A 54,532-nucleotide genomic window follows, 5' to 3' on the forward strand; every position below is an offset into this window, starting at 1 on the left:
CTTCAAATCAATGGCCAGGCTCGCCCCCCCCGTACTGGCATCGTGTTTGAGCACCGCTTCACCGGCGCGGCCGCTGAACCGATCGGTAAACACCAGGGCGCGCACACCTGCCGCTTTTAACGCACCCGAGACGTCGATCTTATCGGTACCGCTGGTGAAGTCCTCAATCAGGTCTGGGCTCTGTGCGGCGGAGTCGCTGACGTTATCGTAGACAAACGTATCCGCGCCGCCGCCGCCCCTCAACGTGTCGGCGCCGGCACCGCCCTTGAGGCGGTTGGCCGCATCATTGCCGATCAAGGCATCACGACCGGCACCGCCGATCGCGTTTTCAATAACACATCCCTTGGCGACGGACACATTGCCCTTCAAGCCGCCCACGTCAGAGAACGACTCCGCATTCAGATCGACCTTCTGATCCTGGGAAAACCCGGAAAAATCCAGCGTATCCACACCGCCACCATCCCACACACAGAACACCGGTTTGTCCCTGGCGCTGGTAAGGCTCATCACTTCGCGCTCGGTATTGGAGTTGAAACCATAGACGGTGTCGGTCTTGCGGGTCTGGTGGTTGGCGCCATACAAGCGTTGCGCCGCGGCGATATCGTCCATCATCGGGGCAGACGGATTGAGCGATCTGAAGTCATGACCGGATTGATGGCGTTCCGACCAGTAACTCATCACGGTGCGTGCCTTGGTGTCCTGCGCGTAGACCGCGCCGTTTTGGTAGTTGGCACCGTCGCCGTTATAGCGTCCCGGATGTTGCAGGCCAATAGCGTGACCGATTTCATGAATAGCCGTGACCGAAAAGTGACTGCCCAGCGCAGGCGAAGCCGCCCCGCCCCGGGTGCCGATCGTGGCTGCTGTCCGATTCGTGGAACCATGAGGCAAGTCGGCAACCCCCCGGTCGCCGCGAGGGTTGTTGTGGATACTGAGCGCTCCGTCCGTACCGTTTGACTGCTCGCGGAAACTGATATTGGCCACATCCTGCCAGGCTTGCACTGCCTGGTGTACGCGCTGTTTCTGCTGGGCGGTGAAACTCGCGTCGACCGTGTAGTGCAAGTCGATCTTCTGATCGCCGTTACGGTCACGGAAACGATGATTTTCCCGCGTGATTTGTTTGGCCGCCTGGTCCGTCGTAAACGACGGTTTCTTCGAGGCCCCGGCACCAAACGGGCCGGGGTCCGATATTGGAAACCCCATGCGGGAAGTTACAGAAAACAGATCAGGTCCATTCATTGTGCGGCACTCGTATTATTAATGAATACACAAGAACACCGAATCGAATCGATCCGGAGATTAAGTATCAATAACCGCGAGCCGCGTTAAACCAGGCTCATCGTTATCGCCGATAATCTCGCACAGTGAAAAATAGCGGACCAACACTATTTTAGTTTCAGCTGAAACAACCACACGCTGCGTAACATGCAGTCAGACAACCAGGATTTTATTTGCAATTTAAACATCCAACCACACAACCGACTCACCAATACCGGGTTGCTTTTACAATAAAAAAACAAATTCTAAACAAATACCCGTCACTGGCTTACTTCAATTCCCGCCAGACAAAGACATATCCACTTAAGCTTCTTCACTGCGATAAACCCCGCCTGGGAGCGGGTGACAAGCCATGGCCATTCCCCGTAGGCTTTGCGCCGTACTGCGTCGCGATGCGCTCAATCACAAGCAAGGGACACCCGATGGACCGCCTGACCGCCATGGAAACCTTCGTCCACGTTGTCGAAACCGGCTCGTTCTCCGCCGCCGCCAAACGCCTGGGCATCGGCCAGCCCGCGGTGTCGAAGAGCGTCGCGCAGTTGGAAGCGCGCCTGGCGGTGCGCTTGGTACTGCGCTCAACCAGAGGCCTGACGCCGACCGAAGCGGGCCTGGCGTATTTCGAAAAAGCCAAGCGCGCCATCGATGAGGCCAACGAGGCCGACGACGCTGCCCGCAGCGCGGGCGCCGGGCTGTCGGGTAACTTGCGCATCAGCGCCGCCGTGACCTTCGCCAGCCTGCATATCCTTCCGCACCTGGGGCCGTTCCTGGAGCAGTACCCTGGGTTGAACATCGATGTGGTACTCGACGACCACAGCCTCAACCTGGTGGAAGAAGGCATCGACGTCGCCCTGCGCATGGGCAACCAGAACGATTCGGGGCTGACCGCACGCAAGATCGGGGCGTCGCCCTGCCATATCCTGGGCACCCCGGCCTACTTCGAACGCTTCGGCGAACCCGCCACGCCAGCCGATCTGCTGCGACACCAGGCGGTCATCTACACCCAGGGCGAGGGCGCGCGCTGGACATTTACCCGAGACGCCCGCGAATACCCGATCGTCGTCCATGGCCGCTTGCACATCACAGCGGCGGAAGGGGTACGTGCGGCTGTGCTGAACCACTTGGGCCTGACCCTGGCATCGGCCTGGATGTTCGCGCCGGAACTGGCCAGTGGCGCGGTGAAGCCGGTGTTGACCGACTGGCATTTGCCGGCGCGGGACTTATGGGCCGTGTTTCCGACAGGGCGGATGGCGAGTGCCAAGGCGCGGGCGTTTGTGGAGTATGTGGAACGGTTGTCAACGCGCTGACGGGGCCAGGTAGCGCAGCAAACACTCGACCGTATGCTCCAGCGGGCCGGAGTTATCCAGCACGAGCAACCCCGCCCCCATGCCGGCCAGCAACTGCGCCGTAAACCGTGCATTACGCGCCAGGCGCGCATCGATATCCGCCACCGACTCACGCCCCCGCGCCAGCAAGCGCTGGCGCAGCGCCGCCTGATCGACACTCAGCAACACCACCAGCAACGCCGGGTAACGCTCGCGGGCCTGCGCCAGGTGGGCACGGGAGCCGTTGACCAGCACATCCTCCCCCGCCGCCAGCCACGCGTCGATGTCCGTGGGTATGCCATAGGACAACCCATTGGCCTGCCAACTCAACGCAAACGCGCCTTCGGCTTGCATCGCGACAAACTGCTCGGCGCTCACCCCCTGTGCCGCCTCGCCCACCGCTTCCGCCGAGCGCGTAATCACCCGACGCACAATGCGACAGCCACGTTCGGCCAAACGTGGTCGTGCAGCGTCCAACAGGCTGTCCTTGCCCGAACCCGATGGCCCGATGAGATAGATCAACCTGCCCGCCATCAATACACCCTCTTCGCTTGTCTGCAGATTTGTTGCATGACCGACTACGTTTCACGGCGGCGGCCACAGTATCGAATTGTGACGCGCTACGCACTCGGTCAGGCGTGCGCGTCAGCAGATAGAAAACAGAAAGTAGAACATTCCGAACCTTCACTCAGTTAAATACTTAGGATTATTCCGTCAAGATATAGAACTCATCGCACAAATAAATTCAGCCAAGACTTTTCCTACAACTTCTGTGGCTTGCAGTTGTTAGAACGCACCATTAGCCTCTCGCAATCGCTGCTCATCAGCGATCGGGTTTGGTCGCCCGGGTGAGAATGGCGCACAGTGCCGCGCAAGCGGCATTATTGTGTTCGCGTTATGGCGAGCTGTGCGTGGGAGGGCTGCGGCCCTGCCGGGTTTCCATTCCCTGGTCGACCAACCTGCGTACAGCTCGCCACCCTTCTGCTTGGTCGCGGATGTGGTGAGCTCCACTGAATGGAGATTTACTGCATGAAAAAAGTCACGCCAAATCCCCCGTCATCCCCCTCGGCTGATAACCCGCAAACGCCCTCTGAAATCATCTTCACCGTTCGCTCCGGTCTCAGCACCGAAGCGGCCTTGAGCAATGCCAGCGAGATGCTTGAATCAGCGACGACCTGTGCGTATGACTGCGCTGAGCACCTTGATGGCTCAAGCCGTAAGCAGGTGTTGGCGGTGGTGCAGATGATGGAGATTGCGCAGTTATTGGTGGATGCGGCGCTGGATCACGAGTGTCCAGTGGACTGACAGGCTGCAGGCATGAAAAAGGCGACCCAAAGGTCGCCTTCTGTCACTGCGCGTACTGCTTGCTCAACCCCGGCGGTACGCCATGCACGTCGGTCTCTTCCCACGGCCCGTCCGGGCTGATGGAGCGGCTCCAGCCGTTGCTCCAGCGGTAGTAGGTGCGCTGGCGGTAGAAGGTGTCGGGCTGGTCTTCCAGCACATACACCTGCATCTTGCCGTCCCAGTGGCTGGCCGCGCCGGGTGGCGGGGCGAAGGTCGGCGACTTGCTCGGTGGCGCTTTCGCGGGTGCGGTGACCGGGCTGGAGGGCCTGGTGGCTGGCTTGGTCGAGGGGCCCGATGGGGGAATGGTCGGGCCGGTGGGTGCCGGAGGTGGGCGGTGGACCGCACAAGCGCTCAAGCCCAATACCAGGCTGAGCAGGGTGATGCGTGCAAGGGCGGTCATAGGCGTTTCCTCGAATTACTTGTCCGGACTGTCGATGGTCAGCTGCTGCAGCGCAGTGGTGGTGCTGGCCAGGGGTTGGCTGCGGCCGATCCACTCGCCAGTGGTCGGTTGACCGGCCCGGGATATGCGCGCAACCAGTTGGACTTCAGGGAAGTTGGACAGTTTCAACTGCGGCATCATTGCGTCGGCATCACCCAGTTCGACGGTGACCGGCAGGTCGGCGACGGTCACACGCTTGGCCGCCAGCGGCGCCGGCGGGCCGGAGACAGCGCGAGCGAAGATGAACACGCTGTCGCTTGGCAGGGCCTTGGCCTTGATGTCGGCGGAGAGGTCCACGCGCACTTTCATCACGGCTTTTTGGGCGACGGTGCCACCGCTCGCTTTCAGCCGCTCTGCCGCGCGGTCGATCCCGCCTTGCAGGGCGACGCGGGAGTTGTCTTCGGGCGGCAGTTGCGCCAGCAGGCGGCTCCAGTAATCGATCGCCTCCTGGTAGCGCTGGCCTTCAAAGGCCGCGATGCCAAGCAGACCGAGGCTGGTGACTTCTCGCGGGTCGAGCTTGAGGGCTTCGTCGGTCAGGGCCTGGACCTTGGGCGACCACTGCTTGTTGTCGGCGAAGTACTGGGCCTGGGCCCACTGGCCCAACAGCTCCGGCTGGCGCCCGGCCAGGGCCACGGTGCGCTCGAAGACCTTGGCGGCATCGGCGGAGCGGTCCTGGGCCATGTAGGCGCGACCGAGGAAGTACAAGCCTTCTGCCGAATCCGGCTGGGCGGCCGCGGCCCGTTCCAGGCGGTGGGTCATGTCTTCCATGGACACCGGTGGCTGGGAGAATTCGCGGGTCAGTTCGACCTTGTCGCTGGCACCGAAGTGCAGGTACAAGCCAATGCCCAGCACGGGCACCAAAACCGCTGCGAGCAACGGCAGCGGCTTGCCCAGGCGCGATTCGCGGGGCTTTTCCATGCCTTCGGTGTCGGCCAGCAATTCGCGCGCGGCTTCGGCGCGGCCGGTGTCGAGTTGCGTGGCGTTGAGCACGCCTTCGTCCTGCTGGGTTTGCAGTTCGGCCACGCGTTCTTGATACAGCGCCACGTTCAGCGCGGTGCGATCCTCTTCGCGCTGGGCACGACGGCCGCGCAACACAGGGATCAACAGGAAACTCAGGGCAATCAGAAGCAGCAAACCGGCTGCGAGCCAGAAATCAATCATCAGTCTTGGTGTCCAGCAATTGGTCGAGGCGTTGGCGCTCGTCGGGGGATAGCGCGTCGGAACCATCGGTAGGCGCGGCGCGGCGACGGCGGACGATCACCACCATCACCACCATGCCAGCCAGCAGCAGCCCGGCGGGGCCGAACCAGAGCAGTGCGGTCTTGCCGGTGAGGGCTGGCTTGTAGCGCACGAAATCGCCGTAGCGGTCGACCATGAAGTCGATGATCTGCTGGTTATCCTTCCCCTCCCCCAACATGCGGAAGATCTCTTTGCGCAGGTCGGCGGCGATGGGCGCGTTGGAGTCGGCGATGTCCTGGTTCTGGCACTTGGGGCAGCGGAGTTCCTTGGTCAGTTCGCGAAAACGCTCACGCTCGGCGTCATTGGCGAATTCATAGGTGTCGATGGCGGCGTGAGCCACGCCCGCCAGGCCCAGGGCCAATACGGCAGCAGCTAACCAGCGCTTCATGGCTTGGCCTCGTCGACCAGGGCCTGATACTTGGCGGCCAGTTGTTCGCGCCAGACGACTTCATCGATGACGCCGACATACTTGTCGCGGATCACGCCCTTGGCATCGATAAAGAAGGTTTCCGGGGCGCCGTAGACGCCGAGATTCAACCCCAGGTTGCCGTCTTCATCGCGGATATCCAGCTGGTACGGGTTGTGGAATTCCGCCAGCCACTTCAAGGCCGCCGCATTGTCGTCCTTGTAGTTGATGCCGTAGATCACCACGCCGTTCTCGGCGAGTTTGTTCAGCACCGGGTGTTCTACGCGGCAGGAAATGCACCAGGTGCCCCACACGTTGACCAGCGCCGGCTTGCCCAGCAAATCGGCCTGGGTCAGGGTCTTGTCGCCCTGCACCGTCGGCAGGGAAAACGCCGGGAACGGCTTGCCGATCATGGCCGAGGGCAACTCGGCCGGGTCCAGGTACAACCCGCGATACAGGAACACCGCCACCAGCAGAAACAATGCCAGCGGCACGACCATCAACCAACGCTTCATACCGCCGCTCCTTGCAGGCCCAGGGCTTCACGCACCCGGCTCTTGACCTTGACCCGATAGCGCCGGTCCAGCGCCGCGAGCACACCACCCAGACCGGTGAGCAAACCGCCGAACCAGATCCAGCGCACGAACGGTTTGACATGCACGCGCACCGCCCAGGCTCCTTCGCCCAGCGGCTCACCCAGGGCGACGTAAAGGTCACGGGTGAAACCGCCGTCGATCCCGGCTTCGGTCATCATCGAACTCTGCACGGTGTACAAGCGTTTTTCCGGGTGCAGCACGGCGACTTCCTTACCGTTGCGGACTACGCGCACAGTGCCTTTGTCGGACGTGAAGTTCGGCCCTTCGAAGTGCTTGGCGCCTTCGAAGATGAAGTGGTAACCGGCCAGGTCCATGGACTCGCCGGGGGCCAGGCGCAGGTCACGCTCGGCGCTGTTCTGGCTGGAGAGCACCACGCCGAGGGCACACACGGCGATGCCGATGTGCGCAATCTGCATGCCCCAATAGCTGCGGGTCAGGGTGGGCAGGCCTTTGATCAGGCCTTTGTGACGGGTCTTGTCGACGATGTCGCGCATGCCGGCCAGCAATACCCAGGCGGCGAGCATGAACGTGGCGAGGACCGCCCAGTTGAAGTCGCCATAAGCGATACCGGCGATCACGGCCAAGGCGGCGCTGCCCAGCAGCACCGGGGTCAGCATGCCCACCAGCCATTTCACCGGGGTGTCTTTCCAGCGCACCAGCACGCCGACGGCCATTACCACCATCAACAAGCCCATCAACGGAATGAACAAGGCGTTGAAATACGGCGGGCCGACCGACAGTTTGGCGCCGGTCAGCGCATCCAGCACCAGCGGGTACAGGGTGCCGAGCAGGATCATCGACGCGGCCACCACCAGCACGAGGTTGTTGCCCAGCAACAGGGTTTCCCGCGACCACAGGTTGAAGCCGACCTGGCTCTTGACCACCGGCGCGCGCAGGGCAAACAGGGTCAGGGAACCGCCGACCACACACAGCAGGAACATCAGGATGAACACACCGCGGGCAGGGTCGGACGCAAACGCGTGAACCGAAGTCAGCACGCCCGAACGCACGAGGAAAGTGCCGAGCAGGCTGAGGGAAAACGCCGCGATGGCCAGCAACACCGTCCAGCTCTTGAACACGCCGCGTTTTTCCGTGACGGCCAGCGAGTGAATCAGCGCCGTACCCACCAGCCATGGCATGAAGGACGCGTTTTCCACCGGGTCCCAGAACCACCAGCCGCCCCAGCCGAGCTCGTAATAGGCCCACCACGAACCCAGGGTGATACCGATGCCGAGGAAGGCCCAGGCGACGATGGTCCATGGCCGCGACCAGCGCGCCCAGGCCGCATCGAGGCGCCCGCCGAGCAAGGCGGCGATGGCGAAGGCGAAGGCCACGGAGAAACCCACGTAGCCCATGTAGAGCATCGGCGGGTGGACGATCAGGCCGATGTCCTGCAGCAGCGGGTTGAGGTCATGCCCGTCCACCGGGATCTGCGGCAAGATGCGGCTGAACGGGTTGGACGTCATGATCAGGAACAGCAGGAAGCCGACGCTGATCATGCCCATCACTGCCAGCACCCTGGCCAGCATGACTTGCGGCAGTTGCCGGGAGAAGATCGACACGGCGAAGGTCCAACCGCCGAGGATCAGAGCCCACAACAGCAGCGAACCTTCGTGGGCGCCCCACACGGCGCTGAACTTGTAATACCAGGGCAAGGCGCTGTTGGAGTTGCTGGCCACATAGGCGACGGAAAAATCGTCGGTCATAAAGGCGTAGGTCAGGCAACCGAACGCGAACACCAGGAAGGCAAACTGGCCCCAGGCGGCCGGCTGCGCCAGGCTCATCCACAGGCGGTCGCCGCGCCACGCGCCGAGCAACGGCACCACGGCCTGGACGATGGCGAAGCACAGGGCGAGGATCATCGCCAAATGGCCCAGCTCCGGAATAAACAGTGCGGACGTCATCACTTAGCCCTCCTTGGCTGGAGTTGGAGCGGTTTGGCCGCTGTCTTTCAACGCTTTGGTGACTTCCGGCGGCATGTATTTCTCATCGTGCTTGGCCAGTACTTCATCGGCCACCACCACGCCATCGGCATTCAGTTTGCCCAGGGCGACGATGCCCTGGCCTTCGCGGAACAGGTCCGGGAGGATGCCGCGATACGTAATGGTCACGGCCTTGTTGAAGTCGGTGACCACGAAGGTGACGTCGAGAGAATCGCCGGAGCGTTTCAACGAGCCCTTCTCCACCATGCCGCCGGCGCGGATGCGCGTGTCCAGCGGTGCTTCGCCGTTGGCGATCTGGGTTGGGGTGTAGAACAGGTTGATGTTCTCCCGCAGGGCGCTCATCGCCAGGCCCACGGCAATACCGACGCCGGCCAGAATGGCAAGGATGATCAACAGACGCTTTCTACGCAGCGGATTCACTTTTCGGTCTCCCGGCGCAGACGACGCGCCTCTTGTTGCAGGTAACGCTTGCGGGCCAGGATCGGCACGGCAACGTTGAGGGCCAGTACCGCCAGGCAAATGCCATAGGCCGTCCAGACATACAGGCCATGGTGGCCCATGGCGAGAAAATCACTGAAAGAAGCAAAACTCATCCACGCGCTCCCAGGCTGCTCTGCACTTCGGCCTTGACCCAACTGGCGCGGGCTTCACGCTTGAGCACTTCAAGGCGCATCCGCATCAGCAGCACAGCGCCGAAGAAGCAGTAGAACCCCAGCACCATCAGCAACAGCGGCGCCCACATTTCCACGGGCATCGCCGGTTTTTCGGTGAGGGTGAAGGTGGCGCCCTGGTGCAGGGTGTTCCACCACTCCACCGAGTATTTGATGATCGGGATGTTGATCACACCGACAATCGCCAGCACCGCACAGGCCTTGGCGGCGCTGTCACGATTGCTGATCGCGTTGCCCAGGGCAATCAGACCGAAGTACAGAAACAGCAGGATCAACATGGACGTTAGTCGCGCATCCCACACCCACCACGAGCCCCAGGTGGGTTTGCCCCAGATCGCGCCGGTGACCAGCGCCACGGCGGTCATCCACGCACCGATGGGCGCGGCGCATTGCAGGGCGACGTCCGCGAGTTTCATCTTCCACACCAGGCCGACGATGCCGCACACCGCCAGCATCACGTAGCAGGACTGGGCCAGCATTGCGGTAGGCACGTGGATATAGATGATGCGAAAGCTGTTGCCCTGCTGGTAATCCGGCGGCGCGAAGGCCAAGCCCCAGACCAGGCCGAGGCCGATCAGCACTACGGCGGCGATGCTCAACCACGGCAGCAGCTTGCCGCTGATGCCGTAAAACCATTTGGGCGAGCCGAGCTTGTGAAACCAGGTCCAGTTCATTGCTGTTTCCATCACGGTTGCGTCTTGTGTTTGCAAGAAGCGTAGGGTCTTTCTTATGTTGAAGAACGGGTTACGCGTAACCCGACTTCATTATTCGCCGACGCTGATCTTCAGGCCGGCGGCTATGGCAAAGGGTGTCAGGGTTACCGCCAGGGCGGTCAGGCTGCCAAGCCACAGGAGGTAACCGGTCGCCGGCATGCCCATGAGCGCGGCTTGCAAAGCGCCGCTGCCGAGGATCAACACCGGGATATACAAAGGCAGAATCAACAAGGCCAGCAGCAGGCCGCCGCGTTTCAAACCCACCGTCAGCGCCGCGCCCACCGCTCCCAACAGGCTGAGCGCCGGCGTGCCGAGCAACAAGGACATGAGCAATACCGGCAGGCATTCACTGGGCAACCCTAGCATCATTGCCAGCAACGGCGAGAGCAACACCAGCGCCAGGCCGGAAAACGCCCAGTGTGCCAGTACCTTGGCCAATACCAGAAGTGGCAGGGGGTGCGACGAAAGGACCCACTGTTCCAGGGAACCGTCCTCGAAATCACTGCGAAACAGCCCGTCCAGCGAGAGCAACACGGACAAAAGGGCCGCCACCCACACCAGTCCCGGAGACAAGGTTTGCAACAGTTTAGTCTCGGGGCCGACCGCCAGCGGGAACAACGCGATGACAATCGCAAAGAACACCAGCGGATTGGCCAGTTCGGCCGGGCGCCGGCACAACAGCCGCGCCTCGCGGGCCACCAACAGCGCGAACACACTCATACCGACCACCGCCCCAGGTCCAGCTCGCGGTAACCGGCGGGCAGGCGCGTCAGGCTGTGGTGCGTCGTCAGCACGACGAGGCCGCCCTGCTCACAATGCCGCGCCAGATGTTCTTCCAACTGGGCGACACCTTGTTTGTCGAGGGCGGTGAAGGGTTCGTCGAGAATCCACAGCGCCGGGCCGGGCAGATACAGGCGCGCCAGGGCCACACGGCGCTGCTGGCCGGCCGACAAGGTGTGACAGGGCACATCTTCGAAGCCCTTGAGGCCGACGGCGGCGAGTGCCTGCCAGATCGCCTCGCGGCTGACCGGATGATGCAGGGCGCTGAGCCAGCTGAGGTTTTCCTCGGCGCTGAGCACGTCCTTGATCCCGGCGGCGTGGCCGATCCAGGTGAGGTTGCGGGCCAGCTCGGTGCGTTGTTCGTTCAGGGGCTTGCCGTTGAGCCGCACTTCGCCCGCCGTGGGCTGCATCAACCCGGCCAGCAAACGCAGGAGGCTGGTCTTGCCGCTGCCGTTAGGCCCGCTGATCTGCACCATGTCACCGCCCGCCAGGCGCAGGTCGAGGTGCTCGAACAGCAGGCGCAGGTCGCGTTCACAGGCAAGCGCTACGGCTTCAAGAAGAGGGCTGGTCAAAAGATCGCGGGCCTTTACGGTTCAAGTCGGCGGTGCTGCGGCCGTTATAGAAAGGAGCACAATAACGGCTTTGGCGACCGATTTTAGAGAGCTGGATCAAATAGTTGTGAGGTTTTTACCGCTCTCATGGCAGACGGGCCGCATTATACATGCGATGCCCTACGCTAAAGAGGGCTATTTCCCCTGAGACGACACGCACGATGACCGGTGAGATCAACCTTCCTACGCTTTCTCCTGCCCCGACAGCCGGGCCGGCCCCTGCGCCAGCGCCAGCAACCGGTGAGTTGCTGAAACTGCTGGAGCCGCAGATCGGCTTGATCGACCCGGGAAAAACCGCGAACGCCGAAGTCATCGCACTTAAACAAGGCGGCGAAGCCTTTCAGTTGCTGCTCAAATTGACCCTCGACGGTGGCCGCCAGACGCTGGTGCAGGCCAGCAGCCCGCAACCCTTGCCGCTGGGCAGCAATGTGGCGGTGAGCCAGACGTCCGCCGGTAACCTGACCCTCAGCCTGCAGCAGGCCTTGAGCGCCAACGTCGCCGCCCTCACCCGCATCGACACCACACAAATGCCGGCGGGCACCTTGCTGCAAGCCAAAGTCCTGACCAGCCAAGCGCTGCCCCAAGGCACCACGCAACCGACGATCTACCGTTCGTTGGTGACGGTGCTCAACAGCACCCTGGCCGGCACGACCCTGACCCTGGAAAGCCCGCAACCGCTACGCGTCGGCAGCCTGCTCAGCGCTGTGGTACAGGACACGCAGACCCTGAACTTTGTGCCCTTGAGCGGGCTCAAGGATCAACTGGCCGTGACCCAGCAACTCGCCACCCAGCAAAGCCGTCAGGGCTCGCTGGATGCGGTGTTCACCGCGTTGCAACGCCTGCCCCAGGACGACAGTACGTCCGTCGAACTGCGCTCGGCCGCCACGCGGCTGCTCGCGGCATTGCCCGACCTGGCGCAAGTCAGCAATCCCAAGGTGCTGGCGCAAGTCATCCAGAACAGCGGCGCGTTTCTTGAAGCCAAGTTGCTGGCCGGGCAAAACCCGCAAATTCCACCGCTGGATATGAAAGGCGCGCTGTTGCGCCTGGTCGCCGATCTGCTGCCCGCCCTGCCCGTCAGCACCAACCTCAATGCCATCCTCGCCGCCAACACCCTGGCTCAGATACTGCCCAACTTCGTGCGCAGCCCGCTGAACACCCTCGGGCAGATCAGCGCCCGCCAGGCACCCGCCGGTTTTCCATTGCCGGAGCGGCTGATGCAACGCCTGGCAGGCGAAGGCGACCTGGAAAACCTGCTGCGCCTGGCCGCCGGGGCCATCTCGCGGTTACAGAGCCATCAGTTGTCGAGCCTGGAACAGACCGGCACCACCGCCGACGGCCGCCTGCAAACCACCTGGCAGCTGGAAATTCCCATGCGGACCCTGCAGGACATCGTGCCGCTGCAGGTCAAGTTCCAGCGCGAAGAGCCCGCGCAGGACAAGGACCAGCCTGAACGCAAGGACAAAAAAGACCCCAAGCAGATGCTCTGGCGCGTGGAACTGGCCTTCGACATGGAGCCGCTGGGGCCGTTGCAGGTCCAGGCGCAATTGTCTCAGGGCAAACTGTCGAGCCAGCTGTGGGCGACGCGACCGTTCACCGCCAGTTTGATCGAAAGTCACTTGGGCAGTTTGCGCGAGCGCCTGGTGACGTCGGGCATCAATGTCGGCGACCTCGACTGCCACCTCGGCACGCCGCCACGCGGGCCGAAAACCGGATTGGAGCAACGCTGGGTGGACGAAACCGCATGAACAACGCCAACCCACCGCGCCACGCCATCGCCCTCAAGTATGACGGCCAACAAGCGCCGACCCTGACCGCCAAGGGCGACGATGCCCTGGCCGAAGCGATCCTCAAGCTGGCGCGGGAAAACGAAGTGCCCATCTATGAAAACGCCGAGCTGGTGAAGCTGCTGGCGCGCATGGAACTGGGCGACAGTATCCCGGAAGAGTTGTACCGCACGATCGCCGAGATCATTGCGTTTGCCTGGACGTTGAAGGGCAAGTTTCCGGCGGGGTACGATCCGGACGCCGAGCCGGTCGAGCGCGATGTCACCGAGCGTGGCGACGACTACTGAGTAGCCCCAGACAAACAACAATCCAAATGTGGGAGGGGGCTTGCCCCCGATGGCAGTGTTTCAGTCAACACATCTGTGGCTGATACACCGCCATCGGGGGCAAGCCCCCTCCCACATTCAGATCGGCTTCAGTTCAGGACTTCGCTCAGGGGAATGAAATTCACCCGGTCGCCAATCGCCAGCGTCGTCCCTTCCAACACCTCTACCAACCCTTGCGCCCACGCCGCACTGCGCAGCACGCCGGAGCTCTGGTTGCGATAGATGACCGCCTTGCCCTGCTCGATGCGCCCGCGCAAATATTCGCGGCGGTTGCCCGGTTTGGGCCAGACGAACCCCGCCGGCACCTCGAACCGCAGCGGCTCGACCTCCGCCACACCTTGGCGGCGCAGCAGATAGGGGCGTGCCAACAGGGCAAACGTCACCAGCGTCGACGCCGGATTGCCCGGCAGGCCGATCACCGGCACGCCACGAAAATGGCCGAAGGTCAGCGGTTTGCCCGGTTTGATCGCGAGCTTCCACAAGGCCAGCTCGCCTTCTTCACGCAGGGCAATGCCGAGAAAATCCGCCTCGCCCACCGACACACCGCCGGTCGACAGAATCAAGTCAACCGCGCCCAGGCCCGCCAGACACGTGCGCGTCTGGTCCAGGTCATCGGGAAGAATGCCCGCATCGATCACTTCGCATCCCAGGCGCTCCAGCCAACTGCACAGCACGCGACGGTTGCTGTTGTAGATCTGCCCTGGGCCGAGGGGCAGGCCGGGCTCGATCAACTCATCGCCGGTGGACAGCACCGCGACCCGCACGCGGCGTACCACGGCCAATTGGTCGAGACCGAGGGACGCAGCCAGGCCGAGTTCGATCGGCCCCAGGCGCGTGCCCGCGGTCAGCACCACTTCGCCGACGGTGGTTTCCTGCCCTTGCGGGCGAATGTTCTGACCGATATGCAACGGCTCGGTAAAGCTCACACGCGCGTCGGCGTGGACCACGGCGTTTTCCTGCATTTCCACGCAGTCCGCGCCTTGCGGCACGGGCGCCCCGGTGAAGATGCGCGCGCAGGTGCCGGCAGCCAATGGCGCGGGGGCCTGACCGGCGAAGATGCGCTGGCTCACCGCCAACGGTTCGCCCGTCCAGTCCGCCAGGCGCACGGCATAACCGTCCATGGCGCTGTTGGGCCACGGCGGCAGATCGAGGGTGGAGATCAAATCCTGCGCCAGTACGCGGCCATCACCCGCGGCCAGGGGCAATACCTGCTGCTCGCGAATCGGCGCGGCCTCGGCCATCTCGAGCAAGCGTTGCAGGGCTTCTTCCACCGGCATCAAGGCGCCGGTCTTGCCCGGCTTATCCACGGGATTCACAGGGTTCGGCCTGCTTCAGGTGCGGTACGAAGTTGCAGGGGCGGTGACGGTTGTCCAGTTGCTCAGCGAGGATGCCGTCCCAACCGGTACGCACGGCGTTGGTCGAACCCGGCAGGCAGCACACCAGGGTGCCGTTCGCCAGGCCGGCCAGGGCGCGGGATTGCACGGTGGAGGTGCCGATGTCGGCCACGGAGATCTGGCGGAACAGCTCGCCAAAGCCATCGACCTGTTTGTCGAGCAGGCAGCTCACCGCTTCGGGCGTGCTGTCACGGCCGGTGAAGCCGGTGCCGCCAGTGATCAGCACGACCTGCACCACGTCTTCGGCGATCCAGTGGGCCACCTGCGCGCGAATCTTGTAGAGGTCGTCCTTGAGCAGCACGCGCTCGGCCAGGAGGTGGCCGGCGGCGATCAGGCGGTCGACGAAAACCTGGCCCGAGGTGTCGGTGTCCAGGGTGCGGGTGTCGCTGACCGTCAATACAGCGATATTCAGGGGTACAAAGGGCGCATCTGCCTTGGCTTTCATGGCACGGTCCGGTTGTCGAAGGAACAGCCCGATGTTATATCACAGGCCCCTATTTACCTGCCGCTGCGGAACCCCCATGCCCGACGATTCTTCGCCTCTGCCCTGTTCGATTCTGCTGTTGGCCGGTGGCCGCGGCCAACGCATGGGCGGACAAGACAAAGGCTTGCTGGAATGGCAGGGTCAGCCATTGATCGCGCACTTGCACCACTTGGTGCGCCCACTGACCGACGACCTGATCATCTCGTGCAACCGCAACCCGGACCGCTACACGCCGTATGCCGACCAGTTGGTGAGTGACGACAGTACGGATTTCCCCGGGCCGCTGGCCGGTATCCGCGCAGGCTTGAACGCCGCCCGCCATGAGCACTTACTGATTTTGCCGTGCGATGTGCCGCATCTTGACGCTCGACTGCTCGCCGACCTGCGCAAGACGGCGCAGCGCAATCCGCGGCTGCCGGTGATGGTGCGCCACGGTGAATTCTGGGAACCGTTGATCTGCATCATCCCCACCCACCTGCAAAGCGCGGTAGAACAGGCCTGGCAAGCCGGTGAGCGCAGCCCGCGCAAGATTTTCCTGCAGTTGGGGGGCATCGGGCTGGAATGCCCGGCAGATGATCCGCGCCTGGCCAACCTGAACACACCTGCGCTGTTACACACCAGGCCTGGCGTGTCAGAATGACCCCCACACAAGGAACTTTGTCGACGCGCCACGCGTCACACAGTCAGCAATCAAAAAGAATTCTCTTGGAGACACACTCATGACTCAACGGACCATCGCCGCTTTCATGCTTGCACTGGGCCTCGCTACCCTTGCCGGTTGCGCCTCGCCAACAGTGATCACCCTGAATGACGGTCGCGAAATCCAGGCTGTCGATACCCCGAAATACAATGAAGATACGGGTTTCTACGAATTCGAACAGCTTGACGGCAAGCGCACCCGCATCAACAAGGATCAAGTGCGTACCGTTAAAGACCTGTAAGCCGCAACGCTTGCATACAAGGCCCGCCTCGCGCGGGCCTTGTCGTTTCTGCGGTTACCAGTCGAGCGTGATCTGGCTGCGGAAACTGCGTTCTGCACCCGTGACCGGATCGATAAAACGCACCCCCTGGGCGAGCAGCTTCAAGGGATTGGCGTAGTCGTCCACGGCATCCTTGATCACTTCGGGGTAGAACGGGTCATTGCAGATGCTCGCGCCGAGCGCCGTCATGTGTACACGCAACTGGTGCTTCTTGCCGGTCACAGGGAACAGCCCATAGCGCCATAAGTCGCCGTGGGTTTCGCGCACTTCCACGGCCGTTTCGGTGTTGCTGGCGCCTGGCCCTTCCTGCATGCGAAAGAACGGCTCGCCATCCACCAGACGGCTTTTGTGGACCAGCGGGAAGGTCAGGTTCGGCAAGGCCGGGGCGATGGCCTCGTAGAACTTGTCGATTTGACGCGTGGGAAACAACTGCTGATAGGCCGAGCGGCTTTGCGGGTTGGCCGAGAACAGCACCAGCCCCGCCGTATGCCGGTCGATGCGGTGCAGGGGCACCAGGGACGGGTTGTCCAGGCGGCGGATCAGGCGGCGCAACAGGGTTTGCTCGACATACTCACCCGCCGGGGTGACGGGCAGAAAGTGTGGTTTGTCCGCCACCACCAAGTGTTCGTCGGCGTACAGGATGGTTTCCTGCACCGGGATGACTTTTTCGTTCGGCACTTCGCGGAAGTAGTAGATGCACAAGCCTTCCTTGTAGGCCAGGTCCAGGCGGATCGGGCTACCCTGCAGATCCAGCACCCGGCCACGGGCGATGCGGTCCAGCCACTGCGTGCGGCCGATCGCCGGGAAATGCTCGCACAGGCAGTCGAGCACCGTCGCCCAAGGGCCAGGCGGCAAGTACAAGGTGCTGGCTTGATGCTGGGACGCGGAAAAACCGGAAGTGGACATGCGGATGCTCGAAGCCTGGGAAACAGGCCGGCATTATCCCGCATGGAGCGGGATTGAGCCTAGGGCGGATCTCAGGCCTTGGCCAATTGCGCCCGCAGAATCGGCGAAGCACTGGCGGCCTCGGTAAATTCCTTGAGCCAGCGCAGCACGTCTACCGCTTCCCAACGGCCCGGATCATATAGCGCGTACAGCAAGCCCTGGTAACCCACCACATCCAACTGCTTGTGATAACCGGCGCGCTGGAACAGCGCTTCGATCTCGGCAAAGCAGGTATTGAAATGCACTTTGTTAAACGGCGTCTTGCCTTCCGTGACCAGGCCGTCGAGGCGCAGCTCGTTCACCGCATCGCGCACAACGTCGGCGGACATGCGATTAACGCTGCTTTTCAGTTGTTCAACATTCACCACGGGCGTTCCCTCTATTCAATCGCTGTACAAACATACAGTAACCCAATATTGAGAAAGCTGCCATCGCCCAAGCGCTAGAATAGGAAGGCCACCACCTGCTCCGTGTCGAACGGCCAACCCAGTTCAGCCCCGGTATCCACCCGGCGCAGCACCGGAATCGTTAGGCCATAGGCTTCAAACAAGGCTTCGGAATCGGCGATATCCACCAGCTCAACCAGCAACCCATGTTCGACCAACGGCATGATTTCTGCTTCGGCGAGCTCACACAGATGGCAACCCAACGTAGTGAACAACTGGCATTCAGGAGGCATGACGACAGGACCTGATCAGGAATAGGCGCCCATTTTAGGCCGACTCTATAGCGCTGGCGAGCCGATAAACCCTGACCCAGATCACCATGGCCTATAACTGATTCAGCGATTCTCGCGGCTTTTTGTCCGCTCGCCCTGCAACGGAGATGCTTGTGTTCGCCAACCTGCTGATCATTCTGGCCTCATCCCTGGTGGTGATTGCGCTGTTTCGCCGGCTGCAATTGCCGCCCGTGCTGGGCTACCTGTGCGTGGGCCTGGCCGTGGGGCCGACCGCCCTCGACTGGGTGAATGACAGCGAAAACCTGCCCGACCTCGCCGAGCTGGGCGTGGTATTCCTGCTGTTTTCCCTTGGCCTGGAGTTCTCCCTGAGCAAGATGTTCGCCCTGCGCCACGTGGTATTTGGCCTGGGCAGCTTGCAAGTGCTGGGCTGCGGGTTGCTGCTGGGAGGCCTGTTGATGGCCTTTGGCGTATCGCCGAACATCGCCTTGATGCTCGGTGCGGGGCTGGCGTTGTCGTCCACGGCCATTGTCAGCAAAGAGCTGAGCAGCCTCGGGGAAATCTTCAGCAGTCACGGCCAGAACGCGATTGGCGTGCTGCTGTTCCAGGATGTAGTGGCGGTGTTGCTGCTGACCCTGGTGCCGGTGTTCGCCGGTGGCAGCGAGCAGGCCTGGTACTGGGCGCTGCCGTTGACGCTGGCCAAGACATTGTTGTTGTTCGTCGGCCTGTTGCTCGCCAGCCGCTGGTTATTGCCGCGTCTGTTCCATGAAGTCGCCGCCTCCCATTCGGCCGAGCTGTTTGTGCTGCTGGCGCTGGTGATCGTGTTGCTGACCGCCTGGCTCACGCACCTGCTGGGCCTCTCCCCGGCGCTTGGTGCGTTCCTGGCCGGCATGCTGCTGGGGGAAAGCCATTACCGGCATCAGATCGAGGCGGATATCCGGCCGTTTCGCGACATTCTGCTGGGGCTGTTTTTCGTCAGCATCGGCATGCTCATCGACCTGCAACTGTTCATCAGCCACAGCCTGCTGATCCTCGGCCTGACCTTCACGCTGATGCTGACCAAGGGCTGCGTGGTCGCGGCGCTGGTCAAACTGCGCGGCAGCGACCGCGAAACCGCCTGGCGCAGCGGCCTGGCCCTGGCCCAGGGCGGCGAGTTCTGTTTTGCGCTGATGGCGCAGATGCAACAGAGCCGGCTGATACCGGATGAGTTCAACGGCTTGCTGCTGGCCGCCACCTTCTGTTCGATGCTGCTGACCCCGCTTTTGCTGCGCGCGGCACCGGGCATTGCCCTGCGCCTGCACCGCAAACCCAACCAGCAGGTGCAACTCGAAGCCATCACCGCGCTCAACGCCGAGTTACGCGACCATGCGGTGATCTGCGGCTATGGCCGCGTCGGGCAATCCATCGGGCGCTTTCTGCACCACGAACAACAGGCGTTTATCGCCCTGGATGACAACCCGGAACGGGTGCAGGAAGCCGCCACCGAAGACAACAGCGTGCATTACGGCGACTGCCGCCGTGGCGCCCTGCTCAGCGCGGTCGGCCTGGAACGGGCGCGGCTGGTGGTGATCGCCGTGGATAACACCGAAGTCGCCCTGCTGGTGCTGAAGGAAGCCCGCCGGATCAACGCCGACGTACCGATCCTGGTACGCACCCGCGACGACAGCCAATTAGCCGAACTGAAAGCCGCGGGCGCCAGCGAAGTAGTGCCCGAGCTGCTCGAGTCGAGCCTGATGCTCGCCTCCCACGCCCTGATCCTGCTGGGCCTGCCGGACCAGCAGGTGCAAGCGCGGGTCGATGAGGTGCGGCACAACCGCTACCGTCTGCTGCACGGCTTCTACCCGCGGGCGGCCCCTGACGAAGAGGCGCCGATCAATCCTGACTGATCGCACCGATCTTGTGGATCGACAGGTCCGCGCCGTAGTACTCCTCTTCCTGGCTCAGGCGCAGCCCGTGTACGCGCTTGATCACGCCATACACCAGCAGGCCGCCGGCAAACGCCACCAGCACACCCAACGCGGTGCCGATCAATTGGCTGATCAGGCTGACCCCGCCCAACCCGCCAAGGGCGGTCTGGCCGAAGATGCCGCAGGCAATGCCACCCCACACGCCACACAGGCCATGCAACGGCCAGACACCCAGCACATCGTCGATCTTCCAGCGATCCTGGGCGGCAATGAAGCACCACACAAACAAGCCACCGGCGACAACCCCCGTGACCAATGCGCCCACCGGATGCATCAGGTCGGAACCGGCACAAATCGCCACCAGCCCGGCCAGCGGGCCGTTGTGCAGGAAGCCGGGGTCATTGCGGCCAATCACCAGCGCCGCAACCGTACCCCCGACCATGGCCATCAGCGAGTTGACCGCCACCAGGCCGCTGACGCCGTTCAGGGTTTGTGCGCTCATCACGTTAAAGCCGAACCAGCCGACAATCAGAATCCACGAGCCCAGCGCCAGGAACGGGATGCTCGACGGCGCAAACGCGACCAGGCGCCCTTCGCGATAACGCCCGTTGCGCGGCCCGAGCAACAGCACCGCCGCCAACGCCAGCCAGCCGCCCATGGCATGCACCACCACGGAACCGGCGAAGTCATGGAAGCTGGCACCGAAGGTCGCGAGCAACCAAGCCTGCACGCCGAAATTGCCGTTCCACACCATGCCTTCGAAAAACGGGTAGATAAACGCCACGATCAGCGCGGTAGCGCACAGTTGCGGAACAAATCGTGCACGCTCGGCAATGCCCCCGGAAATGATCGCCGGAATCGCCGCGGCAAAGGTCAGCAGGAAGAAGAACTTCACCAGACCATAGCCGTGATCGGCACTGATCACCGCCGCCGGTTGCATGAAGCTCACGCCATAAGAGATCCAATAGCCTATAAAGAAATAGGCCAGGGTGGAGATCGCGAAGTCACTGAGGATTTTCGACAGGGCGTTGACTTGGTTCTTCTGACGCACGGTGCCGACTTCGAGGAAGGCAAAACCGGCGTGCATGGCCAAAACCATGACCGCACCGATCAGAATGAACAGGGTGTTGGAGCTGTGGACAAGGGTGTCCACTGCGCTTTGCAGATTTTCCATGGAGGTTGGCAGGCCTGCGATAAAGGCAAAAAGCACCAAAGCGGTTCAAGCCAGCGTTTCGCGCACTAAATTGGCACCACCGGCTCCGCCCCTCTTCTGAGGGCGTGAACCGCTTTAGCGCAGCGATCAGCACAATCGGCCATTCCCGACAGGGTTTTTCCGCGAGTTTCAGTTATATAGGGTAAGGTTTTCACCGGTTTGCGGCCCAACCGCCCAGATTCAGCGCAGCCCCAGAGGCCTGCGCACCAAGGCAAAGCAAAAGCTGTACCAGACATTTGCAATGAACCTTCACCGATACCGGTGACTCGAAACCACACGTACCGATCAGCCACTCACGGAGATAACCATGGCCAGCAAAACAGCACAGACGGCTCAAGAAATACTGATGGCGGATTTTCAAACGCTGGTCAGTGATACTGAAAAGTTGCTGGACGACACCGCCATCCTGGCCGGCGACCAGGCCGACGAGCTGCGCGCCAAGATCCACGACAGCCTGCTCAAGGCCCGTGAAACCCTGCAACTGACCGAAGACTCCCTGCGCGACCGCAGCAAGGCCGCCGTCACCGCGACCGAAGATTATGTGCAGGCCAACCCTTGGCAATCAGTGGGCATTGCCGCCGGCGTGGGCTTCTTGATCGGTCTGTTGGCTACAAGGCGCTAATCCTATGTCTATCGGCGAATCCGGCTCGTCCACGGGCCCAAGTTCAACGTCCCGACGCCTGGGCGCAGCCGTACTGGGCTTGCTGCACAGCCATGTCGAACTGTTCGGCATCGAGCTGCAGGAGCAGAAAGCGCGCACCGTCAGCCTGCTGCTGTTTGCCGGGCTGGCCCTGGTGTTTGCCCTGCTGTTGCTGGTGGGGTTGTCGACATTGGTGATGATTCTGGTGTGGGACACCGGCTACCGCCTGACCGGAATCATCTGCCTCTGCGTGTTCTATACCCTGGCCGCTGCATTCTGCGGTGTGCGCTTGAAGGCGGCGGTGTTCGATGAGTCCACGCCGTTCCACGCCACCCTCGAAGAGCTGGCCAATGACCGGGAGCGCCTGCTGCCATGAGCCTGACTGAAATCCCACCCACCAACTCGCGCCGGGAAATGCGCAAGGCATTGATCCGCCTGCGCATGGAAATGCACCGCCAGGAAATCCGCCACGAGTCCCAGCAACTGATGGCGCCCCTGAATAAGGTGCGCAACATGGGCCAACACTGGCAGGACAGCCTGGGCATCAAGCATGCGCCGCTGTGGGGCGTGGCCGCAGTGACGCTGATCGGCTTCTTTACCGGCAAGGGCGCCAAGGGCGGCAGTCTCAGCAGCCTGACCCGCCTGGTGCGACTGGGCGCCGGTTTGATCCCACTGATCAAATTAGCCATGCAGGGCGCCTCACGCAAAGGTTGAGGCTTGCTGGCTGCATTCTTGCAAACAGAATCGGCCCGGCCCTCGTCAACGAGGGCCGGGCACTTTGTTGCCAACGTTTTTAAGGAGGCCCCGTGATCGACGGGCAACCGCTCGCCTGCTTCCAACCCTTCATCGACACCGCCACCGGGCGCATCGCCGGCGTCGAGGCTCTCGGCCGCCTGCGCCAGGCTGACGGTCGCCTGCTGTCGGTCGGCCCATTGTTCGCCGACCCGCGCACCTCGGGCGTGGCCTTGCGGCGCCTGGACCGGCAGATCCGCGACAACGCCTTGAGCCGTCTGCACGAGGCACCGCAGGACTGGTTTCTGAGCCTGAATATCTCGCCGCGCTGGATCAATCGCCTGCGCGCCGGCCAGGCCCTGCCCAGTTTGCAACAGGTGCAGGCTCACGGCGTCGATCCACAGCGCATCGTGTTCGAGATCACTGAACTGGGCGGCGATATCCAGCGCCTGGCCGACGTGGTGGCGCGCTATCGCGAGGCCGGCGCGCGCATCGCCATCGATGACTTCGGCGCCGGTTATTCGCAACTCGACCGCGTGCTGGCGTTGCAGCCGGACATTCTCAAGCTGGACATGCGCCTGTTTCAGGAGGCCGCCAAAGGGGGCCCCAGCAGTGAAGTGGTGCGGGCACTGGCGCAAATGGCGGAAAAAACCGGCTGCTGGATCATTGCCGAAGGGGTGGAGACTGAGGCGCAGTTGAGTTTTGCGCTGGAATGCGGCTCGCGGTATGTGCAGGGCTATCTGTTTGCCCAGGCGCAACTGGACTGGTTCGCCGCCGATGCTTTCGTGCCGCGCTTCGCCCAACTGCGTGGCGCCTACGTGCAGAAAAAACTCGCCGAACGCGGACGCATCATGCAATTGCGCCAACAACTGGCCGAACTGATGAAAATCCTCCAGACCTGGGCCCAGGGCCAGGCGCCGCTGAGCCATTTGCCGCAATTGCCGGATTATCCCTGGCTGCTGCGGTTCTACCAGTGCGACCGGCATGGCACCCAACTGACCCCCAATTTCGAATGGCGCCAGGACGCCTGGCAAGCCGACAGCCGCTACCTCGGCCACAATTGGTCGTGGCGCCCGTATTTCTATCATCTGCTGGCCGAAGGCTGGGACGAGCGCCGCTTGACGCTGTCTTCGACCTACCGCGACGCCACCACCAACCAGTATTGCCTGACCGCCGGACAATTCTTCGATAACGGTCAGCGCTTGCTGTTAATCGATATCGACGCGGTCGGCCTGTAGATTTTCGCTTGCCCCGCCCACCCGGAACCGGGAAGCTGGGTGAGTCATTCACCGCACGGAGAGTACCCGCCTTGGATTGGCCCACCCTGCTGACTCGCGAACGTCTTGGAAAGCCCCTGCACAGCCCGGAAGAATTGGGCCGTAGCCCGTTTCACAAAGACCATGACCGCATCATTTTCTCCGGCGCGTTCCGCCGCCTGGGGCGCAAGACTCAAGTCCACCCGGTGTCGAGCAACGACCATATCCACACCCGTCTGACCCACTCCCTGGAAGTCAGCTGCGTCGGCCGCTCCCTCGGCATGCGCGTGGGCGAAACCCTGCGCAGCGCCCTGCCCGAGTGGTGCGACCCGAGCGACCTGGGCATGGTGGTGCAATCGGCCTGCCTGGCCCATGACATCGGCAACCCGCCCTTCGGGCACTCCGGCGAAGACGCCATCCGCCATTGGTTCCAGCAGGCCGCCGGGCGCGGCTGGCTGGACGACATGAGCGTGGCCGAGCGCAATGACTTCCTCAATTTCGAAGGCAACGCCCAGGGTTTCAGAGTGCTGACCCAGCTGGAATACCACCAGTTCGACGGCGGCACGCGGCTGACCTACGCGACCTTGGGCACCTACCTGAAATACCCGTGGACCGCCCGCCATGCGGACTCCCTGGGCTACAAGAAACACAAGTTCGGCTGCTACCAGAGCGAACTGCCGATCCTTGAGCAGATCGCCCACAAGCTCGGCCTGCCGCAACTGGAAGAACAACGCTGGGCGCGCCATCCGCTGGTGTACTTGATGGAGGCCGCGGACGACATCTGCTACGCGCTGATCGACCTGGAAGACGGCTTGGAAATGGACTTGCTGCAATATGCCGAAGTCGAGTCGCTGCTGCTCGACCTGGTCGGCGACGACCTGCCGCAAACCTACCGGCAACTGGGCGCCCAGGATTCACGGCGGCGCAAACTGGCGATCCTGCGCGGCAAAGCCATCGAACACCTGACCAACGCCGCCGCACGCGCTTTCGTCGAACAACAGGACGCCTTGCTCGCCGGCACCTTGCACGGTGATCTGGTCGAGCATATGCACGGCCCCGCCAAGCGCTGCGTGCTGGATGCCAAGGACATGGCGCGCAAGAAAATCTTCCAGGACAAGCGCAAGACCCTGCATGAAATCGGCGCCTACACCACCCTGGAAATCCTCCTCAACGCCTTCTGCGGGGCGGCGCTTGAACAGCACGGCGGGCGCACGCCGTCGTTCAAGAACCGGCGCATCCTCGACCTGCTGGGCAACAGTGCCCCCGACCCGGCCTGGTCGCTGCACGCCTCGTTCCTGCGGATGATCGATTTCATCGCCGGCATGACCGACAGCTACGCCACCGAGATGGCGCGGGAAATGACCGGGCGTTCCAGCCCGCAATAGATGACTGATCCAGCTGCCTGTTGCCTGAACAGAATCTACCTACGAAGGGAACAGAGCGGCCTGATCGAATCAGTACAAACACCCGATGAATAATCACGCACGCTCTTAAAGGGCATAGGGCGCCTTCCTACGCCCCGCCCAATCGCCGCTTGACTCACCGTGTGCCCTTCCTATGTTCAAGAATTGCCTTCGCATCCTGTTGGTGGAGGATCACCCCTTTCAGCTCCTGGCAACCCAGTGCCTGCTCAACAGCTTCGGCTTCGAGCACCTGACCCTGGCGGAAAACGCCGAACAGGCGATCCGCTTGATGACCCAGTCCGAACGGCCCTTCGACCTCATGTTGTGCGACCAATGCCTGCCAGATCTGCCCGGGCTTGAGTTAGTCGAAATCGCCGGTCGGCGGGGGTTTATCGCAGGGGCGATCCTGCTGAGCGGCCTGCCCCTGCCCGAACTGGCGAATCTGAAGACTCAAGCCTTACAACGTAACTTGCCGTTACTTGGTTATTTATCAAAACCGTTAAACCGGGACGAACTAATGACGCTGATAAGCCCGCTGTAAATGTAGGAATTTAAACATCTCCATATAGGAAAAACTTACCACAATAACCGCTTAACCGGTGGGCCAAGGCCCGAACCCACATCGCCGACCGAATTCTGAAACAGACGTCCACAAAGCCTTGATAGATCGTAAGGCAATACCTTTTTTAATGTAGGAATATTCCTGTTCTGTATCTACGCCCCCTCACCTCCATGCTCCCGCCTCGCCTTCTGAGCTAATGTGCCCGCTTTATTTGCACTTGCATGGAATGTGATTATGAACACAGTTTTCATCATTGATGACCATCCTGTTATCAGGCTGGCGATTCGTATGTTGTTGGAACACGAAGGCTATAAAGTCGTCGGCGAAACGGATAACGGTTGTGATGCAATACAAATGGTTCGCGAATGCCTTCCAGACCTGATCATTCTGGATATCAGTATTCCAAAACTTGATGGCCTCGAAGTGCTGTGCCGATTTAACGCAATGAATACTTCGATGAAAACCCTGATTCTGACGGCCCAATGCCCAACCCTGTTCGCCACCCGCTGCATGCGCTCGGGCGCCGACGGCTATGTGTGCAAAGAGGGCGACCTGAGTGAACTGCTGAGTGCCATCCGCGCTGTATTATCCGGCTACAACTACTTCCCCAGCCAGGCATTGAACGCCTGCGGCCCGGACAGTAATTCCCAGGAACTGGAACTGTTCAAGGCAGTGAACGATCGCGAATTAATGGTCTTGCAACTTTTTGCACAAGGTCGCACCAACAAGGAAATTGCCAAAGGTATGTTTCTCAGTAACAAAACCGTCAGCACCTACAAAAAGAGGCTTATGCAAAAACTCAAAGCCAAGTCCTTGGTAGAACTTATCGAGTTGGCAAAACGAAACGCGCTAGTGTGAGAAAGCGGATGCCCAGGCGTATAAAGGACTATCTGATCATATTGAGCGCAGGCGTGTGCTTGAGCACCTCTGTGCTCGCTGCTCAAACGGAACCGGAACACTTCACCTTATTGAGCCGCGCAGGCGCCGTTCAACTGGACACTCAACTGGACAAGACGCAACGCCAGTGGCTGCAGAACAAACGCGAACTGGTACTCGGCGCGGCAGCTCCCGATTACCCGCCCTTCGACCTCACGTCCAGCGGACGCGACTATGAGGGGCTCACGGCCGATTACGCCGGGCTGTTGGCCAAGGCGCTGGCGCTCCCCGTCAGAGTGCTGCGCTACCCCAACCGGGAAGCCTCCATTCAGGCGCTTGAAGCCGGTGAAATAGACCTGCTGGGCTCGTCCAATGGCTTTGAGGCCACCAACCCGCTGCTCACCCTTTCAGCACCGTATGCCGTGGACCAGCCAGTGCTGGTGACACGCGAGGGCGAAACCCGCAGCCTCAGTGAGGGCCTGGCCGGGCTGCGCCTGAGCCTGGTCTATCACTACCTGCCGCTGGGCGAAGTCGAGAAGCTGTATCCTGAGGCGACCATCCACACCTACCCCTCTTATCAGAACGCCCTGAATGCAGTGGCATTCGACCAGGCGGATGTGTTTCTCGGCGACACCATTTCCACCCATTACATGATCAACAAGGGCTACCTGAAAAATATCCGCATGGCCAACTTCGGCAAGCACGAAGCCTATGGTTTCAGCTTTGCCGTGCGCCAGGACCAGCACACCCTCTTGAGCATCCTCAACGCGGTGCTGGCGGCGGTGCCGACCAATGAGCAGGAGAGCATTGCCAAACGCTGGAGTGCGGGCAGCGACATCCTGCTCACCGCGCAAAAACTGCAACTGACGCAACGCGAGGAACGTTGGCTGAAGGCGCACCCGGTGGTCCGGGTAATCGCCAACGAAACCTTCGCGCCATTGACCTTCTTCGATGCTGACGGCAACTTCCGCGGCATCACCGCCGACCTCCTGGAGCTGATCCGCCTGCGCACCGGGTTGCGCTTCGAGATCCTGCGCGCACGCGATGTCAACGCGATGATCGAGCAAGTCGATACCGGCAAAGCCGACCTCATCGGCGCCATCATTCCCAGCACGGAACGCGAAGCTCAACTGAACTTCAGTCGTCCCTATCTGGAAAACTCCTACGTATTGCTCACGCGCAAGGAACCCGACGCCCCATCAAATCTTGAACAGATGGCAGGCAAGCGCCTGGCGATTACCCAAGGCAACCCTCTGGAAAGCCTTCTGCGCAAGGATTTCCCGCACATTCACCTGGTGGAAACCAGTGACACCTTCAAGGCCTCGGAACTCCTGGCCCAAGGGCATGTGGAAGGCGCGGTGAACTCGTTGGTGATCGCCAACTATTTCCTGTCCTCCCAAGTGTTTCAGGACAAACTGCAGATCAGCGGCAGCATCGGCACCCTCCCCGCAGTCTTTGCGCTGGCCACGTCACGGGGTGCCACCGAGTTGAGCGCGATCCTCGACAAGGCGCTGCTGAGCATCGCCCCCGATGAGCTCGGGGTGATCAACAGCCGTTGGCGAGGCTACGCCGCCGCCTCCGACAGCTACTGGCGCAACTACCACCACCTGATTGCCCAGATCATCCTCGTCACCGGCCTGCTGCTGCTGATTTCCCTGACCTGGAACGCCTACATGCGCCGGGAGATCAAGCACCGCAAGATGGCCGAACGCGCCCTCAACGACCAGTTCGAATTCATGCGCGCACTGGTCAACGAAACGCCGCACCCGATCTATGTCCGCGACCGCAACGGCCTATTGCAGACCTGCAACGACAGCTACCTGCAGGTGTTCGACGTCAAGCGCGAAGAGGTCATCGGCAAAAGTGTGATGCAGATGAGCACGGCCCAGGCAACCGAAGCGGCTCAGTATCACGCCGACTATCTGCGCGTGGTCGCCGAGGGCAACCCGCTGATCCTTGATCGCACCCTGCTCATCAATGGCAAAAAGCTGACGATCTACCACTGGATATTGCCCTACCGCGACTCCACCGGCGAAGTCCAGGGCATCATCGGCGGCTGGATCGACATCAGCGAACGACGCCAGCTGTTCGATGAGCTGCGCGCCGCCAAGGAACGTGCCGACGAAGCCAACCGCGCCAAGAGCACCTTTCTGGCAACCATGAGCCACGAAATCCGCACCCCGATGAACGCGGTGATCGGCATGCTCGAACTGACCCTCAAGCGCGCCGACCAGGGGCATCTCGACCGCCCGGCGATCGAAGTCGCCTACCACTCGGCCAAGGACCTGCTGGAGCTGATCGGCGATATTCTGGACATCGCGCGGATCGAATCCGGCCGCCTGAGCCTGGCACCGGAGCGTGTGAACCTGCGGGAAGTGATCGAGTCGGTAGTGCGGGTATTCGACGGCCTGGCACGCCAGAAAACCCTGAGTTTGCTGCTGGAGTTCAAGCCCGAGCTCGATGACACCGACGTGCTGATCGACCCGCTGCGCTTCAAGCAGGTGCTGTCCAACCTGGTGAGCAATGCGATCAAGTTCACCGAGCGCGGGCAGGTAAAGATCAAGGTGCAGGTGCAAGCCACCGAATTGGCACAGCAGGTCGAAATGAAGCTGGTGGTCGAAGACACGGGGATCGGCATCAGCCGCGACGACCAGTTGCGCCTGTTCGAACCCTTTGCCCAGGCCGACAATTCCGGGCAATTGGCCCGCAGCGGCGCGGGCCTGGGGCTGGTGATCTGCCGCAGTCTGTGCGCGATGATGGGCGGGCAACTGAGCCTAAGCAGCGTGCCCATGGTCGGCACCCAGGTGCATGTCAGCCTGAAGATGAACTGCCTGCAGCCCATCCAGGCCGCGGACGACCCCCTGCCGGCCGCGCCCGCACCGGCGCCGGTGCTCAACGTGCTGGTGGTGGATGATCATCCGGCGAATCGCCTGCTGATGTGCCAGCAACTGGGTTACCTGGGCCACCAGTTCACCGCAGCCCAACATGGCGCCGCCGGGTTCCAGGCCTGGCGCCAGGCCCACTTCGACCTGGTGATCGCCGACTGCAACATGCCCATCATGAATGGCTATGAGTTAAGCCGCTCGATCCGTGAGTATGAGCAGCGGGAGCAACTGACACCCTGCGTGGTCCTGGGGTTTACCGCCAACGCCCAGCCCGAAGAGAAGCTGCGCTGCGCCGAAGCCGGGATGAACGACTGCCTGTTCAAACCGATCAGCCTCACGGCGCTGGAACGGCAACTGGCGCAGATCGCGCCGCAGCCGTCCGGCCCGCGACTCGACCTCAGCCACCTGGATGCGCTGACGGGCGGCGATCCGCAACTGACTCGGCGGCTGCTTGAGGAACTGCTGAGCAGCAGTTGTCACGATCGCCAGATATTGGTCACGTTGTGGGCCCAGCAGGCTTCACTGCAGGACATCATCGAGCAGGCCCACAAGATCAAGGGCGCTGCGCGTATCGTCCAGGCCAGTGTACTGGCGGCGCAATGCGAAGCGCTGGAGCAGGCCTGCGCCCGCGGCGATGATCGGGCGGTGATCGAAACCGGTATCAAGACCCTGGAAAAGTGCATGCTGGAACTGGAGCGCCTGCTGCACATGCAACTCAACGGCCTGGGCTCTCCAGGGTAGGCAGGAGCGCGCCGCACGGCCCGCCCCCGCAACGGTCGGTCAGCAGTCGGTCAGGCGCAGGAAAATCGCCGCCAACTGCTCGATACCAACCTGGTCTTGCGCGGTAAACCGGGCCAGCGACGGGCTGTCGAGGTCGAGGACGCCAATCAGTCGGCCATCCTTGACCAGCGGCACCACCAGTTCACTGTTCGATGCGCTGTCACAGGCGATATGCCCCGGGAACGCATGCACATCTTCAACCCGCTGGGTCTGGCGCGACGCGGCCGCCGCACCGCACACGCCACGCCCGAACGGAATGCGTACACACGCGATCTGCCCCTGGAACGGCCCCAACACCAACTCGTCGTGACGGTTGAGGTAGAAACCGGCCCAGTTCAAATCATCCAACTGATTGAACAAAAACGCAGAGAACTGCGCGCTGTTGGCGATGAAATCGCGCTCATCGGCCAGCAGCGACTCCAACTGCGCACACAACATGGCATAGCCATCCAGACCGCTGCCGGCCTGCTGCAAATCGATCATGGTTGACGCTCCAGCAATTTGAGGCCCACCCAGTAACGGGCGAATTGATACGCGCAACGGCCGTTGCGGTTGCCACGCCCGGTGGCCCAGCGCACGGCGAGGATATCGAGGTCTTCATCACGCTGCCACTGCAGGCCGGCCTTGCGCGCCAGCTCGCCGATCCAGTGTTCCACCACGTTCAGGAAATGTTCCTGAGTGAATGGGTAGAACGACAGCCACAGGCCAAAACGATCGGACAAGGCGATCTTGTCTTCCACCGCCTCACTCGGGTGCAGCTCGCCATCCACGCGTTTCCAGTTATCGTTGTCGCTCTGGTTTTCCGGCACCAGGTGACGACGGTTGGACGTGGCATACAGCAGCACGTTTTCCGGCGCCTGTTCCAGTGAGCCGTCCAGCACACTCTTGAGCACGCGGTAATCGCCTTCACCGGCCTCGAACGACAGGTCATCGCAGAACAGAATGAAACGCTGCGGCAGCTTGAGCAGTTGTTCGACCACACGCGGCAGGTCGGCGAGGTGATCGCGTTCGATTTCGATCAAGCGCAAACCGGCGCTGGCGTGCTGGGCGAGCAAGGCGCGCACCATCGACGATTTCCCCGTGCCGCGCGAGCCCCACAACAGCGCATGGTTGGCGGGCAGGCCGTCGAGGAACTGTTGGGTGTTGCGCGCCAATGTTTCACGCTGCTTGTCCACACCGATCAAGTCGGACAGACGCATGTCCAGGCTGACCTCCAGCGGCAGCAGGAAGCCGCTGCGACCCTCACGCTGCCAACGGGCCGCAAGGCATTGGTTCCAGTCGATGGTTTGGCGCGGGGCTGGCAACAGGGGTTCCAGGCGCGCGAGTACGGCATCGGCACGCTCAAGAAAGGCATTCAATCGAGAATCCACGACTATTCCTCTGGCAAGTTCTTGTAAAAGATGGCGTATTGGCAACCCTGCGGCCGAGCGCTCCGGGCTGCACCTCTAAAACTGACGATTCGTACCGGGCAAGCCTGAACCTGTGGATGTTCAGCTATGCTTGCCGGGCGAAGGGAAACGTGAAGTGGTTCAACACTCGATGGATATCAAGTTCGCCCACCGCTTGTCTTATAAACAAGCCAGATTGACTGTGCTGGTCGGTTTCGTCTTGGGAACCTTGCTCAGCCTGATCCAGATCGGCATTGATTATGCCAGCGAAGACGCATCCATCAACCGTGAAATTCGTTCGCTGATTGAAATCAGCCATAACCCGGCGTCGCGCATCGCCTACAACATCGACGCCGAGCTGGCCCAGGAGCTGACCCTCGGCCTGTTGCACTCCCCCGCCATCATTCAGGCGCGGTTGACCGACAACAACGGCGTGGTACTGGCCGACGTCGGACGGCCGCGCAAGGAAAGCCCCTACCGGCCCGTCAGCGATTTCCTGTTCGGCGCCAACCGCCAGTTTGAAGACCGGCTGTTCCTCAGCCATATGCCCAACGAATCCCTTGGCGTGCTGCGCCTCGACGTAGACACCTACGCCTTTGGTAGCCGCTTCCTGCACCGTGCCGAGGTCACCCTGATCAACGGGTTTGTGCGCAGCCTGCTGCTGACCGGGATCCTGCTGGGCCTGTTCTATGTGATGCTGACCCAACCGCTGGTACGCATCATTCGCGAGCTGAGCACGCGCAGGCAGACGCGCCTGGATTGCCCGCCGGGGCACGAGCTCGATGAAATCGGCGTGCTGGTCAACATGGCCAACCAGCAATTCGACACCCTGGAAACCGAGATCCAGCAGCGCCGTCACGCCGAGGACCGCCTCACCGAGTACCTGGGACAACTGGAAAACATCGTCTCGGCGCGCACGCTGGAGCTCAAGGCCAGCAACCAGCGCTTGAGCCAGTCCAACGATGAGTTGGAAGCAGCAAGAATGAACGCGCTGGGCATGGCTCAGGCGCGGGCGGCGTTCCTGGCCAATATGAGTCACGAAATCCGCACGCCGCTCAATGGGTTGCTGGGCATGATCGCGCTGTCGCTGGACAGCCCGCTCAACGCCGAGCAGCGCCAGCAACTGTCGATCGCCCATGACTCCGGCAAGGTGCTGGTGGAACTGCTCAACGATATCCTCGACCTGTCCAAGTTCGACGCGGGCCAGTTGGAGCTGGAGCACATCCCGTTCGACCTCGGCGCGCTGGTGGAAGACACCGCCAACCTGTTATCGCAGAACGCCGCGCCGAGTGTCGAACTGACGTGCCTGATCGACCCGCAGTTCCCGGCGCAGGTGCTCGGCGACCCGACACGTGTGCGGCAGATCGTCAGTAACCTGCTGTCCAACGCCTTGAAGTTCACGCGCTTCGGCCGCGTGGATGTGCGCCTCAGCGCCCAGGATGGCCGAGTAAAAATCGAAGTGTGCGACACCGGGATCGGCATTGCCCAGGACGCGCAGGTGAAGATCTTCCAGCCGTTCACCCAGGCTGGCGCGGGCATCACCCGCCAGTTTGGCGGCACCGGCCTGGGCCTGGCGCTGACCCATAACCTGTGCGAGGCGATGCACGGTCGGCTGAGCATCAGTTCGGAAGTCGGCTTCGGCAGCCAGTTCTGCGCCGACCTGCCGCTGCCCGCCCATTTGCCTGCGCCCCGGCTCGCGCCGCTGACGGGCGAAGTCATTGCAATCACCAGTGCCGACAGCGGCCTGGCGGAGCTGCTCAGTACCCTGTTACCTCACTGGGGGCTGACAGTGCATTGCTATTCTATCGATGAGGACTTGAGCGGGAAAAAACCCGACTTGCTGATCACGGACTGCCCGGAGTGCCTGTTTCGCCTGCGCCCGGCCATCACGGCGCCGATCCTGCTGGTGACCGCCTATGGCAATTTCATGCCCAGTGAGGAAGTCGCGGCCCTGGCGCCGTTGCAGCAACAGGCGCGCCCTTTGAGCCGCAACGCGCTGTACCAGATCCTGCAACGTAATCTGCGCAGCGACGCGCACTTGATCCTCGACCCGATCGCACTCGATGCCACGCCCCTGGTCCACCGGGCACGCATCCTGCTGGTGGAGGACAACCCGGTCAATCAACTGGTGGCCAAGGGCATGCTCAGCAAGTTGGGCTGCGAAGTGATCGTCGCCGCCCATGGTGGCGAAGCGCTCAGGTTCCTCGAAGAACAGCACTTCGACATGGTGCTGATGGACTGCAACATGCCGGTGATGGATGGCTACGAGGCCAGTCGGCAGATTCGTCGCAGCGGGCGCTGGCCGGACCTGCCCATTGTCGCCCTGACCGCCAACGCGCTGTCGGAAGAACGCGAGCGTTGCCGGGCGGCGGGGATGAATGACTACCTGGCCAAGCCGTTTCGCCGCGAAGAACTCAATGCGCTGCTGGACCTGTGGGTGCCTAAGACGACAAGTCTCTGATCTGCGCGAGCAATTGGTCCAACCCCTCGCGCAAGGCATCGGCCTGGTTGAGGTCGACACCGCTGTCGCACAGCAAGCGGGTTTTCAACTGATGGGCCTGGCCGCGCAACTGCACCCCGGCGTGGCTCAGGCTCAAATGCACTTCGCGTTCATCCTGCGCGCTGCGCTGGCGTCTCACCAACCCAAGCTGCTCCAGGCGCTTGAGCAGCGGCGTCAGCGTGCCCGAATCGAGCATCAAGCGCTCGCCCAAGGCCTTGACCGTGGGCTGGGGCGGCGTCGCGTGGTGCCATTCCCACAACACCAGCATCACCACGTATTGCGGGTAGGTCAGGCCCAACTGGTCAAGCATCGGTTTATAGGCGCGGGTCACCGCGCGCGATGCGGCGTAGAGCTTGAAACACAGCTGGTTGTCCAGCGCCAGGGACACGGTGGGCAGGTCGGTCATTTGAGCAGGGCTTCGATCTCTTGGGTCAACTCCTGGGGCTTGGTGGTTGGCGCAAAGCGCTTGACCACCTGGCCGTCGCGACCGATGAGGAACTTGGTGAAATTCCACTTGATGCCCTTGGAACCCAGCAGGCCCGGCGCGCGTTTTTTCAACTGCACGAACAGCGGGTGGGCAGCGCCGCCATTGACGTCGATCTTCTTGAACAACGGGAAGCTGACGCCGAAATTCAGCTCGCAGAACTCGGCAATCGCGCCTTCGTTGCCCGGTTCCTGCTTGCCGAACTGGTTGCACGGAAACCCCAGCACCACCAGGCCCTGGTCCTTGTACTGCTGCCAGAGTTGCTCCAGGCCCTTGTACTGCGGGGTGAAGCCGCATTTGCTGGCAGTGTTGACCACAAGAATGGCCTTGCCGGCAAAATCGGCCAAGGTCTTTTGCTCACCCTTGATGGTGGTGCAAGGGATGCTCAGCAGGTTGTCGCTCATGGCAATGCCTCGGATCAGGAGAAAGAAGGCAAAACATAGCGAGCAATTCAATTGCGTGCAATTGAATTGATCAAACTGATAGCCCGGTATACATCGCCCCCGCGCCAGACGCAGGGGCGACTCAGGCTCAGCGCGGCACGAGGTCCAGGCACACCGAGTTGATGCAATAGCGCAGGCCGGTCGGCGGCGGGCCATCCGGGAACACATGCCCCAGGTGCGCGTCGCACTTGGCGCAGGTGACTTCGGTGCGGATCATGCCGTGGCTGACATCGCGGATCTCGATCATCGCGCGGTCGGCGATCGGTGCGTAGAAGCTGGGCCAGCCGCAGCCGGAATCGAACTTGGTGGTAGAGTCGAACAGTGGCTCATTGCAGCAGATGCAGTGATATACGCCGTCGGTCTTGGTGGCATTGTACTTGCCGGAAAACGGCCGTTCGGTGCCCTTCAGGCGGCACACGTTGTATTGCTCCGGATCGAGCATCGCTTTCCATTCATCAATGGTTTTCTGCAGCTTTTCCATCAGTACACCTCGGCAACTGAAAAACCCTGATCTGTGTCTTTTCCAGGGATCAGGCGGCACGTATGATTGCGCCTCTTCAACCCGGCAGTCTGGCACCCGCGTTAGCGGCATTCAAACGTATTTATGGGTGCGACCAACGCAGGATTCTCAGCACGGTAGGCTCCGCACCGTCTGGATCGTTCATTTTCAGGATCACATCGCCATGCAGGTCAGCAAATCGAACAAGCTCGCCAACGTCTGCTACGACATTCGCGGCCCGGTGCTCAAGCACGCCAAGCGCCTGGAAGAGGAAGGCCATCGCATCCTCAAGCTGAACATTGGCAACCCGGCGCCCTTTGGTTTCGAAGCGCCGGACGAAATCCTCCAGGACGTGATCCGCAACCTGCCCACCGCCCAGGGCTACAGCGATTCCAAAGGCCTGTTCAGTGCGCGCAAGGCGGTGATGCAGTATTACCAGCAGAAGCAGGTCGAAGGTGTCGGCATCGAAGACATCTACCTGGGCAACGGCGTGTCCGAACTGATCGTGATGTCGATGCAGGCCTTGCTCAACAATAGCGACGAAGTGCTGGTTCCGGCGCCGGACTACCCGCTGTGGACCGCCGCAGTGACCCTGGCCGGTGGCCGCCCGGTACACTACCTGTGCGACGAAGGCGCCGACTGGTTCCCGGACCTGGCCGACATCAAGGCCAAGATCACCCCGAACACCAAGGCGCTGGTCATCATCAACCCGAACAACCCGACCGGCGCCGTGTACTCGCGGGAAGTGCTGCTGGGCATGCTCGAGCTGGCGCGCCAGCACAACCTGGTGGTGTTCTCCGACGAGATCTACGACAAGATCCTCTACGACGATGCCGTCCACATCTGCACCGCCTCCCTCGCGCCGGACCTGCTGTGCCTGACCTTCAACGGCTTGTCCAAGTCCTACCGCGTGGCGGGTTTCCGCTCCGGCTGGGTCGCCATCTCCGGGCCCAAGCACAACGCCCAGAGCTACATTGAAGGCATCGACATGCTGGCCAATATGCGCCTGTGTGCCAACGTACCGAGCCAGCACGCGATCCAGACTGCGCTGGGCGGTTACCAGAGCATCAACGATCTGCTGCTGCCTCAGGGCCGCCTGCTGGAGCAACGCAACCGCACCTGGGAATTGCTCAACGACATTCCCGGCGTCAGTTGCGTGAAGCCGATGGGCGCGCTGTACGCCTTCCCACGCATCGACCCGAAAGTCTGCCCGATCCTCAACGACGAGAAGTTCGTGCTCGACCTGCTGCTGTCGGAAAAGCTGCTGGTGGTGCAAGGCACCGCGTTCAACTGGCCGTGGCCGGATCACTTCCGCGTGGTGACCTTGCCGCGTGTGGATGACCTGGACATGGCCATCGGTCGCATCGGCAACTTCCTCAAGTCCTATCGCCAGTAACGACTATGACGCTGTACGACCGGGATCTGGTCGTACAGCGAGTATCTGGCAACACTTCTCTGCCCATTGCCCCGCTCCGCACTGCGTTTGCCCCTCTCCCAGCGCGTGCCCCTTATAATCAAAGGGCCGCGAGGCAACAGGAGGCTGATCAAGCGGGGCAATACAGGTGGGAAATTCCCTTCAAGACTCTACATTCAGGCTGTAGGACACAGTTTGAAATAGTCGCTCGGTTGAATCACCCCATGTCGCACCTTATATACCCCGCAGTACGCGACATATTTAGCATGAGGAGAACTCTACAACCATGATGCGCATCCTGCTGTTCTTGGCCACCAACCTGGCGGTCGTGCTGATTGCCAGCATCACCCTGAGCCTTTTCGGCTTCAACGGGTTCATGGCGGCCAACGGGGTTGATCTGAACCTCAATCAGCTGCTGATCTTCTGTGCGGTCTTTGGTTTTGCCGGCTCGCTGTTCTCGCTGTTCATCTCCAAGTGGATGGCGAAGATGAGCACCAGTACCCAGGTCATCACTCAGCCACGCACCCGGCATGAGCAATGGTTGCTGCAGACCGTCGAACAGTTGTCCCGCGAGGCCGGTATCAAGATGCCGGAGGTCGGGATCTTCCCGGCCTATGAAGCCAACGCCTTTGCCACCGGCTGGAACAAGAACGACGCGCTCGTTGCGGTGAGCCAGGGCATGCTGGAGCGCTTCTCCTACGATGAAGTCAAGGCGGTGCTGGCCCACGAGATCGGCCACGTGGCGAACGGTGACATGGTCACCCTGGCGCTGGTCCAGGGCGTGGTGAACACCTTCGTGATGTTCTTCGCGCGGATCATCGGCAACTTCGTCGACAAGGTAATCTTCAAGAACGAAGAAGGCCGCGGCATTGCCTACTACGTGGCAACCATCTTCGCTGAACTGGTGCTGGGCTTCCTGGCCAGCGCGATCGTGATGTGGTTCTCGCGCAAACGGGAATTTCGCGCGGACGAAGCCGGTGCCCGCCTGGCCGGCACCGGGGCGATGATTGCAGCCTTGCAGCACCTGCGCTCCGAACAGGGCCTGCCGGTGCATATGCCGGACAGCCTGACCGCGTTTGGCATCAACGGCGGCATCAAGCAGGGCCTGGCGCGCATGTTCATGAGCCACCCACCGCTGGAAGAGCGGATTGACGCACTGCGTCGTCGCGGCTGACCGCTTGGCGGCGACACGGAAAGGGGCGATCTGATCGCCCCTTTTTTGTGGGCGCCTTGCCCGCCCAGGACTCAGCGCTTCGTGAGTCGGTAGACTCGCTCTTCCAGCCGGGTTACGCCGTCCTGAACGAACTTCCAGCTCTCACCCAAAACGTCCTGCTCCTCAAGCACTTCGAGGGCCCAGTGCGCCCCCAGCAGCGCCTTCACCTCATCATCGGTCACCGCAAACGGTGGGCCGGCCTTTTGCGTCTGGTCGTAGTCGAGGGTAATCAGCAACCCCTTGCAACCCGGCCCCAGAAGCGTATTGAGGTGCTCGGTGTAGCGCGCCCGCATCAGCGGCGGCAAGGCGATCAACGCCGCGCGGTCATAAAGCGCCGTGCAATCGAGCAGCGCCTGCGCGTCCAGCGCGAAGAAATCACCGCACCACACTTCGATCACATCCGCCTGGTACACCTTGAACACGCCGCGTTGGCTGATACGCGGTATCAGCCCCTGCTCACTGAAGAATGCCTCAACCGCCTGCTCCGACAGCTCTACCCCGAGCACGCGACAGCCTTGACTGGCCAGCCACACCAGATCCAGGCTTTTGCCACACAAGGGCACCAGCACCTTTGCCCCCTGCGCGACAGCCAGCTGCGGCCAGTGCCGTTGCAGATAGGGGTTGACCTCGGGCAAGTGAAAACCGATCTGATTACGCGCCCAGCGCTCCCGCCAAAACTGAGAATCCATACATCACCCTAAAAATTCGATCAAAAGGCGCTAAAACTTATATTAGATTTAGATCATTGATCTGGTTGAAGATGGGCCATGTTAACCCTGAGGGCCCTTCTAATGCTCCCCACTCTGTTTATCTCCCATGGTTCGCCCATGCTCGCCCTGCAACCCGGCGCCAGCGGCCCGGCCCTGCAGCGCCTGGCGGCTGAACTGCCACGGCCGAAGGCGATTGTGGTGGTGTCGGCGCACTGGGAAAGTCAGGAATTGCTGGTCAGCGGCAACGCCGCACCGGAAACCTGGCATGACTTCGGCGGCTTTCCGGCCGAGTTGTTTGCCGTGCAATACCCGGCGCCGGGCGACCCGCAATTGGCGCGCGAGATTGTCGAGTTGCTGCACGCCGACGGCTTGAATGCGCGCATCGATGAGCGCCGTCCCTTCGACCACGGCGCCTGGGTGCCGCTGTCGCTGATGTACCCGGCCGCGGATATCCCGGTGGTGCAGGTGTCCTTGCCCAGCCGTATGGGCCCTGCCCTGCAGACCCGGGTCGGACACGCCCTCGCCAGCCTGCGCGAACAAGGCGTGTTGCTGATCGGCTCCGGCAGCATCACCCACAACCTCGGTGAACTGGATTGGCACGCCGGGTCCGAAAGCATCGAGCCGTGGGCGCGGGCGTTTCGTGACTGGATGGTGGACAAGCTTGCCGCCAACGACGAAGCCGCGCTGCACGATTATCGCCGCCAGGCGCCCAACGCCGTGCGCAGCCATCCCAGCGATGAACATTTACTGCCGCTCTACTTTGCGCGGGGTGCCGGCGGCGACTTCAGCGTGGCACACCAAGGCTTCATCATGGGCGCGCTGGGCATGGACATCTACCGCTTCGGCTGACGCACATCCCGATGCGCGGGCAAACCCAGATTGAGGGCCGCCCACAAAGCGAGCGCGGCCCAAGAAGAAAACCCGGAAATCCTCACCTGCGTGGGCCTTCCGGGTTTTTGCATCGCCAACATTTTCAAGGGGCGCAACTCCAACAGGCATAGCGTTGAAACGCTTACTCAGGCTCTATCAACAGCGCCTTCAGGCTTTCTTCGCATAACCTGCGCCCTGAAAAGAGAATTGTATTTCCTTACCTTTACCCGCTTCGCTGATCACCCGCTGCAGTCCCACCATCGAGTTCTTGTACCGGCCATAGAGCCCGTCACTCTTGATTTCACCCACCCTGACATTGCCCTTATCGTCTGTAGTAAAGGGGGCGGAGAAACTACCGCGAGTAGGCGCGATCTGCGAACTTCGGTCTATTTTCGCGCCGTAATGTTCGACGAAGCCTCTGTCTCTGCCAGCCAAGGCAAACTTCTGATCGACATAAATATCTTTGACATGCTGCTTGGGGCCCGGCATGTCGGCATCGGTAACGTCCTGAATAAACCCCCTCAACTTATGGGCATCCTCAGGATCTCGTTCTACCGTGAGGTTATATTTATTCCCAAATTTAAAATCTACCAAGGTGCTGTTACTGGCGCCTTTTCCCCCATCAAACTCGGGGCGGCCTTGTGGCGCTTTGAAATGCTCACCGTTTCCAGAAAACACAATCAGCGCCTTGCCATCCCCGCGCGGCTGCATCCCAATATAGCCACGGCCAAGAGGCCGACCTTGCGCATCATTGACGCCAAACTGCATCGCATAATAAATCCCTGCGTCCTTGCTTCCTTTTCGTTGAAGGCCTTCGTCGATACTCATTGGAAACGTAATGTTACTCAACCCAGCGCCAGGCGCGGACAGCGAGTAACTCAGGCCATACAACCCATTGGGCGATGTGGCTACCTTCTTGATTTCCAGTTTCGGATCGCTGACTTTATTAAGCGTTGACGTCGTGGTCGCAGACGCTACAGGCATGGATCGCGTATTTCTTCTTGAACGAGCGGCCGCGGCATCCGAAGCGAGTGCGCGCTCGGTCCACGGCAAACCGTGCTCGCGTGTTGGCTCTCCCGCCTGATTAACAGGCGGTTGGCTGGGAGGATAAGTCGCAGGCTCAGGCATTGTTTGTGGAAACAACTGTGAATTATTAATACGCATAACAGCCACAGCTCCTTTCTGGAAAAATCAATCAATAGCCGTCAAGCCCGGCACCTATCCCTCGACACGGTCACAAGCGAACCGTTCCAACTTGAACAACTGACGAGAGCAGATTGAGAGCGTTTTTTACCCTTGAGCGATGCAACTCAGGTTTATCCGCCCCCGTCACTTGATAGTAAAAACTTTACGCAAAGCCGGCTGCCAGAAAGGCCGCTCAGAAACTCAGACTTTTCCTAAACCCAATAAGATCAGTAGCTGACCGTTATGGCCGACCACCCCACGACGATCCGCGCCAATTGCCGGGCAAAAAAAATCCCCGAACCAGTCGGGGATTTTTTTAGGTGCGATCAATCAGCCCAGGGGCGGATCAATCTTCGCGGTAGCGACGCAGCTTGAGCTGCTTACCGGCAACGCGTGTGTCTTTCAGCTTGGTCAGCAGTTTTTCCAGACCGTCTTCCGGCAGCTCCACCAGGGAGAAGCTGTCACGGACCTGGATGCGACCAATGGCTTCACGTGCCAGGCCACCCTCGTTGAGGATAGCGCCCAGCAGGTTCTTGGCCGCGATACCGTCACGCGCGCCCAGCGCGGTACGGCAGCGAGCACGACCTTCAGCCAATGGCACCGGAGCGCGACGCTCACGATCACCACGCTCAGGACGGTCGCCGGAACGCTCTGGACGATCACCGCGTGGCGCGTTGTTCGGTACCAGTGGGCGTTCTTTCTCGATGGCTGCCAGGGTCAGGGCCTGAGCGTTGGTGGCTTTGCGCAGCAGGGCTGCAGCCAGGGCACGCGGGGTGCAACCGATATCGGCGGTCAGGCGGTCCAGCAGGTCGCCGTGGGTCGATTCAGCGTCAGCCACCAGTGGCGACAGGCTGTTGGTCAGTTTCTTGATGCGTGCATCGAGAACGGCCTGGGCATCCGGCAGGCGGACTTCGGCAACCTTCTGACCGGTCACACGCTCGATCACTTGCAGCATGCGGCGCTCACGCGGCGTCACCAGCAGCAGTGCGCGACCTTCGCGACCCGCACGGCCGGTACGGCCGATACGGTGAACGTAGGACTCTGGATCGTAAGGCATGTCAACGTTGAACACGTGGGTGATACGTGGAACGTCGAGGCCACGAGCAGCTACGTCGGTCGCTACAACGATGTCCAGACGGCCATCCTTGAGGGAGTCGATCACGCGCTCACGTTGGTTCTGGGCGATGTCACCGTTCAGCGCAGCGGCTTTGTAGCCTTTGGCTTCGAGGGCACTGGCCAGGTCCAGGGTCGCTTGCTTGGTACGCACGAACATGATCAGCGCGTCGAAGTCTTCGACTTCCAGCAGGCTCAATACAGCCGAGGTCTTCTGGTCAGCGTGAACCAACAGGTGAGCCTGTTCGATCGCGGTAACGGTCTGAGTCTTGGTCTGGATCTTCACGTGTTGCGGATCGCGCAGGTGGCGTTCGGCAATGGCACGGATCGACTGCGGCAGGGTGGCCGAGAACAGCACGGTCTGACGGGTCGGTGGCAGTGCCTTGAAGATGACTTCCAGGTCATCCATGAAGCCCAGCTTCAACATTTCGTCAGCTTCGTCCAGAACCAGGTGGTTCACGGTCGACAGGACTTTCTCGTCACGACGCAGGTGGTCGCACAGACGACCCGGAGTGGCGACAACGATCTGTGCGCCATTACGGATAGCCTTGAGTTGCGGGCCCATCGGCGCGCCGCCGTAGACGGCCACAACGGTTACGCCTGGCATTTGCTTGGCGTAGGTTTCAAAAGCGGTTGCTACTTGCAGCGCCAACTCACGAGTTGGCGCCAGGATCAGGGCTTGCGGTTCGCGCTTGGCAGGATCGATGCAGTGCAGGATAGGCAGGGCGAACGCGGCGGTTTTACCGGTACCGGTTTGCGCCTGGCCAATCATGTCGTGGCCGGCCATGATGATCGGGATCGATTGCTGCTGAATCGCCGAAGGTTCTTCGTAGCCAGTCGCAATGACGGCAGCAAGAATGTTCGGGTTAAGATTAAAAGCGGCGAAGCCGCCGGTTTCCTGGGTCATGGGTCTGCCTCTAAGTGCATCCGCAAAGACCCATGCTCCAAAGCTGCGCATGCCGTGTTGAGACTCAAGAGTCGCCCTGGCTGCTTTGTCGGCGGGGATTTGCGAAAACGAATGAATGAAAAAGATTCGTCAAGGAAGAGTCCGCTGTGCGGACGTGCAGCCGAAGCTGACTTCGGGGAATTGCGCTACCTAAACGCGGCCCGGTTAAAGGCCGGCGCGCACTATACCGGAAATAGCTGAAAAAGGGAGCTTTTTTTATCGCAAAGCACCGATAAACCGCACTGCGTCACCGCCTTTGCGCAGATGGGCTCCAGGGTCTATTTTTCAAGTGCCCGGCCCTGTTGGCTGAAACGCTTAAACGGTTCACCCGCACACTCGGCCCCTTTGGTCCGAAACCCCTTACTGCGCCCGAGGGCACACCCGATGAATCAAGCCAGCAGCAGCCTCGTCAGCCGTGAACTCCTGGGTCATGTCCTGTTGTTGGGCCTGGATCGGGTCGCCAAGCGCAATGCCTTTGACCTGGATCTGCTCAACGCACTGAGCCTGGCCTATGGCGAATTTGATCGAAACGACGATGCGCGGGTGGCCGTGGTGTTCGCCCACGGCGACCACTTCACCGCCGGGCTGGACCTGGCCAACGTCAGCGCTGTGATGGCGGGAGGCTGGCAACCGCCACCGGGGGGCTGCGATCCCTGGGGCGTGTTCGCCGGCCCTCGGGTCGGCAAACCGGTGATCGTCGCCGCTCAGGGCTACTGCCTGACCCTTGGCATCGAGTTGATGTTGGCGGCGGATATCAATCTCTGCGCGAGCAACACCCGCTTCGCGCAGATGGAAGTACAACGTGGGATCTTTCCATTTGGCGGTGCGACGTTGCGCTTTCATCAAATAGCAGGCTGGGGCAACGCCATGCGCTGGCTGCTCACCGGCGATGAGTTCGATGCCCACGAAGCCCTGCGCCTGGGGTTGGTGCAGGAAGTGATGGCCAGCGAAGACCTGCTGCCGCGCGCCATCGAACTGGCCAGCCGCATCGCGCGCCAGGCGCCCCTCGGCGTGCAAGCCTCGTTGATGTCGGCCCGCCTGGCGCGCTTGGAGGGCGAAGCTGTCGCGGCCGCCGCGTTACCGCCGCTGGTCGCGCAATTGTTCAACAGCGAAGACGCCAAGGAAGGCGTGCGCGCCATGCTCGAGAAGCGCCCGGGGGTATTCAGGGGAATTTGAGTTGGCCGTGCCGCAGTCATCGCGAGCAAGCCCGCTTCCACATCGACCGCATTCCTTCAGGATGTGCTCGGTCAAATGTGGGAATGGGCTTGCTCGCGATGACGCCCGTTCAGACAACTAGGTTGCCGGCCGAATCGCCTTGATCAATGGCTGCAACGAATAGCCCAATCGCGGTGCCAGCGCTTCGGCGCGGGCCGAGAGCGCCGCAGCGTCCAGCGCCTGATCCAACTCCGAAGGCACCAGCAGGATCACATTGCCCTCCTTCACCGGCAGCTCCCAATAATGCCGGTGATACAACCCGCGCAGCAGGGCCGCACCCAACGGCTTGCCGTCGTCGGTGGCCCACTGGTTGATCACCAGCCAACCGCCCGGGTTGAGTTTCTTCTGGCAGTTTTCCAGGAAGGTCCAGGCCAGGTGCCCGACGCCGGGGCCGACATCGGTGTACAGGTCGACGAAGATCAGGTCGGCCGTTTCGGCGGTCTCGAGCAATTCCAGGGCGTCGCCAATGCGGATGTACAGGCGCGGATCGTCGTCCAGCCCCAGGAACTCAATGGCCAGGCGCGGCACTTCGGGGCGCAGCTCGATGGCTTCGACATCCTCCAGCGGCAGGAACTTGAGGCACGCCTGGGTCAGCGTGCCGGCGCCCAGGCCGAGGAACAACGCGCTTTCCGGCTGCTCGTGGCACAACGCACCGATCAGCATCGCACGGGTGTAGTCGTACTCCAGCCAGCTCGGGTCGGCGGTGAACACGCAGCTTTGCTCGATGGCGTCGCCAAACTCGAGAAAACGGTAATCGGCCACTTCGAGCACGCGGATCATGCCGAAGTCATCATGGACCTCGGCCAGCAGGCGCTCGACACGCTCCTCGCTCATCTACAACTCCTAACGGGTTCACCCCAGGGCAAAGGCGCGATTGTCGGCCAACCGGCGGCAACAGGTCACGCACTAATTGCTGATAACATTGGCGCCCGACCGTCAATCACCCTATCGAGTCCACGATGAGCCAACCCTGGAGCCCCGACAGCTGGCGCGCCCTGCCGATCCAGCAACAACCCCAGTACCCGGACGCTGCACACCTGTTACAGGTAGAGCAGAGCCTGGCCAGCTACCCGCCGCTGGTATTTGCCGGGGAGGCCCGCGAGTTGCGCCGCCAGTTTGCCGAGGTGACCCAGGGTCGCGCCTTCCTGCTGCAAGGCGGCGACTGCGCCGAGAGTTTTGCCGAGTTCTCCGCCGCAAAAATCCGCGACACCTTCAAGGTGCTGCTGCAGATGGCTATCGTGATGACCTTCGCCGCCGGCTGCCCGGTGGTGAAAGTCGGGCGCATGGCCGGCCAGTTCGCCAAGCCGCGCTCGTCCAACGATGAAACCATCGATGGCGTCACCTTGCCGGCCTACCGTGGCGATATCGTCAACGGCATCGGCTTCGACGAAAAAAGCCGCGTGCCGGACCCCGACCGCCTGCTGCAGTCCTACCACCAGTCCACCGCCACCCTTAACCTGCTGCGCGCGTTCGCCCAGGGCGGGTTTGCCGACCTGCACCAGGTACACAAGTGGAACCTGGACTTCATCGCCAACTCCGCACTGGCCGAGAAGTACAGCCAGTTGGCGAACCGTATCGACGAAACCCTGGCCTTCATGCGCGCCTGCGGCATGGACAGCTCGCCGCAACTGCGCGAAACCAGCTTCTTCACCGCCCACGAAGCGCTGCTGCTCAACTACGAACAAGCCTTCGTGCGCCGCGACAGCCTGACCAACGACTACTACGACTGCTCGGCCCACATGCTGTGGATCGGCGATCGCACCCGTCAGTTGGACGGCGCCCACGTCGAGTTCCTGCGCGGGGTACACAACCCGATCGGGGTCAAGGTCGGCCCGAGCATGAACCCGGATGACCTGATCCGCCTGATCGACATCCTCAACCCGGACAACGACCCCGGCCGCTTGAACCTGATCGCGCGCATGGGCGCCAACAAGGTCGGCGACCACCTGCCGGCGCTGCTTCGCGCCGTGCAGCGTGAGGGCAAACAGGTGCTGTGGAGCTCCGACCCGATGCACGGCAACACCATCAAGGCCAGCAGCGGCTACAAGACTCGCGACTTTGCGCAGATCCTCGGCGAGGTGAAGGAATTCTTCCAGGTACACGAGGCCGAAGGCACCTATGCCGGCGGGATTCATATCGAGATGACCGGGCAGAACGTCACCGAATGCATCGGCGGCGCGCGGCCGATCACCGAAGATGGCTTGTCGGACCGCTACCACACCCACTGCGACCCGCGGATGAATGCCGATCAGTCGCTGGAGCTGGCGTTCCTGATCGCCGAGACGTTGAAGCAAGTAAAACGGTGACACCATTCGGTAGGCGCGAGCAAGCTCGGGCCTACCGTGATGTGAGCATCGCCGCCCTTAATCGGTCGGCACTCGGCCGTGGGCAATTGAGCTGCACCTGTTCGAGCCCCAGCCAATCGGCCATTTGCCGCAAGTTCAGCGCCAGCGCGCACATCCCCTCCTCGTCCAGCCCCGGCGTTTCTTCATGCACCGCATGCACGGCCAGGCGGCCGTGGGCGCGTTCGGCACGCAGGTCGACGCGCGCGGCGATCCGCTCGTTGTGCAGAAACGGCAGCACGTAGTAGCCGTACACCCGCTTGTCCTGCGGCGTGTAAATCTCCAACCGATAACGGAAATCGAATAGCCGCTCGGTGCGGCTGCGCTCCCAGATCAGCGAATCGAACGGCGACAACAGTGCGCTGGCCGGCACCTTGCGCGGCACTTTCGGCTCCGGCAGGCAGTAGGCCGGCTGCTTCCAGCCCTGCACGCGGCACATCAGCAATTGGCCGTCTTCGACCAGCTCGGCCAAACGGCTGCGAGTGTCGGCAGGCTCCAGGCGGAAATAATCGCGCAGATCTTTTTCGCTGCCCACACCCAGCGCAGTCGCACTGTGCAGCAGCAAACCGCGCTGAGCCTCGGCCTCGCTCAACGGCGCCTGGTGCAGCCGGTCGCCGGGGATCACGCGCTCGGGCAAATCGTAGAGCCGCTCGAACCCGCGCCGACCGGCAACCGTGACCAGGCCAGCGGCGAACAGCCATTCCAGCGCGTGCTTTTCATCGCTCCAGTCCCACCACGGGCCGGCGCGCTCGGCGCGGGTCGACAGACTGCCTGCACCCAGGGCGCCCTGTTGTTCGACAGTGTTCAACACGCGCTGGATGATGGCCTGCTGCTCGCGACCAAAACGCGCCATCTGCGCGTAGATCCCCTGCCCTTGTTTTGCCCGCTCCATGCGCCAGCGCATCAAGGGGTACAGCGCCATCGGCAACAACGAGGCCTCATGCCCCCAATACTCGAACAACGAACGCTGTCGGCCCTGGCTCCAGGCCGCCTGCTCAAGCAGTGACGGGGCGTACTGACCCAGGCGGGAAAACAACGGCAGGTAATGGGAGCGCACCACGGCATTGACCGAATCGATCTGCAGCACACCCAGGCGGTCGATCAAGCGGTTGAGGTGTGCGGCCTTGATCAATGCAGGCGCCTGGCGCCCGGAAAAGCCCTGGGCGGCCAGTGCCATGCGGCGCGCTTGCTTGAGGGAAAACGACAGGTCGGCGGGCATGGGCATCTCCGTATGAACGTGCCGACCACCCTACTGCATCCTCGGTCATTTTCGCAGTGGGTCTTCCCAGAAATGCCGATGGGCTTCGTGCTCCACGTCAGCGCGGCTCAGCCCGATATCCTTGAGCGCCGCATCGCTCAGCGTGGCCACTAACCGACGCTCGTACCGCAATACCTGCCACCGCGCAATCGCTTGGAACAGCCCGGAAAGCGGCCGCTTCGTCCATCCTGCACAACCTGTTTGACCTTTCATCTTCTCGCCCTCCCTTGGGGATGACGCGAGTGTGTGCCGGCGGCTATGATCAATCCAACGAATGTTTCTTATGAAATACATCTCAGGAATTGATCAATTGGCCGCCTACCCAAGCATCGACACCGACGTGCTGCGCACCTTCGTCGCCATCGCCGACCAGGGTGGGTTTACCCGCGCCGGCGAGCAGGTCAACCGCACCCAATCGGCGGTCAGCATGCAGATGAAGCGCCTGGAAGAAGACGTGCTGCAGCGCAAACTGTTCGAGCGCGACGGCCGCCAAGTGCGGCTGACGCCGGAGGGCCAGGTGCTGCTGGGGTATGCGCGGCGCATCCTGAAACTGCACAGCGAGGTGTTCAACACCCTGCGAGAACCGCATATGGTCGGGCTGGTACGCATCGGCACCCCGGACGACTATGTGATGCGCTTCCTGCCGGGGATTCTCAAACAGTTTTCCAAGGCCTACCCGTTGATCCAGATCGAGATGCACTGCGAAGCATCCACCGTGCTGATGCAACGGCGGGATCTGGCGTTGACGGTGATCAGCCGCGAACCCGGCAATGATATCGGCGAGCTGTTGCGCACCGAGCGCGTGGTGTGGGCCGCGGCGCCGTGTTTCTGCGTGGACGAGCACGACGCCCTGCCACTGGCGATGTCCGGCGCCGATTGCCTTTACACCCAGTGGGCGCGCACCTCACTGGATACCGTCGGACGCAATTATCGCCTGGCCTACAACAGCACCAACGGGGCGGCGATCCAGGCCGTGGTCAGCGCCGGCCTGGCAGTGATGGTCAGCATGGAAAGCCTGGTGACGGATGACCTGCGCGTGCTCGGCAGTGACGAGGGTTTCCCACCCTTGCCGTCGATGAATCTGCGCTTGTTACGCAACCCGCTGATGACGTCACCTATCACCGAATGCCTGGCGGAGTACATCATCGACGGCTTCAAACCTTAAACATCAGCATCACGGCGCACACCACCAGGAAACCGCAGAACAAACCGCGCAACAGGCGCTCCGGCAGAGCGTGGGCGACTTTTACACCCCAACTGATGCTGAGCAGGCCACCGACCGCCAGGGGGATGCCGATCATCCAGTCCACTTCGTGGTGCCAGGCGTAAGTGACAAGAGTCACCCCGGTGCTGGGCAGCGCCAAGGCCAGGGACAAGCCTTGGGCCACCACCTGGGTGGTGCCGAACACACTGGTCAGCACCGGCGTGGCGACCACCGCACCACCGACACCGAACAAACCGCCCATAGAGCCGGAGACCGCGCCCAACACCCCGAGCCACGGCCAGGCATGGCGCATCTGTGCCGTCGGCGGCGCATTGCGGGTGAACATGCGCAGCAGGTTGTAGGCCGACAGCGCCAGCAGAAATGCGATAAAGCCGACACGCATCGCGCCGGCGTCCAGGCCCACGGCCCAGATCGAACCGAGCCAGGCAAAGCTGAAGCCCATCACCCCCAGCGGCAGCGCGTGGCGCAGTTCAATGCGATTACGCTGGTGATAACGCCACAGCGCGAGCATCACGTTGGGCACCACCATCACCAGCGCGGTGCCTTGGGCGATCTGCTGATCGAGGCCGAACAGCACGCCGAGCACCGGGATGGCAATCAACCCGCCGCCAATGCCGAACAGGCCGCCCACCGTGCCCAATGCCGCGCCCATAACCAAGTACATCGCTAAATCCAACACCACGCATTACTCCACAATCCCAAGCCTTGCATGCTACGCAGTCCGCTCTGGCGCGGATACGCACAGCAACGCACAATGGCTGTGCCAATCCCGCATAAGCGTCGACCGATGAACCCGCATATCCTCACCGACCAACTCAGCCTGTTTCTCGATGTGCTGGAAACCGGCAGTTTTTCTGCCGCCGCGCGTCGCCATCCGCTGACGCCCTCCGCCGTGGCCCGGCGTATCGACAGCCTGGAAAGCTCGGTGGGCAGCCGCTTGTTCCAGCGCAGCACCCACGCGGTGCTGCCGACACCGGCCGGCCTGGCGTTCGCCGAACGCGCGCGGCGCATCGTCACCGAGTTGCAATTGGCGCGGGCGGAAGCGGTGTCCTTGAGCCATGCGCCAGAAGGCTTGATTCGCGTGGACGCACCGGCGGCGTTCGGTCGACGGCATCTGGCGCCGGTGATCGCCGACTTCCTGAATGTCTACCCGGGGCTGGATGTACACCTGCATTTGATCGACAGCTTCGTGGACATGCAGGGCGCGCACCTGGGCAAGGTCGATCTGGTGCTGCGTGCCGGGCATATCGTCGACACCCGGCTGATCGCCACGCCGCTGGCCAGCATCGTGCGAATTGCCTGTGCCAGCCCGGCCTACCTGAAAAACCGTGGCACGCCGACCCATCCGCGAGACCTCAGCGAACACGACGGCCTGGACTGGGATGGCCTGGCGCCGATCTTCGCCTGGCGCTTCGAACTGGACGGGCGTCGCGCCACCTATCGCCCGCAACGCATCCGCATGAGCGCCAACAACGCCGAAGCCCTGCTCTCCGGCGCCCTGGCCGGCCTGGGTATCGCGCACCTGCCCACCTGGCTGGCGAGTGAATACCTGGTCCGCGGCGAACTCTTGCCCCTGTTTTGCGAAAACGGCCTGCCCAGCCCGGAAACCACCGGCATCTATGCGCTGCGCCTGGAACAACAGCCGAACGCACGTAGCCGCTTGTTGCTCGAATACCTGAAATCGCGCTTCAGCCCAGTGCCGCCCTGGGACCTGGCGCTGCAAAGCGGATTGGTCTGACCCCCCGGACAGAATTACCTGGCGCATTAAAGATTTGCCCGCTAGATTCCAGCCCAGATACGCTTTTTTTTTGAGGCAGCACCATGAGCAAAAATCCCGATCCTTGCCAATCCCTGTTGCTGGATAACCAGCTGTGCTTCGCCCTGCACTCCACTTCATTGCTGATGACCAAGGTCTACAAGCCGTTGCTGCAAGCCCTCGGCCTGACCTATCCGCAGTACCTGGCCATGATGGTGCTGTGGGAAGAAGATGGCTTGACTGTCGGCGAAATCAGCAGCCGCCTGCTGACCGATCCCGGCTCCCTGACCCCCCTGCTCAAGCGCCTGGAAGCCGAGGGCCTGCTCAGCCGCACGCGCAGTCGCGAAGACGAGCGAGTGGTGGTGGTGGAACTGACCGACGCTGGCCGTGCCTTGCAAGACAAGGCCAAGGGGATTCCTCAGTGCATCCTCGGCGCCAGCGGCCTGGAGCTGGAGCAACTGCGCAAGCTGCAAGCTGATTTGATTGCGTTGCGGGGCAATCTGCAAGGCGCGGTCTAAACACACCCAAGCCCCATACCTGCGGAGGGGGCAATCCCCTCCCACAGGTGGTTTTGAGGTGCCCTTACGAAAAAATTCTGAAATTTATCTTGCGCACTAAACATTAGCGCTATACATTCATCCCACCAACTACTTAGCGCGCAAACATTTAGCGCAAAACACCAAGAGGGCAACACCATGCAAACGCTCTATACCGCAGTAGCCACCGCCACCGGCGGCCGTGATGGTCGCGCCGTGTCCAACGACAACATCCTCGACGTCAAACTCTCCACCCCCAAGGAACTGGGCGGTGCCGGCGGTCAGGCCACCAACCCGGAACAACTGTTCGCCGCCGGCTACTCGGCCTGCTTTATCGGCGCACTGAAATTCGTCGCCAGCCAGACCAAACGCAAAATTCCGGATGATGCGTCGATCACTGCCCATGTCGGCATCGGTCAGATCCCGGGTGGCTTCGGTCTGGATATCGACCTGCACATCAGCCTGCCGGGCCTGGCCCAGGACGACGCGCAAAGCCTGGTCGACGCCGCCCACCAAGTCTGCCCCTACTCCAACGCCACCCGCGGCAACGTCGATGTGCGTCTGCACGTCACCGTCTAACCCGCGCGGCTCGCCAACGACACGCCGCCAGCCACGTGCTGGCGTTGCGGCAAGCATCGGATGAGCTGAGGCAATACTTGAAGTGACAGGTAAACGCCCACAAAAAAGCCCGACTCAAGGTCGGGCTTTTTTCGTACCGGTGGGGCCAGAATTACTTCTTGGCGCGACCTTTGTACGAACCGCCTTCACGGGTGTCGATCTCGATCAAGTCGTCGATTTCGATGAAATCGGCCACTTGCAGTTCGGTACCGTTAGCCAGCTTGGCAGGCTTCATGACTTTGCCCGAAGTGTCGCCGCGAGCGGAACCTTCGGTGTAGGCAACCTTACGCACGATGGTGGTCGGCAGCTCTACGGAAACCAGACGGTCTTCGAAGAAGATAGCTTCGCAGACGTCGGTCATGCCTTCTTCGATGAACGGCAGAACGGCTTCGATATCTTCAGCGTTCAGCTCGTACATGGTGTAGTCGGTGGTGTCCATGAACGTGTAAGCGTCGCCGCTGATGAAGGACAGGGTCGCTTCTTTACGGTCGAGGATCACGTCGTCCAGCTTGTCATCAGCGCTGTAAACGGTTTCGGTCTTGTAACCAGTCAGCAGGTTTTTCAGCTTGGTCTTCATGATCGCGCTGTTACGGCCCGACTTGGTGAACTCAGCTTTCTGAACCAACCAAGGATCGTTGTCGATACGGATTACCATACCGGGTTTCAGTTCTTTACCAGTTTTCATTGCGTATATCCGAAATTTGGATGGGGTTTACAAAAATCAAGGTGGCGTATCATATCCAACTTTCATAAAACTGTACCAGCGCCGTCGCAAGATCCGCCTGCAAGGCCTGTTCCAGACACCATGTTTCGGCGTGTGCAGCCACTTCCGGCCAGTGTTCCAGCAGCATTTTCCACGGCTGGGCCATATCGCCCTCGGTATTCCAGGCCTGCCAAAGCGCCACCACCGCGGCTTTTGCCGCCGGCGAAAGGGCTGCGGTGTACAGCTCCAGAAAGGCGTCGAGCTTGTCCAGGTGGATGTCTTCGTCCTGGCGATAGATGTGCCACAGCAACGGGCGCCCGGCCCATTGGGCCCGCACGAACGAGTCTTCGCCGCGCACGGCGTTGAACTCGCAACACCACAGCAGGCGGTCATATTGCTCCTGGCGCACGAACGGCAGCACCTGCACGGTCAGGGCGTCGCGCTGATGAGTATCGCCCGCCGCCAGCCGGTCCACGCCGAGCCAGCGCTGCACATCGCCGAGGATGCGCCCTTCCGGCACCAGCAGATGAGTGGCGCGCCCGTCCGTCGCCAACACGTCCAGCCAACCGGCAAGCGCGGCATTTTCGTAGGCAAACAGCGACATCAGCCGCGCACCGGTTGCGGGAAATACGCCCAGGCTTTGCAGGAAATGTTTCTGCGCGCCAGCATCCTGCTGAAACGCCTGACGCTGTTGCAGCAACCCCGCCTCACGCAACAGGCCACCGGTGCCGGGCCGGAAGCCGGGAAAGAAGAAGTACTTCTGCACCCCCTTGAACTTCACCGACGGCAGACGATGGCACCCCACCACCCAGTCCTCGGCACTCAGGTAGTCCAGGTTCATCCACAACGGCGCGTGCTCGCGCGCGGCCATCGCGTCCATGTAGTCAGGCGGCAGCTGGCAGGCAAACGCGGCGATCACCACATCCGCCGATGGCGTGGCCGACCACTGCGCCGGCCAATGGCGCACGTCGACGCCCTCTTGCCATTGCTGCTCCAGCCGTACATCAATCTCCGGACACATGCGTTCGAAGGCCCGCAGGTCATCGACCCACAAGCGCACGTCACAGGCGTGCTCCACCACCAATTGCCGGGCCAGACGCCAGGTCACGCCAATGTCGCCGTAGTTGTCGACGACGCTGCAAAAAATATCCCAGCGGGCTTTCATTCCGGGCTCCCACGCTCAAAGGCTCGATTGTCCGCATAAATGCCCCGATGCAGAAGGCTTGATCGCGATTATTCTGCACGGTGGCTGTGCGACAATCGCCGCCACGCCGTAAATGCCTGCCAGGAGGCCGCCATGTCTGACCGTCCGCTGTCGTTGTTCAAGCTTTGTCTCGCTATCGCCCTGGGCGTGTGGCTGGGGTTTATCGCGATTGCGCTGACCACCTGGCTGGCGTCGCGCTATCTGTTCCCGCAGAGCCTGGCGCCGGTCGCCCAGGCCGTCGAGCAACTCGGCAAGCCCGCGCCAGTCGCGGTGGAACCGCCGAACCGTCTGTTCGAGCAGTATCAAGAGAACCTGCGCAAGCAGGAACAACGGCAGAGCCTGGATCAGGCGCGCAACAATGCGCGCAACCTGTCCAACCCCAAATGCCAGTTCTGGCTGCAACAGGACCAGAACGCGCCCAATGAAAAGAGCAAGGCGAATGTCCTGCAATTTTGCGAATGATCAAGCCCAACCATGAATAAACACGCCGTCCTCCAGTTGATCCTGGAAAAACTCAGCGTCGACCTCGACATCGCCCAGCGCGCCGCGCAGACCGCCTACGAAACCGCGACCCACGAAGAAAACATCGCCGAAAACAAATACGACACCCTCGGCCTGGAAGCGTCTTACCTGGCGGCCGGGCAGGCCAAGCGGGTGGAAGAAATCAAGCAGTCGCTGGCGCTGTGCCAGAACCTGCAACTGCAGCTGCGTGCATACGATGAGCAACG

At 61.7% G+C, this 54,532-nt stretch carries 59 protein-coding genes (1 of these 59 cut by a window edge); 27 read left to right on the top strand and 32 right to left on the bottom strand.

Annotation, left to right across the window (positions count from 1 at the left end; genetic code table 11):
- Positions 1-1,200: M10 family metallopeptidase C-terminal domain-containing protein (locus tag AC07W0_RS19255; RefSeq protein WP_102617970.1), on the bottom strand; the 1,200-nt coding region annotated here is incomplete at its 3' end.
- A gap of 497 nt (positions 1,201-1,697) precedes the next feature.
- On the opposite strand from AC07W0_RS19255, the gene AC07W0_RS19260 reads away from it, so the two are divergent.
- On the top strand, positions 1,698-2,579 hold the full coding sequence (locus AC07W0_RS19260) for a LysR family transcriptional regulator (protein WP_046486399.1): 882 nt from the start codon (positions 1,698-1,700) through the stop codon (positions 2,577-2,579).
- Here the strand turns inward: AC07W0_RS19260 and phnN are convergent.
- Complete coding sequence (gene phnN, locus AC07W0_RS19265) at positions 2,568-3,131, bottom strand: phosphonate metabolism protein/1,5-bisphosphokinase (PRPP-forming) PhnN (RefSeq protein WP_046486401.1); 564 nt, start codon at positions 3,129-3,131, stop codon at positions 2,568-2,570. The genes AC07W0_RS19260 and phnN overlap by 12 nt on opposite strands.
- 495 nt (positions 3,132-3,626) lie before the next feature.
- Here phnN and AC07W0_RS19270 point away from each other — a divergent pair, with 495 nt between their 5' ends.
- Positions 3,627-3,902 carry a DUF6124 family protein gene (locus AC07W0_RS19270; protein WP_046486404.1) on the top strand — a complete coding sequence of 92 codons (276 nt, stop codon included), beginning with the start codon at positions 3,627-3,629 and terminating at the stop codon, positions 3,900-3,902.
- 43 nt (positions 3,903-3,945) lie between these two features.
- On the opposite strand, the gene AC07W0_RS19275 is transcribed toward AC07W0_RS19270, so the two are convergent.
- From AC07W0_RS19275 to ccmA, 10 genes are all read right to left on the bottom strand, one after another.
- Positions 3,946-4,341 carry a hypothetical protein gene (locus AC07W0_RS19275; RefSeq protein ID WP_017849443.1) on the bottom strand — a complete coding sequence of 132 codons (396 nt, stop codon included), beginning with the start codon at positions 4,339-4,341 and terminating at the stop codon, positions 3,946-3,948.
- Positions 4,342-4,356: 15 nt separating this feature from the next.
- Positions 4,357-5,541 carry a c-type cytochrome biogenesis protein CcmI gene (ccmI, locus tag AC07W0_RS19280; RefSeq protein WP_057003715.1) on the bottom strand — a complete coding sequence of 395 codons (1,185 nt, stop codon included), beginning with the start codon at positions 5,539-5,541 and terminating at the stop codon, positions 4,357-4,359.
- Positions 5,534-6,007 (bottom strand): cytochrome c-type biogenesis protein, encoded by a 474-nt coding sequence (locus AC07W0_RS19285; RefSeq protein ID WP_017849441.1) that lies wholly within the window; start codon positions 6,005-6,007, stop codon positions 5,534-5,536. Before AC07W0_RS19285 ends, ccmI begins: the two co-directional genes overlap by 8 nt.
- Positions 6,004-6,540 (bottom strand): DsbE family thiol:disulfide interchange protein, encoded by a 537-nt coding sequence (locus AC07W0_RS19290; RefSeq protein ID WP_017849440.1) that lies wholly within the window; start codon positions 6,538-6,540, stop codon positions 6,004-6,006. Before AC07W0_RS19290 ends, AC07W0_RS19285 begins: the two co-directional genes overlap by 4 nt.
- The gene (locus AC07W0_RS19295) at positions 6,537-8,525 is read right to left on the bottom strand and encodes a heme lyase CcmF/NrfE family subunit (RefSeq protein WP_017849439.1); all 1,989 of its coding nucleotides are present in this window, start codon (positions 8,523-8,525) and stop codon (positions 6,537-6,539) included. The genes AC07W0_RS19290 and AC07W0_RS19295 overlap by 4 nt, the downstream gene beginning before the upstream one ends.
- A 3-nt stretch (positions 8,526-8,528) precedes the next feature.
- Positions 8,529-8,984: a cytochrome c maturation protein CcmE gene (gene ccmE / locus AC07W0_RS19300; protein WP_017849438.1), complete on the bottom strand. Its 456-nt coding sequence runs from the start codon at positions 8,982-8,984 to the stop codon at positions 8,529-8,531.
- A complete protein-coding gene (gene ccmD / locus AC07W0_RS19305) occupies positions 8,981-9,157 on the bottom strand; it encodes a heme exporter protein CcmD (RefSeq protein ID WP_017849437.1) in 177 nt (58 codons plus the stop codon). The genes ccmE and ccmD overlap by 4 nt, the downstream gene beginning before the upstream one ends.
- Positions 9,154-9,909, bottom strand: a complete 756-nt coding sequence (locus tag AC07W0_RS19310; protein ID WP_046486406.1) for a heme ABC transporter permease — start codon at positions 9,907-9,909, stop codon at positions 9,154-9,156. The genes ccmD and AC07W0_RS19310 overlap by 4 nt, the downstream gene beginning before the upstream one ends.
- A 90-nt stretch (positions 9,910-9,999) precedes the next feature.
- A complete protein-coding gene (gene ccmB, locus AC07W0_RS19315) occupies positions 10,000-10,668 on the bottom strand; it encodes a heme exporter protein CcmB (protein ID WP_017849435.1) in 669 nt (222 codons plus the stop codon).
- A complete protein-coding gene (ccmA, locus tag AC07W0_RS19320; protein ID WP_102617969.1) occupies positions 10,665-11,300 on the bottom strand; it encodes a cytochrome c biogenesis heme-transporting ATPase CcmA in 636 nt (211 codons plus the stop codon). Before ccmA ends, ccmB begins: the two co-directional genes overlap by 4 nt.
- Positions 11,301-11,500: 200 nt before the next feature.
- Between ccmA and fliK the strand changes: the two genes are divergently transcribed.
- Both fliK and AC07W0_RS19330 read left to right on the top strand, forming a co-directional pair.
- The gene (gene fliK, locus AC07W0_RS19325) at positions 11,501-13,084 is read left to right on the top strand and encodes a flagellar hook-length control protein FliK (protein WP_046384220.1); all 1,584 of its coding nucleotides are present in this window, start codon (positions 11,501-11,503) and stop codon (positions 13,082-13,084) included.
- On the top strand, positions 13,081-13,410 hold the full coding sequence (locus AC07W0_RS19330) for an EscU/YscU/HrcU family type III secretion system export apparatus switch protein (RefSeq protein WP_102617968.1): 330 nt from the start codon (positions 13,081-13,083) through the stop codon (positions 13,408-13,410). The genes fliK and AC07W0_RS19330 overlap by 4 nt, the downstream gene beginning before the upstream one ends.
- Before the next feature lie 128 nt (positions 13,411-13,538).
- On the opposite strand, the gene AC07W0_RS19335 is transcribed toward AC07W0_RS19330, so the two are convergent.
- A complete protein-coding gene (locus tag AC07W0_RS19335; RefSeq protein WP_102617967.1) occupies positions 13,539-14,765 on the bottom strand; it encodes a molybdopterin molybdotransferase MoeA in 1,227 nt (408 codons plus the stop codon).
- Complete coding sequence (gene moaB, locus AC07W0_RS19340; RefSeq protein ID WP_017849430.1) at positions 14,749-15,288, bottom strand: molybdenum cofactor biosynthesis protein B; 540 nt, start codon at positions 15,286-15,288, stop codon at positions 14,749-14,751. The genes AC07W0_RS19335 and moaB overlap by 17 nt, the downstream gene beginning before the upstream one ends.
- A 76-nt stretch (positions 15,289-15,364) precedes the next feature.
- On the opposite strand from moaB, the gene mobA reads away from it, so the two are divergent.
- Positions 15,365-15,967 carry a molybdenum cofactor guanylyltransferase MobA gene (mobA, locus tag AC07W0_RS19345; RefSeq protein WP_102617966.1) on the top strand — a complete coding sequence of 201 codons (603 nt, stop codon included), beginning with the start codon at positions 15,365-15,367 and terminating at the stop codon, positions 15,965-15,967.
- A gap of 79 nt (positions 15,968-16,046) precedes the next feature.
- Entirely contained in the window at positions 16,047-16,268 is a 222-nt protein-coding gene (locus tag AC07W0_RS19350) for a YgdI/YgdR family lipoprotein (protein ID WP_017849428.1), read from the top strand.
- 54 nt (positions 16,269-16,322) lie between these two features.
- On the opposite strand, the gene AC07W0_RS19355 is transcribed toward AC07W0_RS19350, so the two are convergent.
- From AC07W0_RS19355 to AC07W0_RS19365, 3 genes are all read right to left on the bottom strand, one after another.
- Positions 16,323-17,213, bottom strand: coding sequence for a pseudouridine synthase (locus tag AC07W0_RS19355; RefSeq protein WP_046384224.1), 891 nt, complete (start codon positions 17,211-17,213; stop codon positions 16,323-16,325).
- A 71-nt stretch (positions 17,214-17,284) separates the two neighbouring features.
- Positions 17,285-17,620 carry a hypothetical protein gene (locus AC07W0_RS19360; protein WP_017529348.1) on the bottom strand — a complete coding sequence of 112 codons (336 nt, stop codon included), beginning with the start codon at positions 17,618-17,620 and terminating at the stop codon, positions 17,285-17,287.
- Positions 17,621-17,694: 74 nt separating this feature from the next.
- The gene (locus tag AC07W0_RS19365) at positions 17,695-17,931 is read right to left on the bottom strand and encodes a glutaredoxin family protein (RefSeq protein ID WP_017849426.1); all 237 of its coding nucleotides are present in this window, start codon (positions 17,929-17,931) and stop codon (positions 17,695-17,697) included.
- Between the two features lie 152 nt (positions 17,932-18,083).
- Here AC07W0_RS19365 and AC07W0_RS19370 point away from each other — a divergent pair, with 152 nt between their 5' ends.
- Positions 18,084-19,814, top strand: coding sequence for a cation:proton antiporter (locus tag AC07W0_RS19370; protein WP_046385334.1), 1,731 nt, complete (start codon positions 18,084-18,086; stop codon positions 19,812-19,814).
- Here AC07W0_RS19370 and AC07W0_RS19375 read toward each other — a convergent pair.
- Positions 19,801-21,009, bottom strand: a complete 1,209-nt coding sequence (locus tag AC07W0_RS19375) for an ammonium transporter (protein WP_026140339.1) — start codon at positions 21,007-21,009, stop codon at positions 19,801-19,803. The two genes, AC07W0_RS19370 and AC07W0_RS19375, sit on opposite strands and share 14 nt — an antisense overlap.
- Before the next feature lie 346 nt (positions 21,010-21,355).
- Between AC07W0_RS19375 and AC07W0_RS19380 the strand changes: the two genes are divergently transcribed.
- The 8 genes from AC07W0_RS19380 (at position 21,356) to AC07W0_RS19415 (ending at position 30,143) form a co-directional block, all read left to right on the top strand.
- Positions 21,356-21,670, top strand: coding sequence for an ElaB/YgaM/YqjD family protein (locus AC07W0_RS19380; protein WP_017849423.1), 315 nt, complete (start codon positions 21,356-21,358; stop codon positions 21,668-21,670).
- Positions 21,671-21,674: 4 nt separating this feature from the next.
- Complete coding sequence (locus AC07W0_RS19385) at positions 21,675-22,064, top strand: phage holin family protein (RefSeq protein WP_017849422.1); 390 nt, start codon at positions 21,675-21,677, stop codon at positions 22,062-22,064.
- Positions 22,061-22,402: a hypothetical protein gene (locus AC07W0_RS19390; RefSeq protein ID WP_017849421.1), complete on the top strand. Its 342-nt coding sequence runs from the start codon at positions 22,061-22,063 to the stop codon at positions 22,400-22,402. Before AC07W0_RS19385 ends, AC07W0_RS19390 begins: the two co-directional genes overlap by 4 nt.
- A gap of 92 nt (positions 22,403-22,494) precedes the next feature.
- The gene (locus AC07W0_RS19395) at positions 22,495-23,658 is read left to right on the top strand and encodes an EAL domain-containing protein (protein ID WP_017849420.1); all 1,164 of its coding nucleotides are present in this window, start codon (positions 22,495-22,497) and stop codon (positions 23,656-23,658) included.
- A gap of 71 nt (positions 23,659-23,729) precedes the next feature.
- Positions 23,730-25,061, top strand: a complete 1,332-nt coding sequence (locus AC07W0_RS19400) for a deoxyguanosinetriphosphate triphosphohydrolase (RefSeq protein ID WP_017849419.1) — start codon at positions 23,730-23,732, stop codon at positions 25,059-25,061.
- Between the two features lie 172 nt (positions 25,062-25,233).
- Positions 25,234-25,620 carry a response regulator gene (locus AC07W0_RS19405; protein WP_017849418.1) on the top strand — a complete coding sequence of 129 codons (387 nt, stop codon included), beginning with the start codon at positions 25,234-25,236 and terminating at the stop codon, positions 25,618-25,620.
- Positions 25,621-25,875: 255 nt separating this feature from the next.
- On the top strand, positions 25,876-26,499 hold the full coding sequence (locus tag AC07W0_RS19410) for a response regulator transcription factor (RefSeq protein ID WP_017849417.1): 624 nt from the start codon (positions 25,876-25,878) through the stop codon (positions 26,497-26,499).
- A gap of 8 nt (positions 26,500-26,507) precedes the next feature.
- Complete coding sequence (locus AC07W0_RS19415) at positions 26,508-30,143, top strand: transporter substrate-binding domain-containing protein (protein WP_102617965.1); 3,636 nt, start codon at positions 26,508-26,510, stop codon at positions 30,141-30,143.
- A gap of 39 nt (positions 30,144-30,182) precedes the next feature.
- Here AC07W0_RS19415 and AC07W0_RS19420 read toward each other — a convergent pair whose 3' ends face one another.
- Both AC07W0_RS19420 and AC07W0_RS19425 read right to left on the bottom strand, forming a co-directional pair.
- Positions 30,183-30,665 (bottom strand): GAF domain-containing protein, encoded by a 483-nt coding sequence (locus AC07W0_RS19420; RefSeq protein ID WP_046486427.1) that lies wholly within the window; start codon positions 30,663-30,665, stop codon positions 30,183-30,185.
- Positions 30,662-31,552, bottom strand: a complete 891-nt coding sequence (locus AC07W0_RS19425; protein ID WP_026140337.1) for an ATP-binding protein — start codon at positions 31,550-31,552, stop codon at positions 30,662-30,664. The genes AC07W0_RS19420 and AC07W0_RS19425 overlap by 4 nt, the downstream gene beginning before the upstream one ends.
- Before the next feature lie 169 nt (positions 31,553-31,721).
- Here AC07W0_RS19425 and AC07W0_RS19430 point away from each other — a divergent pair, with 169 nt between their 5' ends.
- Positions 31,722-34,031 carry a hybrid sensor histidine kinase/response regulator gene (locus AC07W0_RS19430; protein ID WP_102617964.1) on the top strand — a complete coding sequence of 770 codons (2,310 nt, stop codon included), beginning with the start codon at positions 31,722-31,724 and terminating at the stop codon, positions 34,029-34,031.
- Here the strand turns inward: AC07W0_RS19430 and AC07W0_RS19435 are convergent.
- The 3 genes from AC07W0_RS19435 to msrB all read right to left on the bottom strand — a co-directional run bounded on the left by AC07W0_RS19435 (position 34,012) and on the right by msrB (position 35,478).
- Positions 34,012-34,476 carry a MarR family winged helix-turn-helix transcriptional regulator gene (locus AC07W0_RS19435; RefSeq protein WP_046384229.1) on the bottom strand — a complete coding sequence of 155 codons (465 nt, stop codon included), beginning with the start codon at positions 34,474-34,476 and terminating at the stop codon, positions 34,012-34,014. The two genes, AC07W0_RS19430 and AC07W0_RS19435, sit on opposite strands and share 20 nt — an antisense overlap.
- Positions 34,473-34,958, bottom strand: a complete 486-nt coding sequence (locus tag AC07W0_RS19440) for a glutathione peroxidase (protein ID WP_017849411.1) — start codon at positions 34,956-34,958, stop codon at positions 34,473-34,475. The genes AC07W0_RS19435 and AC07W0_RS19440 overlap by 4 nt, the downstream gene beginning before the upstream one ends.
- A 127-nt stretch (positions 34,959-35,085) precedes the next feature.
- Positions 35,086-35,478 carry a peptide-methionine (R)-S-oxide reductase MsrB gene (gene msrB, locus AC07W0_RS19445; protein ID WP_102617963.1) on the bottom strand — a complete coding sequence of 131 codons (393 nt, stop codon included), beginning with the start codon at positions 35,476-35,478 and terminating at the stop codon, positions 35,086-35,088.
- Between the two features lie 202 nt (positions 35,479-35,680).
- Here msrB and AC07W0_RS19450 point away from each other — a divergent pair, with 202 nt between their 5' ends.
- Together AC07W0_RS19450 and htpX are read left to right on the top strand one after the other, a co-directional pair.
- Positions 35,681-36,892 carry a pyridoxal phosphate-dependent aminotransferase gene (locus AC07W0_RS19450; protein ID WP_017849409.1) on the top strand — a complete coding sequence of 404 codons (1,212 nt, stop codon included), beginning with the start codon at positions 35,681-35,683 and terminating at the stop codon, positions 36,890-36,892.
- Between the two features lie 304 nt (positions 36,893-37,196).
- A complete protein-coding gene (gene htpX, locus AC07W0_RS19455; RefSeq protein WP_017849408.1) occupies positions 37,197-38,084 on the top strand; it encodes a protease HtpX in 888 nt (295 codons plus the stop codon).
- Between the two features lie 71 nt (positions 38,085-38,155).
- Here htpX and AC07W0_RS19460 read toward each other — a convergent pair whose 3' ends face one another.
- A complete protein-coding gene (locus tag AC07W0_RS19460) occupies positions 38,156-38,812 on the bottom strand; it encodes a thiopurine S-methyltransferase (protein WP_017849407.1) in 657 nt (218 codons plus the stop codon).
- Between the two features lie 102 nt (positions 38,813-38,914).
- On the opposite strand from AC07W0_RS19460, the gene AC07W0_RS19465 reads away from it, so the two are divergent.
- Positions 38,915-39,682 (top strand): DODA-type extradiol aromatic ring-opening family dioxygenase, encoded by a 768-nt coding sequence (locus tag AC07W0_RS19465; protein ID WP_102617962.1) that lies wholly within the window; start codon positions 38,915-38,917, stop codon positions 39,680-39,682.
- Positions 39,683-39,871: 189 nt separating this feature from the next.
- Here the strand turns inward: AC07W0_RS19465 and AC07W0_RS19470 are convergent, their stop codons facing one another.
- Together AC07W0_RS19470 and AC07W0_RS19475 are read right to left on the bottom strand one after the other, a co-directional pair.
- A complete protein-coding gene (locus AC07W0_RS19470; protein ID WP_256580848.1) occupies positions 39,872-40,867 on the bottom strand; it encodes a hypothetical protein in 996 nt (331 codons plus the stop codon).
- A gap of 367 nt (positions 40,868-41,234) precedes the next feature.
- Positions 41,235-42,908, bottom strand: a complete 1,674-nt coding sequence (locus AC07W0_RS19475) for a DEAD/DEAH box helicase (protein ID WP_017849506.1) — start codon at positions 42,906-42,908, stop codon at positions 41,235-41,237.
- A 423-nt stretch (positions 42,909-43,331) separates the two neighbouring features.
- Here AC07W0_RS19475 and AC07W0_RS19480 point away from each other — a divergent pair, with 423 nt between their 5' ends.
- The gene (locus tag AC07W0_RS19480; protein ID WP_046486439.1) at positions 43,332-44,123 is read left to right on the top strand and encodes a crotonase/enoyl-CoA hydratase family protein; all 792 of its coding nucleotides are present in this window, start codon (positions 43,332-43,334) and stop codon (positions 44,121-44,123) included.
- Positions 44,124-44,240: 117 nt separating this feature from the next.
- Here AC07W0_RS19480 and AC07W0_RS19485 read toward each other — a convergent pair whose 3' ends face one another.
- Complete coding sequence (locus AC07W0_RS19485) at positions 44,241-44,996, bottom strand: spermidine synthase (RefSeq protein ID WP_017849508.1); 756 nt, start codon at positions 44,994-44,996, stop codon at positions 44,241-44,243.
- A gap of 125 nt (positions 44,997-45,121) precedes the next feature.
- Here AC07W0_RS19485 and AC07W0_RS19490 point away from each other — a divergent pair, with 125 nt between their 5' ends.
- Positions 45,122-46,468 (top strand): class II 3-deoxy-7-phosphoheptulonate synthase, encoded by a 1,347-nt coding sequence (locus AC07W0_RS19490; RefSeq protein ID WP_017849509.1) that lies wholly within the window; start codon positions 45,122-45,124, stop codon positions 46,466-46,468.
- A gap of 31 nt (positions 46,469-46,499) precedes the next feature.
- On the opposite strand, the gene AC07W0_RS19495 is transcribed toward AC07W0_RS19490, so the two are convergent.
- The gene (locus AC07W0_RS19495) at positions 46,500-47,723 is read right to left on the bottom strand and encodes a winged helix-turn-helix domain-containing protein (protein WP_102617960.1); all 1,224 of its coding nucleotides are present in this window, start codon (positions 47,721-47,723) and stop codon (positions 46,500-46,502) included.
- Positions 47,724-47,768: 45 nt separating this feature from the next.
- A complete protein-coding gene (locus AC07W0_RS19500) occupies positions 47,769-47,975 on the bottom strand; it encodes a DUF1127 domain-containing protein (RefSeq protein ID WP_164887030.1) in 207 nt (68 codons plus the stop codon).
- Positions 47,976-48,045: 70 nt separating this feature from the next.
- Between AC07W0_RS19500 and AC07W0_RS19505 the strand changes: the two genes are divergently transcribed.
- Positions 48,046-48,927 (top strand): LysR family transcriptional regulator, encoded by an 882-nt coding sequence (locus tag AC07W0_RS19505; protein WP_032805034.1) that lies wholly within the window; start codon positions 48,046-48,048, stop codon positions 48,925-48,927.
- On the opposite strand, the gene AC07W0_RS19510 is transcribed toward AC07W0_RS19505, so the two are convergent.
- Entirely contained in the window at positions 48,917-49,666 is a 750-nt protein-coding gene (locus AC07W0_RS19510; protein ID WP_046385336.1) for a sulfite exporter TauE/SafE family protein, read from the bottom strand. The two genes, AC07W0_RS19505 and AC07W0_RS19510, sit on opposite strands and share 11 nt — an antisense overlap.
- A gap of 108 nt (positions 49,667-49,774) precedes the next feature.
- On the opposite strand from AC07W0_RS19510, the gene AC07W0_RS19515 reads away from it, so the two are divergent.
- The 3 genes from AC07W0_RS19515 to AC07W0_RS19525 all read left to right on the top strand — a co-directional run bounded on the left by AC07W0_RS19515 (position 49,775) and on the right by AC07W0_RS19525 (position 51,858).
- Positions 49,775-50,725: a LysR family transcriptional regulator gene (locus AC07W0_RS19515; protein ID WP_046384239.1), complete on the top strand. Its 951-nt coding sequence runs from the start codon at positions 49,775-49,777 to the stop codon at positions 50,723-50,725.
- Positions 50,726-50,808: 83 nt separating this feature from the next.
- The gene (locus tag AC07W0_RS19520) at positions 50,809-51,261 is read left to right on the top strand and encodes a MarR family winged helix-turn-helix transcriptional regulator (protein ID WP_026140352.1); all 453 of its coding nucleotides are present in this window, start codon (positions 50,809-50,811) and stop codon (positions 51,259-51,261) included.
- A gap of 177 nt (positions 51,262-51,438) precedes the next feature.
- Positions 51,439-51,858, top strand: a complete 420-nt coding sequence (locus AC07W0_RS19525; protein WP_010211852.1) for an organic hydroperoxide resistance protein — start codon at positions 51,439-51,441, stop codon at positions 51,856-51,858.
- Between the two features lie 151 nt (positions 51,859-52,009).
- Here the strand turns inward: AC07W0_RS19525 and AC07W0_RS19530 are convergent, their stop codons facing one another.
- Positions 52,010-52,582: an elongation factor P gene (locus AC07W0_RS19530; RefSeq protein WP_017849516.1), complete on the bottom strand. Its 573-nt coding sequence runs from the start codon at positions 52,580-52,582 to the stop codon at positions 52,010-52,012.
- A gap of 49 nt (positions 52,583-52,631) precedes the next feature.
- Positions 52,632-53,765 (bottom strand): elongation factor P maturation arginine rhamnosyltransferase EarP, encoded by a 1,134-nt coding sequence (earP, locus tag AC07W0_RS19535; protein WP_102617958.1) that lies wholly within the window; start codon positions 53,763-53,765, stop codon positions 52,632-52,634.
- A 132-nt stretch (positions 53,766-53,897) separates the two neighbouring features.
- On the opposite strand from earP, the gene AC07W0_RS19540 reads away from it, so the two are divergent.
- Together AC07W0_RS19540 and AC07W0_RS19545 are read left to right on the top strand one after the other, a co-directional pair.
- Positions 53,898-54,266: an alpha-amylase family protein gene (locus tag AC07W0_RS19540; RefSeq protein WP_017849518.1), complete on the top strand. Its 369-nt coding sequence runs from the start codon at positions 53,898-53,900 to the stop codon at positions 54,264-54,266.
- A 12-nt stretch (positions 54,267-54,278) separates the two neighbouring features.
- Positions 54,279-54,532, top strand: the 5' portion of a protein-coding gene (locus tag AC07W0_RS19545) for a GreA/GreB family elongation factor (protein ID WP_046384241.1). 235 nt of this gene lie beyond the right edge of the window; 254 of the gene's 489 nt are visible here — the first part of the coding sequence; its start codon is at positions 54,279-54,281; its stop codon lies off the right edge, out of view.

The organism is Pseudomonas sp. GW704-F2 (assembly GCF_059423025.1).

Bases quoted from the DNA above. Each gene is read 5' to 3' on its own strand.
- AC07W0_RS19260 (WP_046486399.1), top strand. From the start codon at position 1,698: ATGGACCGCCTGACCGCCATGGAAACCTTCGTCCACGTTGTCGAAACC.
- phnN (WP_046486401.1), bottom strand. From the start codon at position 3,131: ATGGCGGGCAGGTTGATCTATCTCATCGGGCCATCGGGTTCGGGCAAG.
- AC07W0_RS19270 (WP_046486404.1), top strand. From the start codon at position 3,627: ATGAAAAAAGTCACGCCAAATCCCCCGTCATCCCCCTCGGCTGATAAC.
- AC07W0_RS19275 (WP_017849443.1), bottom strand. From the start codon at position 4,341: ATGACCGCCCTTGCACGCATCACCCTGCTCAGCCTGGTATTGGGCTTG.
- ccmI (WP_057003715.1), bottom strand. From the start codon at position 5,541: ATGATTGATTTCTGGCTCGCAGCCGGTTTGCTGCTTCTGATTGCCCTG.
- AC07W0_RS19285 (WP_017849441.1), bottom strand. From the start codon at position 6,007: ATGAAGCGCTGGTTAGCTGCTGCCGTATTGGCCCTGGGCCTGGCGGGC.
- AC07W0_RS19290 (WP_017849440.1), bottom strand. From the start codon at position 6,540: ATGAAGCGTTGGTTGATGGTCGTGCCGCTGGCATTGTTTCTGCTGGTG.
- AC07W0_RS19295 (WP_017849439.1), bottom strand. From the start codon at position 8,525: ATGACGTCCGCACTGTTTATTCCGGAGCTGGGCCATTTGGCGATGATC.
- ccmD (WP_017849437.1), bottom strand. From the start codon at position 9,157: ATGAGTTTTGCTTCTTTCAGTGATTTTCTCGCCATGGGCCACCATGGC.
- AC07W0_RS19310 (WP_046486406.1), bottom strand. From the start codon at position 9,909: ATGAACTGGACCTGGTTTCACAAGCTCGGCTCGCCCAAATGGTTTTAC.
- ccmB (WP_017849435.1), bottom strand. From the start codon at position 10,668: ATGAGTGTGTTCGCGCTGTTGGTGGCCCGCGAGGCGCGGCTGTTGTGC.
- fliK (WP_046384220.1), top strand. From the start codon at position 11,501: ATGACCGGTGAGATCAACCTTCCTACGCTTTCTCCTGCCCCGACAGCC.
- AC07W0_RS19330 (WP_102617968.1), top strand. From the start codon at position 13,081: ATGAACAACGCCAACCCACCGCGCCACGCCATCGCCCTCAAGTATGAC.
- moaB (WP_017849430.1), bottom strand. From the start codon at position 15,288: ATGAAAGCCAAGGCAGATGCGCCCTTTGTACCCCTGAATATCGCTGTA.
- mobA (WP_102617966.1), top strand. From the start codon at position 15,365: ATGCCCGACGATTCTTCGCCTCTGCCCTGTTCGATTCTGCTGTTGGCC.
- AC07W0_RS19350 (WP_017849428.1), top strand. From the start codon at position 16,047: ATGACTCAACGGACCATCGCCGCTTTCATGCTTGCACTGGGCCTCGCT.
- AC07W0_RS19355 (WP_046384224.1), bottom strand. From the start codon at position 17,213: ATGTCCACTTCCGGTTTTTCCGCGTCCCAGCATCAAGCCAGCACCTTG.
- AC07W0_RS19365 (WP_017849426.1), bottom strand. From the start codon at position 17,931: ATGCCTCCTGAATGCCAGTTGTTCACTACGTTGGGTTGCCATCTGTGT.
- AC07W0_RS19375 (WP_026140339.1), bottom strand. From the start codon at position 21,009: ATGGAAAATCTGCAAAGCGCAGTGGACACCCTTGTCCACAGCTCCAAC.
- AC07W0_RS19380 (WP_017849423.1), top strand. From the start codon at position 21,356: ATGGCCAGCAAAACAGCACAGACGGCTCAAGAAATACTGATGGCGGAT.
- AC07W0_RS19385 (WP_017849422.1), top strand. From the start codon at position 21,675: ATGTCTATCGGCGAATCCGGCTCGTCCACGGGCCCAAGTTCAACGTCC.
- AC07W0_RS19390 (WP_017849421.1), top strand. From the start codon at position 22,061: ATGAGCCTGACTGAAATCCCACCCACCAACTCGCGCCGGGAAATGCGC.
- AC07W0_RS19405 (WP_017849418.1), top strand. From the start codon at position 25,234: ATGTTCAAGAATTGCCTTCGCATCCTGTTGGTGGAGGATCACCCCTTT.
- AC07W0_RS19410 (WP_017849417.1), top strand. From the start codon at position 25,876: ATGAACACAGTTTTCATCATTGATGACCATCCTGTTATCAGGCTGGCG.
- AC07W0_RS19415 (WP_102617965.1), top strand. From the start codon at position 26,508: ATGCCCAGGCGTATAAAGGACTATCTGATCATATTGAGCGCAGGCGTG.
- AC07W0_RS19420 (WP_046486427.1), bottom strand. From the start codon at position 30,665: ATGATCGATTTGCAGCAGGCCGGCAGCGGTCTGGATGGCTATGCCATG.
- AC07W0_RS19430 (WP_102617964.1), top strand. From the start codon at position 31,722: ATGGATATCAAGTTCGCCCACCGCTTGTCTTATAAACAAGCCAGATTG.
- AC07W0_RS19435 (WP_046384229.1), bottom strand. From the start codon at position 34,476: ATGACCGACCTGCCCACCGTGTCCCTGGCGCTGGACAACCAGCTGTGT.
- AC07W0_RS19440 (WP_017849411.1), bottom strand. From the start codon at position 34,958: ATGAGCGACAACCTGCTGAGCATCCCTTGCACCACCATCAAGGGTGAG.
- msrB (WP_102617963.1), bottom strand. From the start codon at position 35,478: ATGGAAAAGCTGCAGAAAACCATTGATGAATGGAAAGCGATGCTCGAT.
- AC07W0_RS19450 (WP_017849409.1), top strand. From the start codon at position 35,681: ATGCAGGTCAGCAAATCGAACAAGCTCGCCAACGTCTGCTACGACATT.
- htpX (WP_017849408.1), top strand. From the start codon at position 37,197: ATGATGCGCATCCTGCTGTTCTTGGCCACCAACCTGGCGGTCGTGCTG.
- AC07W0_RS19460 (WP_017849407.1), bottom strand. From the start codon at position 38,812: ATGGATTCTCAGTTTTGGCGGGAGCGCTGGGCGCGTAATCAGATCGGT.
- AC07W0_RS19465 (WP_102617962.1), top strand. From the start codon at position 38,915: ATGCTCCCCACTCTGTTTATCTCCCATGGTTCGCCCATGCTCGCCCTG.
- AC07W0_RS19470 (WP_256580848.1), bottom strand. From the start codon at position 40,867: ATGCGTATTAATAATTCACAGTTGTTTCCACAAACAATGCCTGAGCCT.
- AC07W0_RS19475 (WP_017849506.1), bottom strand. From the start codon at position 42,908: ATGACCCAGGAAACCGGCGGCTTCGCCGCTTTTAATCTTAACCCGAAC.
- AC07W0_RS19480 (WP_046486439.1), top strand. From the start codon at position 43,332: ATGAATCAAGCCAGCAGCAGCCTCGTCAGCCGTGAACTCCTGGGTCAT.
- AC07W0_RS19485 (WP_017849508.1), bottom strand. From the start codon at position 44,996: ATGAGCGAGGAGCGTGTCGAGCGCCTGCTGGCCGAGGTCCATGATGAC.
- AC07W0_RS19490 (WP_017849509.1), top strand. From the start codon at position 45,122: ATGAGCCAACCCTGGAGCCCCGACAGCTGGCGCGCCCTGCCGATCCAG.
- AC07W0_RS19495 (WP_102617960.1), bottom strand. From the start codon at position 47,723: ATGCCCGCCGACCTGTCGTTTTCCCTCAAGCAAGCGCGCCGCATGGCA.
- AC07W0_RS19500 (WP_164887030.1), bottom strand. From the start codon at position 47,975: ATGAAAGGTCAAACAGGTTGTGCAGGATGGACGAAGCGGCCGCTTTCC.
- AC07W0_RS19505 (WP_032805034.1), top strand. From the start codon at position 48,046: ATGAAATACATCTCAGGAATTGATCAATTGGCCGCCTACCCAAGCATC.
- AC07W0_RS19515 (WP_046384239.1), top strand. From the start codon at position 49,775: ATGAACCCGCATATCCTCACCGACCAACTCAGCCTGTTTCTCGATGTG.
- AC07W0_RS19520 (WP_026140352.1), top strand. From the start codon at position 50,809: ATGAGCAAAAATCCCGATCCTTGCCAATCCCTGTTGCTGGATAACCAG.
- AC07W0_RS19525 (WP_010211852.1), top strand. From the start codon at position 51,439: ATGCAAACGCTCTATACCGCAGTAGCCACCGCCACCGGCGGCCGTGAT.
- AC07W0_RS19530 (WP_017849516.1), bottom strand. From the start codon at position 52,582: ATGAAAACTGGTAAAGAACTGAAACCCGGTATGGTAATCCGTATCGAC.
- earP (WP_102617958.1), bottom strand. From the start codon at position 53,765: ATGAAAGCCCGCTGGGATATTTTTTGCAGCGTCGTCGACAACTACGGC.
- AC07W0_RS19540 (WP_017849518.1), top strand. From the start codon at position 53,898: ATGTCTGACCGTCCGCTGTCGTTGTTCAAGCTTTGTCTCGCTATCGCC.